Origin of the sequence: Streptomyces doebereineriae (assembly GCF_031845645.1) — a bacterium.
GTDB lineage: Bacteria > Actinomycetota > Actinomycetes > Streptomycetales > Streptomycetaceae > Streptomyces > Streptomyces canus.
Window position 1 is genome coordinate 173,014 of record NZ_JAVREZ010000007.1, and the last position, 57,671, is coordinate 230,684.

General features: G+C 70.3%; 40 protein-coding genes and 2 pseudogenes (1 of these 42 running past the window's edge). 13 read left to right on the forward strand and 29 right to left on the reverse strand.

Annotation, left to right across the window (positions count from 1 at the left end; all coding sequences use genetic code 11):
* From RNB18_RS21740 to RNB18_RS21795, 12 genes are all read right to left on the reverse strand, one after another.
* Positions 1-691, reverse strand: partial view of an EboA domain-containing protein gene (locus RNB18_RS21740; protein ID WP_311715767.1) — the 5' portion only. The gene continues 44 nt to the left of window position 1, outside the view; 691 of the gene's 735 nt are visible here — the first part of the coding sequence; it begins with the start codon at positions 689-691; its stop codon lies beyond the left edge, outside the window.
* A complete protein-coding gene (locus tag RNB18_RS21745; RefSeq protein WP_311715768.1) occupies positions 688-1,596 on the reverse strand; it encodes a sugar phosphate isomerase/epimerase family protein in 909 nt (302 codons plus the stop codon). The genes RNB18_RS21740 and RNB18_RS21745 overlap by 4 nt, the downstream gene beginning before the upstream one ends.
* Before the next feature lie 353 nt (positions 1,597-1,949).
* Positions 1,950-3,257, reverse strand: coding sequence for an SCO3242 family prenyltransferase (locus RNB18_RS21750; protein WP_311715769.1), 1,308 nt, complete (start codon positions 3,255-3,257; stop codon positions 1,950-1,952).
* Positions 3,254-4,450 carry an inositol-3-phosphate synthase gene (locus RNB18_RS21755; RefSeq protein WP_311715770.1) on the reverse strand — a complete coding sequence of 399 codons (1,197 nt, stop codon included), beginning with the start codon at positions 4,448-4,450 and terminating at the stop codon, positions 3,254-3,256. Before RNB18_RS21755 ends, RNB18_RS21750 begins: the two co-directional genes overlap by 4 nt.
* Positions 4,451-4,559: 109 nt before the next feature.
* A complete protein-coding gene (locus RNB18_RS21760; protein ID WP_311715771.1) occupies positions 4,560-5,909 on the reverse strand; it encodes a ThuA domain-containing protein in 1,350 nt (449 codons plus the stop codon).
* A 14-nt stretch (positions 5,910-5,923) separates the two neighbouring features.
* Positions 5,924-8,431 carry a PQQ-dependent sugar dehydrogenase gene (locus RNB18_RS21765; protein WP_394817653.1) on the reverse strand — a complete coding sequence of 836 codons (2,508 nt, stop codon included), beginning with the start codon at positions 8,429-8,431 and terminating at the stop codon, positions 5,924-5,926.
* 84 nt (positions 8,432-8,515) lie between these two features.
* A complete protein-coding gene (locus RNB18_RS21770; protein WP_311715773.1) occupies positions 8,516-9,520 on the reverse strand; it encodes a sugar phosphate isomerase/epimerase family protein in 1,005 nt (334 codons plus the stop codon).
* Positions 9,521-9,535: 15 nt separating this feature from the next.
* Positions 9,536-10,738, reverse strand: a complete 1,203-nt coding sequence (locus tag RNB18_RS21775) for a Gfo/Idh/MocA family protein (protein WP_311715774.1) — start codon at positions 10,736-10,738, stop codon at positions 9,536-9,538.
* A 158-nt stretch (positions 10,739-10,896) separates the two neighbouring features.
* Positions 10,897-11,949, reverse strand: coding sequence for a substrate-binding domain-containing protein (locus tag RNB18_RS21780; protein WP_311715775.1), 1,053 nt, complete (start codon positions 11,947-11,949; stop codon positions 10,897-10,899).
* A 17-nt stretch (positions 11,950-11,966) separates the two neighbouring features.
* Entirely contained in the window at positions 11,967-12,986 is a 1,020-nt protein-coding gene (locus RNB18_RS21785) for an ABC transporter permease (protein WP_311715776.1), read from the reverse strand.
* Positions 12,983-14,503: a sugar ABC transporter ATP-binding protein gene (locus RNB18_RS21790; protein ID WP_311715777.1), complete on the reverse strand. Its 1,521-nt coding sequence runs from the start codon at positions 14,501-14,503 to the stop codon at positions 12,983-12,985. Before RNB18_RS21790 ends, RNB18_RS21785 begins: the two co-directional genes overlap by 4 nt.
* Before the next feature lie 115 nt (positions 14,504-14,618).
* Positions 14,619-15,800, reverse strand: coding sequence for an ROK family transcriptional regulator (locus RNB18_RS21795; RefSeq protein WP_057616221.1), 1,182 nt, complete (start codon positions 15,798-15,800; stop codon positions 14,619-14,621).
* Between the two features lie 198 nt (positions 15,801-15,998).
* Between RNB18_RS21795 and RNB18_RS21800 the strand changes: the two genes are divergently transcribed.
* Positions 15,999-16,832, forward strand: a complete 834-nt coding sequence (locus RNB18_RS21800) for an NAD(P)H-binding protein (protein WP_311715778.1) — start codon at positions 15,999-16,001, stop codon at positions 16,830-16,832.
* 5 nt (positions 16,833-16,837) lie between these two features.
* On the opposite strand, the gene RNB18_RS21805 is transcribed toward RNB18_RS21800, so the two are convergent.
* From RNB18_RS21805 to RNB18_RS21820, 4 genes are all read right to left on the reverse strand, one after another.
* On the reverse strand, positions 16,838-17,515 hold the full coding sequence (locus RNB18_RS21805) for a GntR family transcriptional regulator (RefSeq protein ID WP_311715779.1): 678 nt from the start codon (positions 17,513-17,515) through the stop codon (positions 16,838-16,840).
* A 121-nt stretch (positions 17,516-17,636) separates the two neighbouring features.
* A complete protein-coding gene (locus RNB18_RS21810; protein WP_311715780.1) occupies positions 17,637-18,575 on the reverse strand; it encodes a beta-ketoacyl-ACP synthase III in 939 nt (312 codons plus the stop codon).
* A 145-nt stretch (positions 18,576-18,720) separates the two neighbouring features.
* Positions 18,721-18,858, reverse strand: a complete 138-nt coding sequence (locus RNB18_RS21815; protein WP_167368276.1) for an MFS transporter small subunit — start codon at positions 18,856-18,858, stop codon at positions 18,721-18,723.
* Positions 18,824-20,158 carry an OFA family MFS transporter gene (locus tag RNB18_RS21820; protein WP_311715781.1) on the reverse strand — a complete coding sequence of 445 codons (1,335 nt, stop codon included), beginning with the start codon at positions 20,156-20,158 and terminating at the stop codon, positions 18,824-18,826. Before RNB18_RS21820 ends, RNB18_RS21815 begins: the two co-directional genes overlap by 35 nt.
* A gap of 193 nt (positions 20,159-20,351) precedes the next feature.
* Here RNB18_RS21820 and RNB18_RS21825 point away from each other — a divergent pair, with 193 nt between their 5' ends.
* From RNB18_RS21825 to fdhD, 4 genes are all read left to right on the forward strand, one after another.
* Positions 20,352-22,190, forward strand: coding sequence for a molybdopterin oxidoreductase family protein (locus RNB18_RS21825; RefSeq protein ID WP_311715782.1), 1,839 nt, complete (start codon positions 20,352-20,354; stop codon positions 22,188-22,190).
* Between the two features lie 41 nt (positions 22,191-22,231).
* Positions 22,232-24,022 carry an NADH-ubiquinone oxidoreductase-F iron-sulfur binding region domain-containing protein gene (locus tag RNB18_RS21830; protein ID WP_311715783.1) on the forward strand — a complete coding sequence of 597 codons (1,791 nt, stop codon included), beginning with the start codon at positions 22,232-22,234 and terminating at the stop codon, positions 24,020-24,022.
* A gap of 190 nt (positions 24,023-24,212) precedes the next feature.
* Positions 24,213-25,076 (forward strand): 2Fe-2S iron-sulfur cluster-binding protein, encoded by an 864-nt coding sequence (locus tag RNB18_RS21835; protein ID WP_311715784.1) that lies wholly within the window; start codon positions 24,213-24,215, stop codon positions 25,074-25,076.
* 7 nt (positions 25,077-25,083) lie between these two features.
* Positions 25,084-25,935, forward strand: a complete 852-nt coding sequence (fdhD, locus tag RNB18_RS21840) for a formate dehydrogenase accessory sulfurtransferase FdhD (RefSeq protein WP_311715785.1) — start codon at positions 25,084-25,086, stop codon at positions 25,933-25,935.
* An 18-nt stretch (positions 25,936-25,953) separates the two neighbouring features.
* Here fdhD and RNB18_RS21845 read toward each other — a convergent pair whose 3' ends face one another.
* Complete coding sequence (locus RNB18_RS21845) at positions 25,954-26,481, reverse strand: isochorismatase family protein (RefSeq protein ID WP_311715786.1); 528 nt, start codon at positions 26,479-26,481, stop codon at positions 25,954-25,956.
* 19 nt (positions 26,482-26,500) lie between these two features.
* Positions 26,501-26,773 (reverse strand): annotated as a pseudogene (locus RNB18_RS21850) (MarR family winged helix-turn-helix transcriptional regulator); the annotation flags it as partial.
* Between the two features lie 126 nt (positions 26,774-26,899).
* Between RNB18_RS21850 and RNB18_RS21855 the strand changes: the two are divergent.
* Together RNB18_RS21855 and RNB18_RS21860 are read left to right on the forward strand one after the other, a co-directional pair.
* Complete coding sequence (locus RNB18_RS21855) at positions 26,900-28,762, forward strand: sialidase family protein (RefSeq protein WP_311715787.1); 1,863 nt, start codon at positions 26,900-26,902, stop codon at positions 28,760-28,762.
* Positions 28,763-28,773: 11 nt separating this feature from the next.
* Positions 28,774-30,000, forward strand: coding sequence for a DUF4185 domain-containing protein (locus RNB18_RS21860; protein WP_311715788.1), 1,227 nt, complete (start codon positions 28,774-28,776; stop codon positions 29,998-30,000).
* On the opposite strand, the gene RNB18_RS21865 is transcribed toward RNB18_RS21860, so the two are convergent.
* Complete coding sequence (locus RNB18_RS21865; RefSeq protein WP_311716022.1) at positions 29,936-30,958, reverse strand: bile acid:sodium symporter family protein; 1,023 nt, start codon at positions 30,956-30,958, stop codon at positions 29,936-29,938. The two genes, RNB18_RS21860 and RNB18_RS21865, sit on opposite strands and share 65 nt — an antisense overlap.
* Positions 30,959-31,154: 196 nt before the next feature.
* Here RNB18_RS21865 and RNB18_RS21870 point away from each other — a divergent pair, with 196 nt between their 5' ends.
* Both RNB18_RS21870 and RNB18_RS21875 read left to right on the forward strand, forming a co-directional pair.
* Positions 31,155-32,018 (forward strand): LysR substrate-binding domain-containing protein, encoded by an 864-nt coding sequence (locus RNB18_RS21870; RefSeq protein WP_057608180.1) that lies wholly within the window; start codon positions 31,155-31,157, stop codon positions 32,016-32,018.
* 331 nt (positions 32,019-32,349) lie between these two features.
* Positions 32,350-34,176 carry an AMP-dependent synthetase/ligase gene (locus tag RNB18_RS21875; protein ID WP_311715789.1) on the forward strand — a complete coding sequence of 609 codons (1,827 nt, stop codon included), beginning with the start codon at positions 32,350-32,352 and terminating at the stop codon, positions 34,174-34,176.
* 25 nt (positions 34,177-34,201) lie between these two features.
* Here RNB18_RS21875 and RNB18_RS21880 read toward each other — a convergent pair whose 3' ends face one another.
* The 5 genes from RNB18_RS21880 to RNB18_RS21900 are packed head-to-tail and all read right to left on the reverse strand — an operon-like array spanning position 34,202 to position 42,423.
* The gene (locus tag RNB18_RS21880; protein WP_311715790.1) at positions 34,202-36,232 is read right to left on the reverse strand and encodes a PQQ-dependent sugar dehydrogenase; all 2,031 of its coding nucleotides are present in this window, start codon (positions 36,230-36,232) and stop codon (positions 34,202-34,204) included.
* An 11-nt stretch (positions 36,233-36,243) separates the two neighbouring features.
* On the reverse strand, positions 36,244-38,403 hold the full coding sequence (locus tag RNB18_RS21885) for an alpha-galactosidase (RefSeq protein ID WP_311715791.1): 2,160 nt from the start codon (positions 38,401-38,403) through the stop codon (positions 36,244-36,246).
* Positions 38,400-40,436, reverse strand: a complete 2,037-nt coding sequence (locus RNB18_RS21890) for a discoidin domain-containing protein (RefSeq protein WP_311715792.1) — start codon at positions 40,434-40,436, stop codon at positions 38,400-38,402. Before RNB18_RS21890 ends, RNB18_RS21885 begins: the two co-directional genes overlap by 4 nt.
* A gap of 12 nt (positions 40,437-40,448) precedes the next feature.
* The gene (locus RNB18_RS21895) at positions 40,449-41,240 is read right to left on the reverse strand and encodes a heparin lyase I family protein (RefSeq protein WP_057608184.1); all 792 of its coding nucleotides are present in this window, start codon (positions 41,238-41,240) and stop codon (positions 40,449-40,451) included.
* A gap of 4 nt (positions 41,241-41,244) precedes the next feature.
* Complete coding sequence (locus tag RNB18_RS21900; RefSeq protein ID WP_311715793.1) at positions 41,245-42,423, reverse strand: glycoside hydrolase family 88/105 protein; 1,179 nt, start codon at positions 42,421-42,423, stop codon at positions 41,245-41,247.
* 296 nt (positions 42,424-42,719) lie between these two features.
* Here RNB18_RS21900 and RNB18_RS21905 point away from each other — a divergent pair, with 296 nt between their 5' ends.
* Complete coding sequence (locus tag RNB18_RS21905) at positions 42,720-43,556, forward strand: aldo/keto reductase (protein ID WP_311715794.1); 837 nt, start codon at positions 42,720-42,722, stop codon at positions 43,554-43,556.
* A 79-nt stretch (positions 43,557-43,635) separates the two neighbouring features.
* Here RNB18_RS21905 and RNB18_RS21910 read toward each other — a convergent pair whose 3' ends face one another.
* Both RNB18_RS21910 and RNB18_RS21915 read right to left on the reverse strand, forming a co-directional pair.
* Positions 43,636-44,340 carry an SDR family oxidoreductase gene (locus RNB18_RS21910; protein ID WP_311715795.1) on the reverse strand — a complete coding sequence of 235 codons (705 nt, stop codon included), beginning with the start codon at positions 44,338-44,340 and terminating at the stop codon, positions 43,636-43,638.
* A 69-nt stretch (positions 44,341-44,409) separates the two neighbouring features.
* Complete coding sequence (locus RNB18_RS21915) at positions 44,410-47,823, reverse strand: nSTAND1 domain-containing NTPase (protein WP_311715796.1); 3,414 nt, start codon at positions 47,821-47,823, stop codon at positions 44,410-44,412.
* A gap of 462 nt (positions 47,824-48,285) precedes the next feature.
* On the opposite strand from RNB18_RS21915, the pseudogene RNB18_RS21920 reads away from it, so the two are divergent.
* Positions 48,286-48,621 (forward strand): annotated as a pseudogene (locus RNB18_RS21920) (glycosyltransferase family 39 protein); the annotation flags it as partial.
* Between the two features lie 784 nt (positions 48,622-49,405).
* On the opposite strand, the gene RNB18_RS21925 reads toward RNB18_RS21920, so the two are convergent.
* Entirely contained in the window at positions 49,406-50,293 is an 888-nt protein-coding gene (locus RNB18_RS21925) for a methyltransferase (protein ID WP_311715797.1), read from the reverse strand.
* Positions 50,294-50,405: 112 nt separating this feature from the next.
* On the opposite strand from RNB18_RS21925, the gene RNB18_RS21930 reads away from it, so the two are divergent.
* Positions 50,406-51,218, forward strand: a complete 813-nt coding sequence (locus RNB18_RS21930) for a phytanoyl-CoA dioxygenase family protein (protein ID WP_394817650.1) — start codon at positions 50,406-50,408, stop codon at positions 51,216-51,218.
* A 41-nt stretch (positions 51,219-51,259) separates the two neighbouring features.
* On the opposite strand, the gene RNB18_RS21935 is transcribed toward RNB18_RS21930, so the two are convergent.
* Both RNB18_RS21935 and RNB18_RS21940 read right to left on the reverse strand, forming a co-directional pair.
* Entirely contained in the window at positions 51,260-52,978 is a 1,719-nt protein-coding gene (locus RNB18_RS21935; protein ID WP_311715799.1) for a glycoside hydrolase family 6 protein, read from the reverse strand.
* A 48-nt stretch (positions 52,979-53,026) separates the two neighbouring features.
* Positions 53,027-54,499: a cellulase family glycosylhydrolase gene (locus RNB18_RS21940; RefSeq protein ID WP_311715800.1), complete on the reverse strand. Its 1,473-nt coding sequence runs from the start codon at positions 54,497-54,499 to the stop codon at positions 53,027-53,029.
* A 252-nt stretch (positions 54,500-54,751) separates the two neighbouring features.
* On the opposite strand from RNB18_RS21940, the gene RNB18_RS21945 reads away from it, so the two are divergent.
* On the forward strand, positions 54,752-57,667 hold the full coding sequence (locus RNB18_RS21945) for a glycoside hydrolase family 48 protein (RefSeq protein WP_311715801.1): 2,916 nt from the start codon (positions 54,752-54,754) through the stop codon (positions 57,665-57,667).
* Positions 57,668-57,671: the final 4 nt, after the last annotated feature.

Here is a 57,671-nt window from a genome sequence, read left to right on the forward strand (position 1 = left end):
GGTCGGCGGCCGGCGCGGGTGGGGTGGCCGTGGGGTCGGTCAGGGTCAGGACGCGGTGCAGGTCCTCGGGCACGGGACGGCCCGCGGCGGTGCGTTCGGCGGCGTAGTCGCCGAGCATGCGGGCGAGTTCGGCGTCCGCGTGGGCCCGTCGGTCCAGGTCCGCCACCTCGGCGACGGGTACTCCGGTGAACAGGCATTTCAGGACGGCGTGGCGCCAGTGGTGGGTGTCGAGGTGGCGTGCGGCGTAGGGGCCGACGGCGGCGGCCAGGAGCCGGGTGTCGTTGGTGCGCAGGGCGTCCTCGACGAGTGGGAGGGCCTCGGGACCGGACACCAGGTGGGGCAGGGCGTGCAGGACGGCGCGGCGTTCGGCGGCGGTGCCCTGGGCGTAGACCCGGGTCAGGGCGTCGGTGTCGGCGCGGGCCGCGTGCAGGATCAGGATGCGGGCGGCGTCGGCGTGTTCGGGGCCGCAGCGGCGTCCGGCCTCGGCGAGGCGCAACTCCCATACGGATATGGGGCCGTGGGCGCCGGGGTGGGCGGCGGCCTCGTCGAGGGCCTGGTCGAGCCAGGTGCGGGCGGCTTCGCCGAGGCGTTCGGAGAGGTGGCTGTGCAGGTCGTGCAGCGGGGTTCGGGCGAGGGTGGTGCCCTGGGTGTCCGCCGCGGAGGTTGCCTGGTGGGCATGGGAGTGGGTCATGGGGTGCTTCCTTGTGAGAGCGCCACTGCCTGACGGAGGAACGGGAGGGAGAGTTCGGCGAAGTGGGGGCCCGCGTGGGAGTGGCGGGGCAGTTCGACGACCGTCAGCCCCTGGTAGCCGGTGTCTGCCAGAGCGGTCAGGACGGGCGGGAAGTCGATGTCGCCGTCGCCGAAGGGGAGGTGTTCGTGGACGCCCCGGCGCATGTCCTCGATCTGGACGTGGCGCAGCCAGGGGCCCGCGGCGCGTACGCACTCGGCGGGCGACAGGGGTTCGAGGCACTGGCAGTGGCCGATGTCGAGGGTCAGTCCGAGGGCCGCCGGGTCGCCGAGGGTGGTGCGGAGGTGGTGGAAGTCGGCGAGGGTGGCGAGGAGGTGACCCGGTTCGGGCTCGATGGCGAGGGGGATGCCGGCCGTGGTGGCGGTGTCGAGGACGGGGGTGAGTGTCTCGGCCAGCCGTTTCCACGCCGTGTCCGGGTCGGTGCCCGGCGGGGTGACGCCGCTGAAGCAGTGCACGGCGTGCGCGCCGAGGTCGGCGGCGATCTGGACGGCCCGGACCAGCAGGTCGACGCGGCGGGCGCGGTCGTCCGGGTCGGGGTCGAGCAGCGAGGGGCCGTGTTTGCGGCGTGGGTCGAGCACATAGCGGGCGCCCGTCTCGATGGTGACCGTCAGTCCGAGCGCGTCCAGGCGGTGCGCGAGGCGGCGGGTGCGGGCGGCCAGGTCGGAGGCGAGGGGGTCCAGATGCATGTGGTCGAGAGTCAGACCGACACCGTCGTAGCCGAGGTCGGCGAGCAGGGTGAGGGCATCGTCGAGACGGAGATCGGCGAGACCGTTGGTGCCGTAGCCGAAGCGGAGCGGGGTGGCGTCGGGGGCTGGGGCAGGGTGGGGTGGAGCGAGGGAGGCGGTCATGGTGCCGCTGGGGCCGGCAGTGGGCTGGGGCGGAGCAACTGGGGCAGTCGTGTCGTCGCCGGGGGCAGCGGAGGGCCGGGGCCCAGCAACGGGGCCTGTCATGTCGCCGCCGGGGGCCGGAGTGGGCCAGGGCCGAGCAACGGGGCCTGTCATGTCGTCACCAGGGCCAGCGGAGGGCCGGGGCCCAGCAACGAGGCCGGTCATGTCGCCGCCGGGGGCCGGAATGGGCCGGGGCCCAGCAACAGGGCCTGTCATGTCGTCACCAGGGCCCCGAGGGGGCTGAGTCGCACCAACGCGGCCCGTCGTGTCGTCGTCGGCACCCGGAATGGTTCGACGTGGAGAGAGGGGGTCGGTCATGTGACGCTCACCTTCCTCGCGAAGCGTCCTGCCAGTGGGGCTAGGGCGGTGGTGAGCAGGGCCGTGACGGTCGCGCCCTTCGCACCCGAGCGGGCGGTGAGGGCGGCCTGGAGGGGGATCGTGGCTCGGATGCCGGCAGTGACGGCTCGTTGGGTGAGCGGGGGTGAGGGGTTGAGGGTGGCGTGGAGGTAAGGGCGGGCGGTAGTGGCCGCGTAGGCGGCGGCGAGGGCGAGGCGCAGGACCGCGTGAGTGTCGAGGGGGTGGGGGCTGTGGCCGGGCGGGGGCATGTGATCGCCGGTCTGCTGCCGGGGTCGTGACCGCCGGGACATGGCTGCGGCACCCAGGGCCGCCAGGCCCGTCAGCCGGAGCGATCCGGTACCGCGGCGGCTTCCGGCTATCCGGTCCGTTGGGAGCGAGCGCTGTCGGGTCATCGTCCGCGTCAGTGCGGCAGTCGCGGCGAGCGCTGCCAAGGGGGCCAGCGGTGAGCCGCCCTGGGCCTCGCGGCGGGACACGGTGGTGACGGCGAGGGTGTGGGCGCCTAGCAGGGCGGCGGAGGGCAGGGCCCGGCGGATGCCCTCCGTGGCGCCGGGAGCGGCTGCCGCCCCCAAGACCGCCCGTGGCTGGTCGGCGACGGCCGTAACCCATGCTCGGCACGCACCGACCTTCCGGCCCACGACGTCCGCCCGAGCCCTCTCGTCCACCCGGCCCACAACCCCGGCCCCCGCTGTCGCCGCCGCACCGAGCAGCAGGTCCAGCCCTCGTGCAGTCGCCATGGCGAACGGTCCTGCCGGGGTGTTCTTCAGGGCGAGGTCGTACGCCCAGACCGTGGCCGCGAGTGGGGCCGCGACCGTGAGGGCGGGGCGGCCCGCGCAGGCCGCAAGGGACAGGCCCGCGCCGGTGAGGGCGCAGGCCGCGCCGAGGGCTGCCGCGGGGCGGATACGGCCGGAGGGGAGGGGGCGGTGGGGGCGTTCCACAGCGTCCACGTCACGGTCGGCCCAGTCGTTGAGGGCCATGCCGGCCTCGTAGAGACAGAGGGAGGAGGCGATTGCGAGGAGAGTCCGGGCACTGGGGCGTGCGGAGACTGCCGCCGCTCCGGCGAATGCATCGCCGGGGACGGTGAACAGGGCGGGCAGGCGCAGGAGTTCGGCCCACGCGTGGGCGCGGTCGGGGCGGCTGGTGTGCGTACGGCTCGGTGGTGCGGTGAGTGGTGAAGGCTCCTTGAGCGGGGGCGTGGTGGGCGTCTCCGTCGTCCCGCCCGTGCCCTTGGACAGGCCCTCCGGCGCCGCGGCTCTGCTCGCCCTCACCACTGCTCCCCCGAACCATCGGCCGGCTCGACGGAAGGGCCATCACGGCCATCAGCAAAGCCACTGCCCCCGGAGCTCGCTTCCCGCAGCCGCTCCGCGAACCCCACCAGCCGCGCGTACTGCTCCCCCAGCCCCGCGGGCCCCTGTCCCACCGGATCCTTGAAGTAGAAGCCCAGTTCGCTCAGTGGGCCGGACAGGCCCCTCTCGTGTGCGCGAGCGGCCAGACGGGCCAGGTCGAGTACGAGAGGTGCGGCCAGGGAGGAGTCGCAGCCCTGCCAGGTGGTCTGGAGGACCATGCGGGTGCCGAGGAAGCCGTCGAAGGCGATGTGGTCCCAGGCGGTCTTCCAGTCGCCGAGGGCGGGGACGTCGTCGATGTGGACCTCGCCCTCCGGGGTGGTGCCGAGGGTGTCGGCCAGGACGCGCTCCTTACCGGCGTTCTTCGCCGCGGCGGCCGACGGGTCGGCGAGGGAGGCTCCGTCGCCGCCGCCGAGGAGATTGGTGCCGGACCAGGCCCGGACCGTCAGGGCACGTTGGGTGAACATCGGGCCCAGGACGGACCGGAGCAGGGTCTGGCCGGTCTTGCCGTCGCGGCCCGCGAACGGCAGGCCCAAGGACTCGGCCTGCCGCCTCAGCGAAGGGTGGTGCAGACCGGTCGAGGGGGTGAAGTTCACGTACGCGCAGCCCGCGCGCAGGGCTGCCGCCGCGTACAGGGAGCTCGGAGGCAGGGCGTCGCCGGTGGGCGCGGGCTCGGTGGAGGCCACGTTCACCACTACCGCGCGCTGCAGCCGACACCGTCGTACGAAGGACCGTATGTCCGCGGCGAAGGCGGCGATCAGGTCCTCCTCGGACCTCGTGTCGCCGGGGAGGGGGCCGCCGGGCCTGATCTCCCGTTCCGCGGCGGCGAGTTCGGCGCTCACCGCGGTCGGCAGGCCGTGGGGCAGGACGCCGCCCGCCGCGAGGGCCTCCGCCCGTTTGGGCAGGGGGCAGTCCACCGTGTCGTGGCCCCCGAAGACCAGGGAGGACAAGGCGGGCAGACCGCTTCCGGTGAAAGGTGGTGTCTCGGTGAGCAGGCCCGTCGGCGGGTGCAAACCCGCGGTCATGGCGGCGCAGCCCGCGACGACCGTCGTGGCGACGGAGCCGCGGGCCCCGATCAGCCAGACGCCGACGCGCGGTACGGAATCGGACGCGGACATGGCAGCCTCCTTGCCGAACACATGGGTGCGCAGACCCTGCGACGAAGAGATGGACGACGAAGGGGTGAAGACGGCGGGCGGGAGTCCGGCGTCCCCCGCCCGCCGCCGCTCAATCACCCTTGACGAGCAGTTCCTTGATCCGGATGTCGCGGAACGACACCTGGTCGTCGGCTCCGTGGTTCTGGATGCCGACATGCCCGTCACGCAGGCTCCGGGCCGGATCGGTGTTGGTGAAATCGTTGATCTTCACGCCGTTGAGCCAGACGCGGAGGCGTTCGCCCTCCACGCGGATCTCGTACGTGTTCCACTCCCCCGGCGGGTTCAGCGCGCGGTCGCGCTTCTTGCGGTCGGCGGAGCGGAAGCCGTAGACGGACCCTGTGGTCTTCTCGGGTACGTCGGTGGCGTCGATCTGGATCTCGTAGCCGTTGTCCACGGCGGACCAGGGGTCGTCCGAGGGCGGGAAGCCCACGAACACGCCGGAGTTGTCGTCGCCGGAAGCGCTCGCCATCTTCCAGTCGAGCTTCAGGGAGTACGACCCGAAGCCCTGCCCGGAACCGGCGTACCAGAGCATCCCCATACCGCCGGACGAGGTGAGCGTGCCGTCGTCGGACCGGGTGAAGGAGCCCGGACCCGCCTGCTTCCAGGCGCCCAGTGACTCGGCCGTGCCGTCGAAGAGCGGACGGTAGCCGGTCTCCGGCCGGCAGTCGGCCTGGGTGTCGCCGATCGCATACCGGATTCCGCCCAGGACGTGGCCGCGGAACGCCGGGTCCGTGTACGACTCCTTCGTGTGGCCGAGGCCGGTGTAGAAGGCACGGCCGCCCTGGTAGTCCTGGCACCAGGCGATCGGATGGTCGCCGTTCATCGTGCCGCCGGTGTACGACGACTCGTCGAGCGAGGCGAGTACGTGGGCCCGATCACGGGGATTGGAGCGGTAGTTGTACCACTCGTCGGTCCGGTTCCACGTCGGAGGCAGCCCTGACGTGGACGGGTGGGCCCGGTCCTCGGCCACCACCGTGGCCGGCTGGATCGCCGGGTGCGACTGGAAGTAGGCGCCGGCGAGGCCGCCGTAGAACGCCCAGTCGTACTCGGTGTCGGCGGCGGCGTGGATGCCGACGTATCCGCCGCCGTTCCGGATGTAGCCCTCGAAGGCCCGCTGTTGGGTGGGGTCGAGGACGTCTCCGGTGGTGGAGAGGAACACGACCGCGTCGTACCGGCGCAGGTTGCGCGGGGTGAACGCGTTCGCGTCCTCGGTGGCGTCGACCGTGAAGCCGCCGGTCTCACCGAGCTGCTTCACCGCCGCGACACCGTCGGGGATGGAGTCGTGCCGGAAGCCGGCCGTCTTGGAGAAGACCAGTACTCGTTCGGCGTCTGCGGAGTGCGACGCGGCGGGTTCGGACACGCAGCCGAGGAGCAGGGCGGCTCCCACAACTGTCGTCGTCCATCGTCCGGTTGTGTTCATACGAGACTCTCCTCTCAGCCGGTCGTGAAGGTGAAGTCGTCCACGTCGAACAGGGCGCCGGTGCCGCTCCCCTTGAAGACCAGGTAGAGCGTGGTGGTGCCCCTGGGCGCGCGGGACAGGTCGGCGGTGACGTCCTGGAAGCTCTCCCAGCCACCGGTCACCGGGACGGTCGCCTTGCCGAGCAGGGTGCCCGTGGCGGATCCCGCGCGGATCTCGAGGGTGCCGCCGGTGCCGCCCGAGGAGACGCGTGCGGTCAGTGACTTGGCGTTGCTCAGGACGTACGGCGTGAAGGCGATCCAGTCGCCGTTGTTGATGTCGCCGACCGTGTTGCCGCCGTGTGCCGTGTCCTTGGCGATGACCGAGACGCCGGAGCCGGTGCCGAAGTGCTCGGCCTGGCGGTGCCTGGGCTGCAGGACGCTCTGGTCGTGGCTGGTCAGCGGGGCCTGGCCGCCGCCACCGTTGTCGGTGTACTCGGCGTCCATCACGCCGAAGATGTTGGCGTCCTCGTCGTGACCGCCGTCGGCGCTGGTCTGGATGGTGCCGGTGCAGCCGTTGGCGGAGGTCACGGGGTGGCCGTGGCTGTCGTGGCCGAGGACGAAGGTGACCTTGACCTTGGTGCAGTCGATGGACCGGCCGTCCTCGGGGTCACTCACCCGCACCTTGAACGGGATCGCGTCACCGAAGCTGAACAGCTGCCCGTCCTGCGGGAGTTCGAGGGTCACCTTGGGCGCGGTGTTCCCGACGACGATCTGCACGCCGGCGCTGCTGGTGCGGCCGCTCGCGTCCTTCGCGGTCAGGGTCGCCGTGTAGGTGCCGTTCTTCGTGTACTTGTGTGTCGGGTTCGCCGCCGTGGACGTGGCGCCGTCGCCGAAGTTCCAGCTGTACGTGAGGGCGTCGCCGTCCTGGTCGCTGGTGCCCTCGGAGGAGAACCGCACCCTCAGGGGCGCCTGCCCGGATGTCCGGTCGGCCGCTGCCTGGGCGACCGGGGAGTGGCCGTCGGTGGCGTTCTCGATGCGGTACAGGGCGGAGTTCTCGTCGCCGCCGAACCAGGAGACGCCGTAGTCGAGGACGTACAGCGCGCCGTCGGGACCGAAGGCCATGTCCATCACCTGGGTGCCGGTCCAGGGGATGTCGTTGATGGACTGGACGGTGCCGTTGTCGTCGCTGGTGATGCGCTTGATCCAGCGGCGGCCGAACTCCCCGGCGAAGAAGTCGCCGTCGTAGGCCTCGGGGAACTTCACGGGTGAGTCGAGCGCGGGGTCGTAGTGGTAGACCGGGCCGCCCATGGGCGACTCGGAGCCGGTGCCGAACTCGGGTACGGATCCGTTGTCGTAGGGGATCCAGGCGGCCTGCGCCGGGGGAAGGTCGGTGAGGCCGGTGTTGTGCGGGGAGTTGTTCTTCGGGGCGGCGCAGTCGAAGGCGGCGCCCGACGTGCCGGTCGCGAAGTCGTAGTCGATGTAGGCGTCGTTGTCGCCCGTGCAGTACGGCCAGCCGAAGTTGCCGGGGCCGGTCACGCGCGCGAACTCGACCTGGCCGGCGGGGCCTCGGGCCGGGTCGGCGGCGCCGGCGTCGGGGCCGTAGTCGCCGACGTACACGATCCCCGTCTGCTTGTCGACGCTGAAGCGGAACGGGTTACGGAAGCCCATGGCGTAGATCTCGGGCCGGGTCCTGTCCGTGCCGGGCGCGAAGAGGTTGCCGTCGGGGATGGCGTAGGAGCCGTCGGCGTTGACCTTGATGCGCAGGATCTTGCCGCGCAGGTCGTTGGTGTTGCCGGCGGTGCGCTGGGCGTCGAAGGCCGGGTTGCGGTTGGCGCGTTCGTCGATGGGCGTGAACCCGTCGGACTGGAAGGGGTTGGAGTCGTCGCCCGTCGACAGGTAGAGGTTGCCGGCCGCGTCGAAGTCGATGTCGCCGCCGACGTGGCAGCAGATGCCGCGTGTGGCGGGGATGTCGATGATCTTCGTCTCGCTGGCGGCGTCGAGGGTGCCGTCGGTCTTCAGGACGAAGCGGGAGAGCCGGTTGACGCCGTCGAAGGGCGCGAAGTCGGCCGCGGTGCCGGTCTCGGGGGCGTCGCCCGCCGGGGTGTTCAACGGAGGCGCGTAGTACAGGTAGATGAAGCGGTTGGTGGTGAACTGCGGGTCCACGCCGACGCCTTGGAGGCCTTCCTCGTCGTGGGAGTAGACGTCGAGCTTGCCCGCGAGCCGGGTGGTGCCGGCCGCGTCGGTGATGCGGAGCTCGCCGTCGCGGGAGGTGTGCAGGACCGAGCGGTCCGGGAGGACGGCGAGCGACATGGGCTCGCCGACCTCCGGCTCGCCCTTGGCGAGGGTGACCTGCTGAAAGTCCTCGGCGGCGGCCTGAGCGGCTCCCGGCTCGGCGACGGCTGCGCCTGCCTGGGGAGCGGCGAGGGTGAGGGAGGCACCGGCCAGCAGGAAGCCGGTGAGCAGCGCCGCCGCTCTGCGCCAGGGTGCGCGTCGTCTGTGGGTCTCGATTCTGTCGGTTGTGGTGGTGGGGTCTTTCCCGTGCACGGGTGCCTCCAACATGGGGCCGGTCGTACGGGTGGGTGCGGGTGCGCCGGGATGCGCCGTCATCCCGGAACTGACCGGTGCGGCTTACTCGTTGCCGCCGAAGGCAGCGTCGAATGAGGCCGACGGCGGCTCGAAGTCGTACGCCTTGAGTCGGGTCAGTGCCTCCGGTGCGCCCTGGAGCCGGTCCATGCCGGCGTCCTCCCACTCGACCGAGATCGGGCCCTGGTAGTCGATGGAGCGCAGCATGCGGAAGACGTCCTCCCAGGGGACGTCACCGTGGCCGGCGGAGACGAAGTCCCAGCCGCGGCGCGGGTCGCCCCAGGGCAGGTGGGAGCCGAGGCGGCCGTTGCGGCCGTCGAGACGCTTGCGGGCTTCCTTGCAGTCGACGTGGTAGATCCGGTCGCGGAAGTCGTAGAGGAAGTTGACCGGGTCGAGGTCCTGCCACACGAAGTGGGAGGGGTCGAAGTTGAGGCCGAAGGCAGCCCGCCCGCCGACTGCCTGCACCGCGCGCTGTGTTGTCCAGTAGTCGTAGGCGATCTCGCTCGGGTGGACCTCGTGGGCGAACCGCACGCCCTCCGCGTCGAAGACGTCCAGGATCGGGTTCCAGCGCTCGGCGAAGTCCTCGTAACCGCGGTCGATCATCGACTCGGGGGCGGGCGGGAACATGGCGACCAGGTGCCAGATGGCGGAGCCGGTGAAGCCGATGACGGTGTCGACGCCGAAGGCGCGTGCGGCGCGCGCGGTGTCCTTCATACGGTTCGCGGCCCGCTGCCGGACCCCTTCCGCCTCGCCGTCGCCCCACACCTCGCCCGGCAGGATGGCCTGGTGGCGTTCGTCGATGATGGCGTCGCAGACGGCCTGGCCGACCAGGTGGTTGGAGACCGCCCAGCACTTGAGGCCGTACTTGTCGAGCAGCGCGTGCCGGGAGTCCAGGTACGACGGGTCCGCGAGCGCCTTGTCGACCTCGAAGTGGTCGCCCCAGCAGGCGAGTTCGAGCCCGTCGTAGCCGAAGTCGCGGGCGAGACGGCAGACCTCCTCCAACGGCAGATCGGCCCACTGGCCGGTGAAGAGCGTGAACTGACGCGGCATCTTTTCGGAGCCTCCTCAGACGGCTATCGGGGTGTAGACGGAGTTCTTCTCGGCGCTCTCCTCCACGGCCGCGAGCACCCGCTGGACCTGGAGCCCGTCGGCGAAGGAGGGTTCGGGGCGGCGGCCCTCGGCGATCGCGTGGACGAGGTCGCGGGCCTGGTGGACGAAGGTGTGCTCGTAGCCGAGGCCGTGGCCGGGCGGCCACCAGGCGTCCAGGTAGGGGTGGTCGGGCTCGGTGACGAGGATGCGGCGGAAGCCGGCGTGCGCCGCGGGTTCCGTGCCGTCGTGGAAGGAGAGCTCGTTGAGTCGTTCCAGGTCGAAGGCCAACGAGCCGCGTTCGCCGTTGAGTTCGATGCGCAGGGAGTTCTTGCGGCCGGTGGCGTAACGGGTGGCCTCGAAGGAGGCGAGGGCGCCGGAGGTGAAGCGGCCGGTGAACAGGGCCGCGTCGTCCACGGTGACCTGGCCGGTGCCGGTCCCGGAGACGGCGGACAGGCCTTTGACGGCGCCGCCGGTCAGCGGGCGTTCCCGTACGAAGGTCTCGGTCAGCGCGGAGACTCCGGCCAGTGGCTCTCCCGCCAGGTACTGGGCGAGGTCGATGATGTGCGCGCCCAGGTCGCCGAGCGAGCCCGATCCTGCCTGCTCCCGGCGCAGCCGCCAGGTCAGGGGGAACTCCGGGTCCACGAGCCAGTCCTGAAGGTAGGACACCCGGACGTGCCGGAGTGTGCCGAGCCGTCCCTCCGCCACCATCCGGCGGGCCAGCGCGGTGGCGGGCACCCGGCGGTAGTTGAAGCCGACCATCGCGAACCGGCCCCGGCCAAATGCCTCTTCGGCGGCCCGGGTCATCATCCGGGCCTCCTCGACGGTGTTGGCGAGGGGCTTCTCGCACAGCACGTGCTTGCCCGCGGCGAGCGCGGCGACGGCGATCTCGGCGTGGCTGTCCCCGGGGGTGCAGATGTCGACGAGGTCGACGTCGTCCCGCTCGATCAGGGCCCGCCAGTCGGTCTCGGTGTCCGCCCAGCCGTGCCGGTCGGCTGCCCGGCGCACGGCGTCCGCGTCCCGTCCGCAGATCGCGGCGAGCACCGGGCGGCGGGGCAGGTCGAAGACGCGTCCAGCGGTCCGCCAGCCCTGGGAGTGGGCGGCGCCCATGAAGGCGTAGCCGACCATGCCGACCCGGAGCGGCGGCACCTCGGCCTCTTCTGACTGCTGCGGCTGAGCCATGCGCGATGTCCTCCTCGTCGTCGTGGCGCGGTGGGGGGTGCAGCCCGGTCCGTCGACGAACCGGGCTCCTGGGACCAGCCGTTCGGACCGGCCGGGCCGGGACGCACCGCTGCTCGCGGCCGGCCCGGTCGGTAAGTCGGGCCCCGGCTCGGGACGCCTCACTTGAAGCCGGTGGACATGTACTGGTCGACGTTGGTCTTGTCGACGACGGCCGAGTAGAGGGTGAGCGATGCCGGTATCTCGAACTCGGAGAGGCCGCTGATGCCCTTGGACTGGCCGAGGGCGCGGGCGAGGTCGATCGCGGAGGCGGCCATGGTCGGCGGGTAGAGGACGGTCGCCTTGAGGACGCCGTTGTCCTGCTTGATGGCCTGGAAGGCGGACAGGGCGCCCGCGCCGCCGACCATCAGGAAGTCGTCGCGGCCGGCCTGGTCGATGGCGCGCAGCGCGCCCACGCCCTGGTCGTCGTCGTGGTTCCACAGTGCGTCGAAGCTCGACTGGGCCTGCAGGAGCTGGGCCATCTTGGCCTGCCCGGACTCCACGGTGAACTCGGCGGCCTGGCGGGCCACCTTCCTGACGTTGGGGTAGTTCTTCAGGGCGTCGTCGAAGCCCTTGGTGCGCTGCTTGGTGAGTTCGAGGTTGTCGAGTCCGGCCAGTTCGATGACCTTGGCGTTCGACTTCCCCTTGAGCTTCTCGCCGATGTAGTGGCCGGCGTTGAGGCCCATGCCGTAGTTGTCGCCGCCTATCCAACAGCGGTATGCCTGCGGGGTGTTGAAGATGCGGTCGAGGTTGACTACCGGGATCCCGGCACGCATCGCCTTGAGGCCGACCTGGGTGAGGGCCTTGCCGTCGGCGGGCAGCACCACCAGGACGTCGACCTTCTTGTTGATCAGGGTCTCTATCTGGCCGATCTGCTGGGCGGTGTCGTTGGAGCCCTCGGTGATCTCCAGGGTGACGTCGGAGTACTTCTTCGCCCGGTTCTTGGCATTGTCGTTGATGGCGTTGAGCCAGCCGTGGTCGGCCTGCGGTCCGGCGAAGCCGATGGTGACCGGCTTGCCGGACGACTCGGCGGCGGCCGGCTGGTCGTTCGCGGCTGGTTCGTCGTCGCTGGAGTCGTTGCTGGTGCAACCTGCGAGGAGGGCACCGGCCCCGACGGCGGCGGTCCCGAAGAGCAGCCCTCTGCGACTGGTGAAGCGGCTCGTGTGCTGTGGCATGGCGGTGAACCCTTTCCTCAGGTCGTGCTTGCGGTACGGCGCTGGACCAGCACGGCGGCGACGATGATCGCGCCCTTGGCGATCTGCTGGACGTCGCTCTGCAGGTTGTTCAGGGCGAAGATGTTGGTGATCGTGGTGAAGATCAGGACGCCGAGCACGGAGCCGGTGATGGTGCCGCGGCCCCCGCTGAGCAGGGTGCCGCCGATGATCGCGGCGGCGATGGCGTCGAGCTCGTAGAGGTTGCCGTTGGTGTTCTGACCGGAGCCGGACAGGATGATCAACAGGAAGGCGGCGATGCCGCAGCACAGTCCGGACAGCAGGTAGAGGTAGAGGCGCTGACGGCGGACGTCGATGCCGGCGAGCCGGGCTGCCTCGGCGTTGCCGCCGACCGCGACCGTGCGGCGGCCGAAGGTGGTGCGGTTCAGCACCAGCCAGCCGATGATCGTCACGACCGCGAAGACCAGGACCAGCGGAGGGATGCCGAGCACATAGGCGTCGCGCTCTCCGAGATCCAGCACGCTGTTGATCGAGACGATCTGCGTCCTGCCGTCGGTGATCTGCAGGGCGAGTCCACGGGCCGAGGCGAGCATGGCGAGCGTGGCGATGAACGGGACCATCCCGCCGTACGCGATGAGCAGGCCGTTGACCAGGCCGCAGCCGACTCCGACGATCACCGCGGTGAAGAGGATGCCCGCGAAGCCGTACTCCTGGGTGGCGACGGTGGTGGCCCACACGGAGGCGAGGGCGACGATCGCGCCGACGGACAGGTCGATGCCGCCGGAGGTGATGACGAAGGTCATGCCGACGGTGACGACACCGATCACCGAGGCCTGGGTGAGGACGAGTTGGAGGTTGCGGGTGTCGAGGAACTCGTCGGGCTTGGTGATGCCGCCGATGAGGATCAGTACGGCGAGCACACCGAGGAGGGAGAGGGTGCGGACGTCGGCGCGGGCGAACACCCCTCGCCACGCGAACGATTCGCTCGCCGAAGGCACTTTGTCGGCGCTCCCCCTGGGCGGGGACACATGTTGCGTCATGACGCCGGGCTTCCTTCCATGACGAGGTCGAGTACACGGTGTTCGTCGAGCTCACGGGCGGGCGCCGTATGCACGACACGGCCCTCGCGGAGCACCAGGACGCGGTCGGCGAGGCCGAGCACCTCGGGAACCTCACTGGAGACCAGCAGCACGGCCAGGCCTTCGTCCGCCAGTCGCCGGACGACCGCGTACAGCTCGGCGCGGGCGCCGACGTCGACGCCCCGGGTGGGTTCGTCGAGCAGCAGGACCCGGCAGCCGCGCAGCAGCCAGCGGGCCAGGACCGCTTTTTGCTGGTTGCCGCCGGACAGGGTGCGGATCGGCACGGAGGGGTTGTCGGGCCGCAGCGACAGTTCGCGGGTCGCCGCCCGGGCCGCACCGAGTTCGGCGCCCCGGTCGATCCAGCCGGCCCGGGAGAAGCGGGACATGGAGGAGACGGAGACGTTACGGGTGACCGACTCCAGCATCAGCAGGGCCTGCGCCTTGCGCTCCTCGGGGGCCAGTCCGATCCCGGCGCGGACGGCTGCTCGGACACTGCCCGGCTTCAACGCCTTTCCGTCCACGACGACTTGACCGGAGGTGGGCTTCCTGGCGCCGTAGACCGTCTCCAGGATCTCGGAGCGCCCCGAGCCGACGAGGCCGGCGAGGCCGACGATCTCTCCGGGGTGGATCACGAGGTCGAGGGGTTCGAACTCGCCCTGCCGACTGAGCCCTTGGACTTCAAGGAGCGGCCGCTCGCCCTTCGCGGGAGCCGTCGGCCGGTCCGGAAAGACGTACTCGACGTTGCGGCCCGTCATCAGCGCGACGACGTCTCGCGTCGGCGTCGATTTCGCAGGCAGTCCGACGGCGACGGCCCGGCCGTCCTTGAGGACGGTCACCCGGTCCCCGATGCGCCGGATCTCCTCCAGGCGGTGGGAGATGTAGACGACGGCGACGCCCTCGGCGGTGAGGTCGCCGACGATCCGGAAGAGGTTGTCGACCTCGTCCGGGTCGAGGGCGGCGGACGGTTCGTCCATCACGATCAGCCGTACGTCGTGGGAGAGGGCGCGCGCCATGGACACGATCTGCTGCTGTGCCGCCGACAGCTCCCCGACCAGGCGGGCCGGATCGATCTCCGGGTGCCCGAGTCGTCGTAGCAGTGCGGCTGTCGACTGACGGGCCGCCTTGCCCCGTACGACGAACCCCGCCGCCGTGGGTTCGTGGCCGAGGTGGACGTTCTCGGCCACGGACAGGTGCTCCACCAGGTCGAGTTCCTGGTAGATGGTGGCGATGCCGAGGCGCATGGCGGCGATCGGCGAGCGGAGCGTGACCTCCTCGCCGCGCCAGCGGAGGCGCCCGGTGTCGGGCTGGTGGGCGCCGGCCAGGACCTTGATGAGGGTGGACTTCCCGGCCCCGTTCTGGCCGAGCAGACAGTGCACTTCGCCGGCCTGGACATCGAGGTCCACGCCGTCGAGGGCCCGGACTCCGGGGAACGACTTGGTGATGCCGGACATGCTGAGCAGCGGTGGTTCTGGTGCCATGAGGTCCCCTTGGCGGGCGTGCGGGCCGGTTTCAGGGCAGGGCGAAGCAGGAGCGCTGTGCTGGAGGGGTGTGTCAGAAGGTGCCGTGGCGGACAGTGCCGTACCGAGAAGTGGCTTACGCGGGTGAGAACAGGTGGTCGCTGATGAGCCGGGCCGCGCCGATGACTCCGGCGGTGGGGCCCAACTCCCCCAGAACGATGGGCAGGTTGCCGGTCGCCAGCGGCAGTGACTGGCGGTAGACCTGGGTGCGGATCGCGGCGAGCAGGGTGTGGCCGAGGCCGGTGACCCCGCCGCCGATCACCACCAGGCCCGGGTTGAAGAAGCTGACCAGTCCGGCGATGACCTGGCCGGTCCGGTTGCCTCCCTCACGGATCAGGTCGAGGGCGGTGGCGTCTCCGGCGGCAGCGGCGGCGGCGACGTCGACCGCGGTCAGACCGCCGTTCGCCGCGAGGCGAGCGGCGAGTTCCTCGGAGCGCCCCTGCTCGACCGCCTCCACGGCGTCCCGGGCGAGGGCGGCCCCGCTGAAGTGGGCTTCCAGACAGCCCCGGTTGCCGCAGGCGCACGGGCGGCCGTCGGGCACGGCCTGGATGTGCCCGATGTCGCCCGCGCTGCCCGTCACCCCGCGGTGGACCTCACCGCCGGCGACGATGCCGCAGCCGATGCCGGTGCCGATCTTCACGCAGAGGAAGTCGCCCACGGAGTGTGCGACGCCCGCGTGCATCTCCCCCATCGCCATCAGGTTCACGTCGTTGTCGACCATGACCGGACAGCCGAGTTCCTGGCTGAGCGCCTCCCGCACGGGGAAGCCGTCCCAGCCCGGCATGATCGGCGGAGCCACCGGTACGCCCTCGGGGAAGCGGACCGGTCCCGGGACGCCGATGCCGGCGCCATCGAAACCCTCCGCGAGCCCCGAGGCCCTCAACTTCGCCGCCATGGACAGGACTTGCTCGAAGACCGCGACCGGGCCCTCGCGGACGTCCATGGGCTGGTTGAGATGTCCCAGGATCTCCAGCTCGGCGTTGGTGACGGCGACGTCGACCGAGGTCGCGCCGATGTCCACGCCGAGGAAACGCAGATTGGGGGCGAGCCGGATGTTGTGGGAGCGGCGCCCGCCGCGGGAGGCGGCGAGTCCGTCGGCCACGATCAGGCCCGTCTCCAGCAGGCGGTCCACCTCCACGGCCAGCTTGGACCGTGACAGGTCGACCTGATCGCCCAGTTGTGCACGGGAGTTGGGTCCTCCGTCGCGCAACAGCTTGAGCAGCCGGGCCTGATGCGCGTTCGCGGGTCGTGCCGTCATGCGTCTCACGAGCCCCTCCCCGCCTCTTTCGGCCACCAGTTGCCGGGCTTTCGAGGGGAACGTAGCAGCGGCTGCCGAACCTGGGAAGAAGCTGTGCAGAGATTGATGCCGACTTTCTCCTCTCGCAGGACAAAGACGTGTCGCACTCTGGTGTCCCGGCACCCGGCCCCGCAGGATGGGCGCAAGGGAGGGCAGCACATGTTTCTGGTGACGGGTGCGACGGGGAACGTGGGGGCCGAACTCGTGCGTGCGCTGGCGGAGTCCGGCGAGCGGGTGCGGGCGGTCAGCCGGTCCGGGCGGAGCGAGGGGTTACCGGCGGGCGTGGAGGCCGTGGCGGGAGATCTGAACCGGCCCGATTCCGTACGGACCGCGCTGGACGGCGCACAAGGGCTGTTCCTGATGCCCGGGTACGGCGGCCAACGGGAGATTCTGGCGGACGCACGGGCCGCGGGCGTGCGTCGCGTGGTCCTGCTCTCCGGCCTGTCGGCGGGCACCGGCGACCGGGACAACGCGGTCGCCGGCTATCTGCTGGACGCGGAGGACGCCGTACGCGACTCGGGCCTCGCATGGACGTTCGTCCGCCCGACGAGCTTCATGACCAACGCGCTCCGGCTCGCGGACCAGATCCGCGACGGCGACACGGTCCGGGTGCCCTTCCCGGAAGCGCGGACCACCGACATCGACCCGTACGACATCGCGCAGGTCGCGCTCCGAGCCCTGGTGTCCGACGAGTTCGCGGGCCGGGTTCTCGAAGTCACCGGCCCCGAGGCGCTGTTGCCCGCCGACCGGGTCCGGATCCTCGGCGCGGCGCTGGGCCGGGACCTGCGTGCCGTGGGACTGGAGCACGAGGAGACACGCGCCGAGATGGAGGCGGCCGGTGTGCCGAAACCGTATGTCGACGCCTTCTTCGGCTTCTTCGTCGACGGCACCCTGGACGAGTCGGTGGTGCTGCCCACCGTGGAGCAGGTCACGGGGCGGGCGCCGCGCACTTTCGCCCGTTGGGCCCGGGACCACACGGACGCGTTCCGGTGAGGTGACTACGAGCGTCGGCGTGCGTGGTACGACGTCCGCGTGTGCTCGGTGTGCTCCCGCATCAGTTCGGTGGCCCGCTGCTCGTCGCGGTCGGCGATCGCCGCGATCAGCTCACGGTGCTCGATCCAGGACTGGCGGCCGCGCTGGCGGGCGATCGGCGTGTAATACCAGCGCACCCGACGATCCACCTGCCCCGCCAGCTCCGCCAGAACCGCATTGCCCGCCAACTCCATGATCGTGGCGTGCAGACGGGCATTCAGAGCCACCGCAGCGTCCACATCGTCCGCGGCCACCGCACTCTCCCCCTGCGCACACAACTCCTCCAGCACCGCGATACCCGCACTGCCCGCATTCGCCGCAGCCAGCCGCGCCGCCTCCGCCTCCAACAACGTCCGCACCGTCAGAAGCTGATCGGCCTCCTCATCCGTCGGCTCATGCACAAACGCACCCTGAGCAGGCCGCAGATCCACCCAACCCTCGGTGTTCAACCGCTGCAAAGCCTCACGCACCGGCTGCCGCGACACCCCCAAATGACCGGCCAGCTCACTCTCCACCAGATGCTGACCCGGCTGCAGCGCACGCGTCGTGATCAGTTCGAGAAGCGCCTCGTACACGCGATCGCGCAGCGGACCGGGACGTTCGAGCTTCGGTACGGCTCCCTGCGGCAGACCTGTCGACAACATCGCGGTCCCCCTCCTCGGCGGGCGGACACCCCCGGACACCCCTACCAGTTGCCTTTTGTCTACAGTCTACGGCGCACAGGGGCCAGGTAAACCGGGAGTCGACCTCGTCACATCCCGCACCTCACGGGCAGCGGACGACCTGCCCGGCGTACGACAGGTTCCCGCCGAACCCGAAGAGCAGCACCGGGTCCCCCGTCGAGATCTCGCCCTGCTCGACCAGTTTGGAGAACGCGAGCGGAATGCTGGCCGCCGAGGTGTTCCCGGACTCCGTGACATCACGGGCCACCACGGCGTTGACCGCGCCGATCTTCTCCGCGAGCGGCTCGATGATCCGCAGGTTCGCCTGGTGCAGCACGACCGCGGCGAGGTCCTCGGGGGTGAGCCCCGCGCGCTCGCAGGCCTGCCGGGCCAGCGCCGGAAGCTTGGTGGTCGCCCAGCGGTAGACGCTCTGCCCTTCCTGCGCGAACCGCGCCGGCTCGCCCTCGATCCGCACGGCGTGCCCCATCTCGGGCACCGATCCCCACAGCACGGGAGAGATGCCGGGCACGTCGGCCCCCTCGACGACCGCCGCCCCCGCCCCGTCGCCGACGAGCACACAGGTGGTGCGGTCGCTCCAGTCGGTCACCGCCGACATCTTGTCGGCGCCGATCACCAGTGCCCGGGTCGCCGCACCGGCCCGGACGGTGTGGTCCGCGGTGGCCAGCGCGTGGGTGAAGCCGGCGCACACCACGTTGACGTCCATCGCGGCCGGAGAGGGGATGCCGAGCCGGGCCGCGACCCGGGCGGCCATGTTCGGGGACCGGTCGACGGCGGTCGAGGTGGCGACCAGGACCAGGTCGATGTCGGCGGGGGCGAGCCCGGCCGAGGCCAGCGCCTTGGCGGCGGCGTGCGAGGCGAGCTCGTCGACCGGCTCGTCGGGACCGGCGATGTGGCGGGTCCGGATCCCCACCCGGGACCTGATCCACTCGTCGCTGGTGTCGACCAGGCTCGCCAGTTCCTCGTTGGTGAGTACCTTGGCGGGCTGGTAGTGGCCGACTGCGGCGATCCGCGAGCCGTTCATGGAGGGTCCCCTCGTTGCCTTGGGTTGGGATCCTCCAGTCTGATCAGTGACTCACGGGTACGAGGGCACGTAAGGCCACAGGAAACGGGCGCCCGAGTTGTCGGCTTCCCTCACACCCTCGGACGCCCGAACACCTTCCGAACGGTCACCCGGTGAACAGCTGCGTGGCTTTCTGTACGAGTTCGTAGAGCCCGTAGGCGAGCGGCGCGCCGACCCACACCCAGGCGAGGGCGATCAGCGGGCGCCGGTCAGGCGGACTCTGGCTGCTGTCGGACTGCGGCATCGGCGGCCTCCCTCGGTGCGGGAATGTGGTGGCGGGCACTGACGGGGCGGACCAGCTCGTTGGCGACGAAGCCGACGACGAGCAGCCCGATCATGATCACGAACGACAGGCCGTAGAGGGCGGCCCCGCTCTTGCCCGCGTCCTCCTGCCGGTCGGCGATCCAGTTCACGATCAGCGGTCCGAGGACGCCGGCGGTGGACCAGGCGGTGAGCAGCCGGCCATGGATGGCGCCGACCTGGTAGGCACCGAAGAGGTCCTTCAGGTAGGCGGGGATCGTCGCGAAGCCGCCGCCGTAGAAGGACAGGATCACCAGCGCGCACAGGATGAACAGCGGCTTGGAGGAGTCACCGAACAGGGCGATGAGCCCGTACATCACCGCGCCCACGCCCAGGTAGACGCGGTAGATGTTCTTCCGTCCGATCAGGTCGGACGTCGACGACCAGCCGATCCGGCCGGCCATGTTGGCCGCCGACAGCAGCGCGACGAAGCCGGCCGCCGCCGACACCGAGACCGGGGTCGACGTCTCCTTGAAGAAGTCCGTGATCATCGGCGCGGCCTTCTCCAGGATGCCGATGCCCGCGGTCACGTTCATACAGAGCACGACCCACAGACACCAGAACTGGGGCGTGCGCACGGCGTTGCGCGCCGAGACCTGCGGCCCTTCGAAAGCACTGGGCGCGCTCTCGACCGGCTTCTCGCTGCGCGGCACGCGCACCAGCAGGACTCCGAGGAGCATGAAGACGGCGTACGACAGCCCGTGTACGAGGAACGCCAGTGCGATCCCGGAGCTGTCGGAGCCGAAGGAGTCCAGCATCTGCGCCGACCAGGGCGAGGCGATGAGCGCGCCGCCGCCGAAGCCCATGATGGCGATGCCGGTGGCCATGCCGGGCCGGTCCGGGAACCACTTGATCAGGGTGGAGACCGGCGAGATGTAGCCGATGCCGAGGCCTATGCCGCCGACGAAGCCGTAGCCGAGGACGATCAGCCAGTACTGCTCGGTGGCCGCGCCCAGCGCGGAGAGCAGGAAGCCGGACGAGAAACAGATCAGCGCCACTGTCATCGCCCAGCGCGGCCCGTTGCGCTCCACGAGCGTGCCGCCGAACGCGGCGGACAGACCGAGCATCACGATGCCGAGCTGGAAGGGCAGTGCGCTCTGCGTGCCGCTGAGACCGAGCGCGGACTCGAGCGGCGGCTTGAACACGGACCAGGCGTACGCCTGGCCGATGGAGAGATGGACCGAGAGAGCGGCCGGGGGGACGAGCCAGCGGCTCCACCCCGGGGGCGCGACAGGGGGACTCATGATCCCGGACGGTAGGAACAAACAAGCTGGTTGAAAAGGCGGCGCGTCGACCGTATGCGATGAGCGGTATCCCGGACGCGACGAACGGTCGAACCGGCCGGTTTCCCGAGCAGGTTGGGCCACGACGTCACCCTTGCGCAACCCATACCCATACTGTAGACAATATTTCGTCGACACCGACGGGAGCTCCGCCATGACGACCCCGACGGCCTGCCCCCGGCTCACCCGTCCCCTGGTCAGGGACGCACCCAACGAACCCTTGCGTCAGGTGAGTTGGGAGGAGGCGCTGGACCGCGCGGCGCACGGTCTGGGAAGGCACCGCGGCGCCTTCGGCATGTTCTCATCCGCCCGCGTGACCAACGAGACGCACTACCTGGCGCAGAAGTTCGCCCGGGTCGTCATGGGCACCAACAACATCGACTCGCCCGACCGGGCGCGCCACGCCCCGAGCGCCGCCGGCCTCGCCGCGGCCTTCGGGTCGGGCGGCGGGACCTCGTCGTACGAGGAGGCCGTGCACACCGACGTCATCGTGATGTGGGGCTCCGACGCCCGCTCGACACACCCGGTCTTCTTCCGGCACGTGCTGAAGGGGATCCGGGGCGGCGCCCGCCTGTATGTCGTCGACCCGCGCCGCACCGCCACCGCCGCCTGGGCGAAGAGTTGGCTCGGCCTCGACGTCGGCACCGACATTCCGCTGGCCCACGCGATGGGCCGCGAGATCATCCACGCAGGGCTTGTCAACCGTACGTTCGTCGAGCGGGCCACCTCCGGCTTCGAGGACTACCGGGCGCTGGTTGAACCCTGGACGCTCCCGCTCGCCGAGCGGGTGACGGGCGTACCGGCCGCCGCCATCAAGGAGTTGGCTCACGCCTTCGCCCGTGCCGAGCGCGCCCAGCAGTGCTGGGGGCGCGGCGTCACCGGGCACCGCAACGGCACCGACCACGTCCGTGCGCTGATCAACCTGTCGCTGCTGACCGGCCAAGTGGGCCGGTACGGCTGTGGGTTGCAGCCCCTGTCCGGCCGGGACAACGTGCACGGCGGGAGCGACATGGGCGCGCTCCCCCACCGTCTGCCCGGGTTCCAGGACATCCTCGACCCCTGTGCCCGGCGGACGTTCGAGTCCGCCTGGGGTGCCGTCGTCCAGCCGCACCACGGACTGCACCTGGCGGAGATGTCCGAGGCGATGGAGGAGGGCACGCTCAAGGCGCTCCACTGCGTCGGCGCGGACCCGGCCCGGTCGGAGGCGGACGGCGGGCGGGCCGTACGGTGTCTCAGGTCGCTCGACTTCCTCGTTGTCCAGGACACGCACCTCACCACAACCGCCCGGCTGGCCGATGTCGCCCTCCCTGCGGCTGCCGCCTGGACGGAGACCGACGGCACCACCACCAGTGGCGAGAGAAGGGTTCAGCGCGTACGGCGGGCTCTGACCCCGCCCGGCGAGGCGCGCGAGCACATCGCCATCCTCCGTGACCTGGCGGCGAGGCTCGGCCATGAGTGGAAGTACCGCGGTTCCGAGGCCGTTTGGGACGAGCTCAGGTCGGTGTCGCCGGACCACTCCGGGATGACGTACGCGCGCCTGTCGGAGCACCGGGGCCTCCGGTGGCCCTGCCCCGACACCGACCGGCTCGAACCGCCTTATCTGCACGGCCGGTTGTGGGAGAAGGACCCGGCGAGGCGGGGCAGACGGGCGCCGTTCGGCATCGTGCAGCACGATCCGCCGGCCGAGCGGGTCGATGAGCGGTACCCGATCCGGCTGGGCAGGGCGGGGCGCACGGACTCGTACGGGGGCTTCAACTCCCGTCCGGGGCACGGCATTGAGCTGTCCCCGGAGGACGCCGAGCGCTACGAGGTCGTGGCCGGTGAGGAGGTGCGGGTGTCATCACGGCACGCCTCGGTCCTCGCGTCCGTGCGGATCGACACCGCGCTCAGGCCCGGCCTCGCCTTCATGACCCCGCGTTCCCCCGAGGAGGTGGACGTCGACCGGGCGGCGGTCCGGATCGAGAAGCTGCCGATCACGACGATCGTCGGCTGACCGGAGCCGCCCGGCCGGCCCGTTCAGAAGGAGGTGACCTGGTGGATCTGCGCTACGGCGACAGCGAGCCGACGGACGACGAACGGGCCGCCGTGGACGCCCTGTTGGGCCCGCCGACGTCCTTCTGGGAAGGCGCGGAGCGTTCCGAGGCCGATCTGAGACGGGCCCGTCCGTCCCGGGACCGCCGCCATCTGTTGCTGCCGGGCCTGCTCGCGATCAACGACCGCGTCGGCTGGATCAGCGAAGGTGCCCTCGCCTACCTGTGCCGCCGGCTGACCGTCCCACCGGCGGAGGCGTACGGCGTCGCCACCTTCTCCCCCCTGTTCTCGGTCCGGCCCCGCCCCGCCACCGTGCTCCGCGTGTGCACGGACCTCGTGTGCACGGCCGCCGGGGCGTCCGGCCTGTGCACCGCCGTCGAGGAGAGGCTCGGCAACGGTGTCCACCTCGAGCGCAGCCCCTGCCTCGGCCTGTGCGAACGCGCTCCGGCCGCGCTCGTGACCAAGGCGGGCGATCCGGTGCGTACGGCGGTCTCGGCACCGGCGACCGTCGAAGGGGCCGTCCTCGCCGCGCGTGCGCCGGACTCGGCGCCCGAGGAGCCGCCGGCCGAGACGGCCGTACCGCAGACGGGTCAGGACGGTCTGCTGCTCCTGAGCCGGGTCGGCGCCGTGGACCCGTCGTCCCTGGACGACTACCGCGCCCACGGCGGCTACACCGCCCTGCGCCGGGCCTTCGCGCTCGGTCCCGCCGGAGTCGCCCGCGCGGTCCTCGCCTCCGGCCCGGCCGGGCAGGGTGGCGCATTCTTCCCCACCGGCCGCGTTTGGCAGGCCGCGGCGTCCCCGCCCGACCACCGGCCCTACCTGGTGTGCAACGCGGGCGAGTCCGCACCGGGCGCGTTCAGGGACCGCGTGCTCATGGAGGGCGACCCGTTCGCGCTGGTCGAGGCGATGACGATCGCCGCATACGCGATCGGCGCCCACCGCGGCTTCCTCTGTCTGCGCGACGCGTTCCCGCGGGCGACCAGCCGCATGCGGCACGCCGTCGAACAGGCGCGGACCCGCGGCCTGCTCGGTGACGACGTCCTCGGCCGGGGCTACGCCTTCGACATCGAGATCCGGCGCGGCGCGGGCGCGTACGTCTGCGGCGAGGAGACCGCCTTGTTCAACTCCATCGAGGGCCACCGGGGCGAGCCTCACTGTCAGCCGCTTTCCCCGGCGGAGCAGGGCCTGTTCGGCAGGCCCACGGCGGTGCACGACGTCGAGACGCTGGTCGGCGTGCTCCCGATCCTGGCCCTGGGGGCACCGGCGTACGCGGCGACCGGCACCGAGAAGTCCATCGGGACCCAGCTGTTCTGCGTGTCCGGGAGTGTGGAACGGCCCGGGGTCTACGAGCTGCCGTCCGGCGCGACCCCGGCCGAGCTGCTGTCGGCGGCCGGGGTCCGGGAGAACCTGCGCGCGGTACTGCTCGGCGGGGCCACCGGCGGTTTCGTGCGGCCGGACGAACTGGACGTCCCGTTCGCCTTCGAGGGCAGGGCAGGCTCGGGTGTGGTCATGGCCTTCGACGACACGGTCCCGCTGCCCCGTCTCCTTCTCCGCATCGCCGAGTTCTTCCGGGACGAGTCGTGCGGGCGGTGCGTGCCGTGCCGGGTCGGGACCGTGCGCCAGGAGGAGGCGCTGCGCCGGATCGTCGAGCGCGCGGGTGCGGCCGCGGCCGACGACATCGCCCTGCTCCGGGACGTCGGCCGCGCGATGCGGGACGCCTCGATGTGCGGTCTCGGGCAGAACGCGTGGAATGCCGTGGAGTCCGCCGTGGACCGACTGGGGGTGTACGGATGAGGGCGATGCCGCTGAGTCCGCGTGGGGCCGTTGGGTCGCCCGGGACGTGTGCGGGCGTGCGGATGAGCCGTGCCGCTGGGCCGTGTGAGTGCCTTGGGTCACGCGGGGCGTTCGGGAGCGTATGCATGACCGCCGTGTCGCTGGGTCGTGTGGGCGCCTTGGGTCGCCCGGGGCATCTGGGGGTGTACGGATGACCGCCGTACCGCTGGAGATCCCGCGCCGCGGGCTGGAGTTCACGATCGACGGTGAGCCTGTGCGCGTGACGGAGGGCTCGACGATCCTGGACGCCTGCCGGGCGGCCGGGAAGGACGTCCCGGCTCTGTGCCGGGGCGGCCCGCTCACGCCTGGCGGTGACGTCTGCCGCCTCTGTGTCGTCGAGGTGGAGGGGGCCACGGCCCTCGTGCCGGCCTGCTCCCGCCGGGCGGAGCCGGGAATGGACGTCAGAACCGGCACCGAGCGTGTCCGGCACAGCCGCAGGATCGTCCTCGAACTGCTCGCCTCCTCGGCCGATCTGTCGACGACACCGCGAGCCGCTGAGTGGATCAAGGAGTACGACGCGCGTCCGGACCGCTTCGGCCCGGACGCCGCTCGGCTCGACGAGCCGCCGAAGGTCGACAACGACCTGTATGTGCGCGACTACGGCAAGTGCGTCCTCTGCCGCCGGTGCGTGGACGCCTGTGGGGACGAGGGACAGAACACCTTCGCCATCGCCGTTTCCGGTCGCGGCTTCGGCACCCGGATCGCCGTGGAACACGACGCGCCGCTCACCGACTCGGCCTGCGTGTTCTGCGGGAACTGCATCGACGTATGCCCGACGGGGGCCCTGTCGTTCAGGTCGGAGTTCGACAGGCGAGCGGCGGGTACCTGGGACGAGGCGTCACAGACCCGCACCGACACCGTGTGCGCGCACTGCGGAGTGGGCTGCGACCTCACGCTCCATGTGCAGGACAATGAAGTCGTGAAGGTCACCACCCCGCACGAGCAAGCGGTGACCCAGAGCAGCCTCTGCATCAAGGGCCGTTTCGGCTACCAGCACGTACAGAACCGGGACTGAGACACATATGGGACGAGTCACGGAACGACGCAAGGTGATCCGCATCCGCGACGGGGCGATCTCCTCCCGCCCCGACACCCTGGTCACCGAGGAACCGCTGGAGATCCGCCTCAACGGCAAACCCCTCGCCATCACCATGCGCACCCCCGGCGACGACTTCGCCCTCGCCGCCGGCTTCCTCGTCAGCGAAGGCGTCCTCGCCCAACACCACGACCTGCAGAACATCGTCTACTGCGCCGGAGCCACCGCCGACGGCACCAACACCTACAACGTCGTCGACGTCACCACCACCCCCGGCCTGCCCATCCCCGACATCACCCTCGAACGCAACGTCTACACCACCTCCTCCTGCGGCCTGTGCGGCAAAGCCAGCCTCGACGCCGTCCGCACCACCACCCACTGGCCCCTCTCCGACACACCCCCGCTCCGAATCGAACCCGACCTCCTCGCCACCCTCCCCGACCGGCTCCGCGCCGCCCAACGCGTCTTCGACCGCACCGGCGGCCTGCACGCCGCCGCCCTCTTCACCGAACACGGCGAACTCCTCGACATACGCGAAGACGTCGGCCGCCACAACGCCGTCGACAAACTCATCGGCCGCGCCCTGCAACACCACAACCTCCCCCTGACCCGCGTCATCCTCCTCGTCTCCGGCCGCGCCTCCTTCGAACTCGCCCAAAAAGCCGTCATGGCCGGCATCCCGATCCTCGCCGCCGTCTCCGCACCCTCCTCCCTGGCCGTCGACCTCGCCACCGAAACCAGCCTCACCCTCGTCGGCTTCCTCCGCGGCCACTCCATGAACGTGTACGCGGGAGAACACCGGCTCGCCCTGGAAGCCACAACGGCCACCCAGAGCTGACCACTGGTCCGAGCGCGTTCAGCCCGCCACGAAGCGCACCTGGTCCACCGTCGCCACCGTGCCCAGGCGCGGGAAGTCGAGCCGTGCCGAGGCCTCGTGCTCGGCGGTGGTGAAGGCGGCCATGGCGTCCTCCACGAAGACGAGGTCGTAGCCGAGGTCGAGGGCGGCGCGGGCGGTGGACTCGACGCCGAGATTGGTGGCGATCCCGCCGAACACCAGCGTGGTGACGCCGAGTTCACGAAGGCGCGCGTCCAGGTCCGTGCCCTGGAAGGCTCCGATGGTCCGCTTCACGATCTCGATGTCGCCGTGCCGGGCGAGGCCGGGCACCAGCCCGCTTCCGGGTGGCTGGTCGGGGACTCCGGGCCGCTCGACGCGCACGAGGACGACGGGTGCGCCGGCGGTACGGAAGCCGGCCGCCAACTTCTCGGCGGCGGCGAGGACTTCGGTGCCTTTGCGGGGTTCCAGGGGCAGGGCGACGATCCGGTCCATCAGATCGACGAGTACGAGGGCGCTGCGCGCAGGGTCGAGAGCGAGAGGTCCGGTCATGACGGAACGTTATCCGTCATCAGCCCTGCGTACCGGAGATCCGGATCAACAGGCTCATGAACTGGGCCCGTTCGGCCGCCGAGAGGGGGGCCAGCAGCTCGCCGTTGGCCTCCAGGGCCACCTTCTCGCAGCGTTTCAGCAGCCGTGCCCCCTCGTCCGTGAGGGACACCGCGTTCTTGCGGCGGTCGGCGGGGTCCGGTTCGCGCAGGACGAGACCTGCGGACTGGAGGTCGTTCAGGATGCCGACCAGGTCCTTGGGGTCGAGCCGCACCCCGCGGCCGAGGTCGGCCCTGGGCGACATACTCCATCCGTGACGGGACACGCGCACGGTTCTTGTGAGGCGCAGGGTACGGAACTACCGTCCGTGACCCGAAGGTCATATTTCCGGATGTACGACAATGAAAGGGCGGATTCGCCCGTGCCGTCGAGTCGCGCAGGTCCGAGATCCTTTCTGACCGCCGTGTCCACCGTCGCCGCGCTGCTGGCCCTGCCGAGCCCCGCTCAGGCCCAACCCCCGTCCGCCGCGCCGGGGTTCGAGCAGCAGATCCTCTTCAAGGCGGACCGGGATGCCGGTTACGCCTGCTTCCGCATCCCGGCGATCGTCCGGACCACCGGCGGCACCCTTCTCGCGTTCGCCGAGGGCCGGGTCCTCAACTGCGGGGACGCCGGAGACATCGACATCGTCCTCAAGCGCTCCACGGACGGCGGCCGCACCTGGGGCCCGCTCCAGGTGGTCAGCGAGGGCGCGGGCGACACCCACGGCAACCCGGCGCCGGTCGTGGACCGCGGGACGGGCCGGGTCCTGCTGGCCGAGACGTACAACACGGGCCGTACGGACAGCGGGAATTGCCGGGTGCCCTGCGACCGCGTCCCCCACCTCCGGTACAGCGACGACGACGGCCTCACCTGGTCCGCTTCCCGCGACCTGAGCGAGGAGATCCTGCCCCCGCGGTGGAACTCCTGGTTCGCCACGGGCCCCGTGCACGGCATCCAGCTCGGTCACGGACACCACGCCGGGCGGCTGGTGTTCGGGGTCAACGCCGAGACATGGGACGGCAGTCGGGTCACCTCCGGTCACGCGGCGCTCGTCGTGAGCGACGACGGCGGCGAGCACTGGAGGGTCGGCGCCACCGACTCCTGGCCGGTCGCCGCCGACGGCACCTTCCGGCAGAGGCCCTCCGAGGTGACGCTCACCGAGCGCACCGACGGCTCCCTCCTCGTCAGCGGCCGCGAACAGGACGGCAGCGACCTCGGCCACCGCACCCAGGCCGTCAGCCTCAACGGCGGTGACAGCTTCGGCTCGCCCTTCCGAGCCCTCCCGGACCTGTACGCACCGCAGGTGCAGTGCGCCACCCTCGACCTCGGCGAGCGCATCCTGCTGTCCTGCCCGGCGGACCCCGACCGCCGCCGCACGATGATGATCCGCTCCTCCTATGACGGCGGCCGCACCTGGGACACCGTCGACCGCGGCACGGTCGTCACCACGGACTGGTCCGGCTACTCCGACATGGCACACGCCGACGAGGGCACGGTGGGCCTGCTGTACGAGGGCGGGGCCGTCGACGCGCACGACGAGATCCGCTTCGCCCGCTTCACCGCGGATCGGCTGACCCCGCGCCGCGGCCCCGACCCGACCACCCCCGACCTCGCTCCCCTCGCCCCGCGCGCGGCGGTGCTCGGCGGCGCCCACGAGACGGCCGGGGTCATCGGCGGCGCCGTGGAGTTCGACGGCACCGACGACGCCGTACGCCTGCCGTATCGAGGGGAACTCCCGCTCGGCACGAGGGACTTCACCGCCTCTCTGTGGTTCCGGTACAGGGCCAGGACCGGGGAGCAACCGCTGCTGTGGATGGGCGGTGTGGGCACCGGTCAGCCGCAGGTCTGGCTGCGCGGGGAGCCCGCGAGCGGCCTGGTGCGCGGGCTGATCACCGTGCGGGCGGGCGCGAGGACCGTACGGACGGCGTGGGTGAGCACGAGCGGCGCGTACAACGACGGGCAGTGGCACCATCTGGCCCTGCGCCGGGGCGGCGGGCGGCTCACGCTCTTCGTCGACGGTACGGCGACCGGTACTGCGGACGTGCCCGGCTCGGTCAGCCGCAACTCGCCGTTCGGCGTGCACGTCGGGCAGCGCGTGGACGGCCGGGCCCACTTCACCGGCGCGATCGACGACGTCCGGGTCCGGGACCGGGCCCTGACCGACGAGGAGATCACCGGCTCGGACGCCGCCGCGGGGGACACCGTCCTGTGGCTGCCCATGGACCAGGTGAGCGACAGCCGCTAACGTCGCGAACCGTGCCCGAGGACCCACGAGCACGACAGCGAACGGGCACCGGCGTCGGTCTGCTGCTGGCGCTGGTGCTCGGAGCCGTGCTGATCACCGCTCTTCCGGACGGCGACGGGCGGGACGCCGGCGACTGCACTCCGCGCACCGTCGGCTCCTGGTCGGCGGACGACCGACTCACCGCCGAGTTCGCCCGCTACGGCGACGACGCCGGCAGCGGCGACGACTGGACCGGCGGTGACGGCACCCACTCGGTGCGGCTGCCCGACGGACGGCTGCTGTGGCTGTTCTCCGACACCTATCTCGGCCAGGTGTACGGTCCGCCCAACCCGTTCGGCGAGTCGCACGCCTGGCGCGACACCACCGCTCCCCTGGTGCGCAACTCGGCGGTGCTGATGCGCGACGGCCGCCTGGAGACCACCCTCCCCGCTCCCCTGTTCCCGGACCCCGGCCCGAACCAGTGGCGCTGGCCGGTCGCGGCCCGCGTCGAACCCCGTTCCCCCGGCTCGGACGAACAGGTCGTCCGGGTCCTGCTGTGGGTGCGCACGGCCGGCCAGTACCCCTGGATCTACGGCGTCCCGACCGCCACCGAGGTCGCCACGCTCTCGCTGCCCGACCTGCGCGTCGAGTCGATCACGAAGGTCCTCGACGAACAGCGGGTCAAGGACCCGTCCCGGCGGGTGCTGTTCGGCACGACGCTGGTCGAGGACGGCGACTGGACGTACGTCTTCGGGGGCGACGACGGCCAGGCCGCGTCCCGTTCCGCGTCGTCGGCGTATGTGGCCCGGGTTCCGGAGGGCGCGCTCGCGGAGCCGGGCGCCTGGGAGTACTGGGACGGCTCGGCGTGGACGACCGGCGCCCGCCCGCGCCCGGTGCTCGGGGACGGACGGCGCACCGGGGTGGGCAGCGCCTTCTCCGTCGTACGGCAGGACGGGACGTACGTGCTGTTCACCATGGCCGCGGGGACGAAGGGGCTCGCCGCCGTGACCTCGTACTGGGCCTGCTCCCCCACCGGGCCGTGGCACGGTCCGGAGAAGGACTTCACCCCGCCCCTGCCCGCGGGCCAGGTCGCCGCCTACAACCCGCAGGCGCACCTCGAACTCAGCGGCGGTGGGCGGCTGGTGCTCAGCTACGACGTCAACTGGCTGGAGACGGCGGCCGCTTCGGCGCAGCTCAACCGGAACGTGGCGCTGTACCGACCGAGGTTCGTGACGCTGCGGCTGACTCCGGCGCGCTGACCTCCGCGGTCTCCTCCGGGACGGGGTCGTGCGAGCGGCGCTTGGCGATCACCGCGCAGACCATCAGCTGCATCTGGTGGAAGAGCATCAGCGGCAGCACGGCGAGGGAGGCGTGCGCGCCGAACAGGACGCTGGCCATGGGGAGTCCGGAGGCGAGGGACTTCTTGGAGCCCGCGAACTGGATGGCGATGCGGTCCTCCCGGCCGAAGCGGAGCGCCTTGGAGCCGTACCAGGTCAGGGCGAGCATCAGGGCGAGCAGGACGCCTTCGACGATCAGCAGCCCCCCGAGCCTGATCGGGCTCACCTGGTGCCAGATGCCCTGGACCATGCCCTCGCTGAACGCGGTGTAGACGACCAGCAGGATCGACCCGCGGTCGACGAGGCCGAGGACCTTCTTGTGCCGGGTGATGAACCCGCCGATCCAGCGGCGCGTCAGTTGCCCCGCCACGAACGGCACGAGCAGCTGGAGCACGATCTCCAGGAGCGAGTCGGCCGAGAACCCCCCGCTGCTGCCGAGCAGGGCGGCCGCGAGGAGCGGCGTGATGACGATGCCCACCAGCGAGGAGAAGGAGCCGGCACAGATCGCGGCGGGCACGTTCCCGCGGGCCATCGAGGTGAAGGCGATCGAGGACTGGATGGTGGAGGGGACCAGGGTGAGGAAGAGCAGGCCCTGGTAGAGCGGGTCCGTCAGGAAGACCGGGACGAGTCCGCGGGCGGCCAGGCCCAGCAGCGGGAAGATCACGAACGTACAGGCGAGGACCGTGACGTGCAGCCGCCAGTGCTTGAGCCCGTTCAGGGCCTCACGGGTGGAGAGGCGGGCGCCGTAGAGGAAGAAGAGGAAGGCGATCGCCGCCGTGGAGGCTCCGGAGGCCACGTCCGCGGAGGTCCCGCGTGCCGGTACGAGGGCCGCGAGGCCCACCGTGCCGAGCAACAGCAGGATGTACGGGTCGACCGGCATCCAGGCCGGCCACTTCAGGCGCTTCACGGTGCTCCACTTACTCGTGTTCGACGGCGATACATGGACACATGGACACATGGCCATGACGGGTGCCCCTCAGGACGGGGGGTCCCCCTCCATCGTCCCCTTTCACCCCTTGATCGGGAATCCGGCATACCACTCTGACTGTCATCACGTTCCGCGATAACCTGGCGCCATGTACGACCCGTCGCAGCTGCGTACGTTCCTGGCGGTGGCGCAGACCCTGAGCTTCACGCAGGCCGCCCGGCGGCTGGGGCTGCGCCAGTCGACCGTGAGCCAGCATGTACGGCGGCTCGAGGACGCCGCCGGCCGGCAGCTGTTCACCCGGGACACCCACTCCGTGGAGCTGACGGAAGACGGCGAGGCGATGCTGGGCTTCGCGCGCCGGATCCTGGAGGTGCACGACCAGGCCACGGCGTTCTTCACCGGCACTCGCCTGCGGGGGCGGCTGCGGTTCGGGGCGTCGGAGGACTTCGTGCTGACGCGGCTGCCGGAGATCCTCGAGGGCTTCCGGTACGACCATCCCGAGGTGGATCTGGAGCTGACGGTCGAGCTGTCGGGCACGCTGCACGAGCAGCTGGCCGCCGGGAAGCTGGACCTCGTGCTCGCCAAGCGGCGGCCGGAGGATCCCCGGGGTGAGCTGGTGTGGCACGACAGGCTGGTGTGGATCGGGGCGGAACGGCTGCGCCTGGACGCGGATCGGCCGGTGCCGCTGATTGTCTATCCGCCGCCGGGGATCACTCGGACACTGGCCTTGGAGGCGCTGGAGCGGCAGGGCCGCGAGTGGCGGATCGTGTGCACCAGCGGGAGTCTGAACGGGCTGATCGCGGCGGCGCGGGCCGGACTGGGTGTGATGGCGCACTCCCGGGGGCTGGTCCCGCCGGGGCTGGTGCGGATGCCCGACCGCTTCGGACTGCCCGAGCTCGGGCGGGTGGACTTCGTCCTGGTGCACGGTCGCCGGCGTACGGCCGCTCAGGGGGCGGCGGATGCGCTCGCTGCCGCGATTCTGGCGGGTGGGGATCGGCTGCACCGGCGGTGACGGGCGTATCGGCAGCCCCGAACGGAGTGACAAATTCCGGGTCGGCGGCGCTGAGAGAAGAGAAGACGGCATCCCGTGATTAACCGTTTCACCAGGGCCGCGAGCCGTAGTCGGCTCGTACAGATTCGGTGGAGATTACGGCTTGGAACCTTACTCAACCGTCAGCTTTCTGTCCGACCCTTCCCCATGTGAGCGTATTTTCCAGTACTGACCAGGCCATACGTGAGCACCGCTCGGCTTCGGCCCCTCTCCCGCCGGATGTCTGGGTGGGGTAGCTTTCACGGCGCTGTGCGGAGCGTCACTGAGCGCCAGGGAGAGCGGGGAGCGGGGTTTGCGCGAGTTCACCAACCCTCCGTTGGCGTTGGCACCCCCGGTGGGCGGACTGGCCGACGTCGTCTTCGAGCATGCCCAGAACGACCCGCTCCACATCGCCCTCGGCCGCAAGGACGAGAACGGGCAGTGGCGGGACGTGACGTCCGCGGAGTTCCGCGACGAGGTCATGGCCCTCGCCAAGGGATTGCTTGCCCAGGGCATCCGCTTCGGCGACCGGGTCGCGATCATGTCCCGCACCCGTTACGAGTGGACCCTGTTCGACTTCGCGCTGTGGACGATCGGCGCGCAGGTGGTGCCGGTCTACCCGACCTCCTCCGCCGAGCAGTGCTTCTGGGCGCTGTACGACTCCGAGTGCACGGCCGCGATCGTGGAGCACGAGGACCACGCGATGACGATCGCCACGGTCATCGACCGGCTGCCGCGGCTGCACCGGCTGTGGCAGCTGGACTCCGGCGCGGTGCAGGAGCTGTACGACGCGGGCGCGGCCATCGAGGACGACGTGGTGCACCGCCACCGGCAGGCCGTGACCCCCGACTCGGTCGCGACGATCATCTACACCTCGGGCACCACCGGCCGGCCCAAGGGCTGTGTGATCAGCCACGGCAACTTCATGTACGAGTCGGACACCGTCATCGAGCGCTGGGAGCCGGTGTTCCACTCCAAGAAGGGTGACGAGGCGGCGACCCTGCTGTTCCTGCCGCTCGCGCACGTCTTCGGGCGGATGGTGCAGGTGGCCGCGGTCCGTGGCCGGGTCCGCTTCGGCCACCAGCCGCAGATGAACGCGGCCGCCCTGCTGCCCGACCTCGCCGCGTTCAAGCCGACGTTCTTCCTCGGGGTGCCGTACATCTTCGAGAAGGTCTTCAACGCCTCCCGCCGCAAGGCCGAGAAGGAGGGCAAGGCCGGTCCGTTCGAGAAGGCCGTCGACGTGGCGGTGAAGTACGCGGACGCCATGGAGGCCAAGGCCTGGGGCATCGGGCCCGGTCCGTCGGCGGGGCTGCGGATGCAGCACCAGCTCTTCGACAAGCTCGTCTACTCCAAGATGCGGGCGGCCATGGGCGGCCGCATCAAGCAGGCCATGACCGGCGGTTCGGCCATGGACCGCAAGCTGGGACTGTTCTTCGCCGGCGCCGGCGTGCACATCTACGAGGGGTACGGCCTCACCGAGACGACGGCGGCGGCGACCGCCAACCCGCCCGAGCGCACCCGCTACGGCACGGTCGGCCAGCCCATCCCCGGCATGACCGTGCACATCGCGGACGACGGCGAGATCTGGCTGTACGGCTCCAACGTCTTCCAGGGCTATCTCAACAACGAGAAGGCCACCGACGAGACCCTGCACGACGGCTGGCTCGCCACCGGGGACCTCGGCTCCCTCGACGAGGACGGCTATCTCACCATCACCGGCCGCAAGAAGGAGATCCTCGTCACCTCCGGCGGCAAGAGCGTCTCCCCCGGGGTGCTGGAGGAGCGGGTGCGCGACCATCCGCTGGTCTCCCAGTGCATCGTCGTGGGCAACGACCGCCCCTACATCGCCGCCCTGGTCACCCTCGACCAGGAGGCCGTCGAACACTGGCTGGGGATGCGCGACAAGCCGCGGATGTCCCCGGCCCAGCTGGTTCGGGACGCCGACCTGGAGACCGAGGTGCGGCGGGCCGTGGTCGCCGCCAACACCCTGGTCTCCCAGGCCGAGTCGATCCGCACCTTCCGTATCCTCGCCCAGCCCTTCACCGAGGAGCACGGGCTGCTGACCCCGTCCCTGAAGCTCAAGCGCAAGGCGATCGAGACGGCGTACGCGGACGAGGTCGAGGCGCTGTACCGGGCCTGACGCCCGTGTCACGGCCTGACGCCTGTCAGCTGATCGTCACGCGAAAGATCTTGTCCGATCCGTCCGCCGCTCCTCCGTTGTTGTCGCAGTTGGTGGTCGACAGCCACAGCTGGTCGGCGCCCGGCACCTTGGTGACGGTGCGCAGCCGGCCGTAGGTGCCCACGTAGTACGCGGTCGGCGTGCCGACGCTCTCGTTGTCGCCGTTGATCGGGATCCGCCACAGCCGCTCGCCGCGCAGGGAGGCCATGTAGACGACGTTGCGCACGATCGCGATGCCGCTCGGCGAGGCCTCCGAGACGTTCCAGGTGGCCTTCGGGTTGGTCATCCCCGCAGTGGAGCAGGTGCCCTCGCAGATCGGCCAGCCGTAGTTGGCGCCGGGCTTGATCAGGTTCAGTTCGTCCTTGGAGCTGTTGCCGAACTCCGCTTCCCACAGGCGGCCGTTGCGGTCGAAGGCGAGGCCCTGCGGGTTGCGGTGGCCGAGGCTGTAGACGTAGGTGCCGAACGGGTTGCCGGGAGCCGGCCTGCCGTCGGTGGTCATGCGCAGGATCTTGCCGTTGAGGGAGCTCTTGTCCTGCGCCAGGTCGGGTGTCTGGGCCTCGCCTGTGGAGACGTAGAGGTAGCCGTCGGGGCCGAAGGCGAGGCGTCCGCCGTTGTGGTAGCGGTTCTTCTTGATGCCCTGCAGGAGGACCGTGTAGTCGTTCAGCGTGGTCCCGTCGTACGTCATGCGGACCACGCGGTTGCCCTCGGACGCGGTGTGCATGAAGTAGACGTGGTGGTTGGTCTCCCACTTCGGGTCGACGGCGACGCCGAGCAGTCCACCCTCGCCGTTGGTGGTGACGGCGTTCGGGACGGTACCGACCTGCGTCTTCGTGCCGTCCTTGGTGACCTTCCAGACCCGGAAGTCGTCCCGCTCGGTGACCAGCGCACTCTTGCCGTCGGGCAGCCAGAAGACGCCCCAGGGGATGGTCCAGCTGGAGGAGAGGCCGGCGACGGAGGAGGGGACGCCGCCGTCTGTGGCACAGGCCTTGGTGGTGAAGGTGACCGTGTTGCTCGGCTGGCTGACGTTGCCGGCCGCGTCACGGGCGACGACGTTCAGGCTGTACGGGCTGTTGCAGGCGAGCCCGGTCAGCGTGGTCGAGGTGCCGGCGGTGACGGACGTGTAGACGGTGGTGTCACTGCGCACGTCGTAGCCGACGACCGCCCGGTTGTCGGTGGAGGCTCCCCAGCTCAGTGCGGCGCTGTTCGCCGTGACGTCCGCCGCGGACAGGGTGCCGGGTCTCGTCGGCGGGGTGGCGTCGGAGCTGGGCTTGGTGGTGCAGTCGACGACAGGGCTCGCCGGAGACGTGTTGCCGGCCGCGTCACGGGCGATGACAGTGAGGTTGTAAGGGGTGCCGGGGGTGAGGCCGGTGAGCGCCTTGCTGGTCGAACCGCCGGGCGCCTCACCGATCTTGTTGCCGTGCTCGTAGAGGTCGTACGCCGTCACTCCCACGTTGTCGGTGGAGGCGCCCCAGGCCAGTGTGAGCCCGTCCTCACCGATGTCGGAGCAACTGGGCTGCCCGGGACGGCTCGGGGCCTGGGAGTCGGTGGCCGCGTCGACGCCGATGCGGTCGAGGTTGGGGCCTCCGGCGGCGGTGGTGGCGGTCGCGCGGACCTTGCCGGAACCCGCGGTGAGCGGGACGTCGACGGTCCTGGTGGCCCAGGTGTTCCAGTCGGCGGTGGCCGGGAAGGAAACGGCCGACGCCACGACCGTGCCGTTCACGGAGATGTCCATGGGCCGGTCGGTCGCGGTCCCGTTGGCGTAGCGGAAGGTGACGGCCGTGGAGCCCGCGGAGGCGGCACTGACGGTGAACTCCACATAGGAGCCCTTGACGTTGGTGTAGTCGACGAAGCCGGTGCCCGTGTAACCGGTGTGGTTGGTGGCCACCGTGCCCTGCACGACGGTCGCGTCCTCCGCCTGGTAGTCGGTGGCCGCGAGCGCGGTGGCCTGGCTCAGGCCGGCGAAGGGCAGCGCGAGGGCCGCGGCGAGGCCGTACGGCAGAACTCTCTTGATTTTCACGGATGTTCCCTTCAGCCCGTGTACTGGGTGAAGACCTTGAGGTAGTCGTACGGCTGCTGCGTCACACCGCTGCAGGAGTCCCCGTCGGTGCCCGAGCCGCAGGGGCGGTCTCGGTTGACGGACCAGTAGGTGAGGCGCCCGATGTGGTGCTGCTGGGCGTAGGCGAGCATGGTCTTGAAGTCGGCGACCCGGACGCGCTCACCGGAGTCGTCCGTCGTGCCGTTCATCGACGACAGCCCGATGTGGGCGTAGGCGGTGGCGTCGCTGTATCCGTTCGCCAGACCGGAGTTCGCGGCCCGCTTGATCATGTCGACGCCGGTGGAGTCGGGGCCGCTGATGGTGGTGCCGAAGGTGATGACGGTCTTCAGGCCGGGGTTGTTGGCCTTCACCGTCTTCAACGCGTCGACCACGCGCTGCCGCACCGTCGCGTTCGACCACTCGGTGTTCTCGATGTCGATGTCGAGGGCCTTCAGCCGGTACACGTCGATCACCTTCTGGTAGGCGCCGGCGAGCGCCGAGGCGCTGGAACACTTCTCGCCGAGCTTGGTTCCGCTCCAGCCGCCGACGGAGACCATGACGTCCCCGCCGGCGGATCTGATCGCGTCGATCCTCGACTGGTCGGTGCCGCCGGTCAGCGGGCGCGAGCCGTCCCACTTCGGGTTGCAGCCGCCGTTGGAGAGGATGAACGCGAGGGTGAACCACTTGACGCCGGTCGCCGACATCACCGAAGTGGGGTTCTGCGGGTTGCCCCAGCCGAGGTACTCGTAAGGAGCGACGGCCATGCCCGGTGAAGCGGCCTCGCTCTTCAGGGTGTTGACGGGCTTCACGCGGATCAGCCGGGTCTCGCCGGGACGCAGAGTCGCGCTGTAGGAGTCGGCGATCGCACCCTTGTGGGAGCCGGACCACAGGTCCGTGACGTCTCCGGAGCCGGTGAAGCCGACCTGGGACCAGTCCACGGCGACCGTCGCGTTGCCGGACGTACCGGTGTTGAAGAGAGCCACCACGTACTGGCCGTCGCTCTCCTTCTTGCTCCAGACCTGCTTGACCCCGCTGTTCACGATCCGCTTGGCGGCGACCCCATCCTGGTTGACTCCGATGAGCCGGTCGTTGGTCAGCATCGCCTTGTCGACCGGGTCGAGATCGGTCAGGTCGGTGCCGATCAGGAGCGGCGAGGCGGCCATCGCCCAGAGGGTGAAGTGGGACCGGCGCTGGTCGGCGGTGAGGCCTACCCGATCGCCGTTGCCGATCTCCAGGGAGTCGAGGTCGTTCCAGCCGCCAGGGTCGGCGTGCGGCTGCCAGGAGGCCGCGGTGTTGAAGCGGGAGGAGACGTGCGACCAGTCGGTGAGCGGATAGCCGCTGCCGTTGTCACCGGGACTGCAGTAGCACTCCACGTCGCCCTGTGTGCGCCAGCTGTTCGCCAGCTTCTTCCAGGTGGAGGCATCCGCGATCGGAAGGTTGTTGGACAGCGCGTAGGTGATGGGCCGTCCGGTGGCGCGCAGCGCCTTGTCCCAGGCCTGGACGTCGGGGACGTCCTGGCTGCCCACCCCGTCGATCTTGAGGTAGTCGACTCCCCAGGAGGCGAACTGCCGCGCCCAGGAGTTCACGAACTCCTGCGCGCCGGGCTTCCCGTAGTCGATGTAGTACATGTTCTTGCAGTTGTAGTTCTTCTCCGTCCTCGAGGTGTCCGCGATGTCCTTCGCGTGGAACGAGGTCCCCTCGATCGGCGTGTTCTTGGTGACGGCGTTCTTGGCGATGCCGGGCGTCACGTAGAAGCCGAACTTCAGGCCCTTGGAATGGACGTAGTCGGCCAGCGCCTTGATGCCGAGCGGGAACTTGGCGGTGTCCACGGCCCAACGGCCGTAGGAGTCGACGACGAAACCGTTGGAGTCGCACTTCTGCCAGAAGTCGTCCAGGTTGATGTGGACGAAGCCGTGGTTCTTGAGGCCACTGGACACGAGCGCGTCGGCCTGGGCCTTGATCTTCGCCTCGGTCGGCGAGCGGCGGACGAAGCTCCAGCTGCTCCAGCCCATCGCGGGCCGGACGGACTGACCGTTGTCGGAGGCGGCGGCCGGTCGGGCGGCGGCCAGCAGCGGGACGGCCGAGGCGATCAGCAGCCCGACCAGGGCCACGATCAGTGATCTGACACGGGTGACACGGGTGATGCCTGTCATGACTGTCCCCTCTTCGCGGGAGTCGCGTACGAGGTGCCGATCCACGCCTCCTCGATCCGCAGCCGCTGGTAGCGGGTCGTGTCGGTGGAGGCGGCCCAGGTGGAGCCGACTTCGAGGCGGACGTAGCGGGCGCCTGCCGCGGTCAGGTCGATGCCCTGAATGCCGCGGCGGCTCGGCAGTTGGCCGGCCTTCACCGGGCTGCCCCAGGTGGAGCCGTCGGCGCTCAGATACACCTTGTAGTCCTTGATCCGCGCCGACTGCTCGGTGTCCGAACGGGCGTAGGCGACGGAGTCCTCTCGCTGGTTGAGCCCGAGGTACTGGACCTTCTTCGAGCTGCCGAGGTCGAAGGTGAGGCTCACCGGGAGGGATTTGTCGTTGTCCCAGTAGGTGTGGTGGTCACCGTCACCGGCGGCCGAGCCCGCGTGCCCGCTCGCCGAGGCGCTCGCGCTCACCTTGACGCCGGTGAGGATGCCCGGGCGGCCGGCCGTGGTGACCTTGAACACCGTGTCGTACGGGTCCCAGTTCCCAAGGCCCGTGAGGGTGAGCACACCGCCCGACTGCGACCAGGAAACCGCCGCTCCGGTACGGAGGTTGGTGACCGACGCGATGCGGTAGCCGTTGTCGCGGATGCGCAGGGTGCTGGTGCTCGGCGGGGTCAGGACGTGGACGTACTGGCGGTTGCGGTCGGTCTTGCTGATCGTCGTCACGCCGTGCGCGCCGTCGTTCCAGAAGCCGGGTTTGAGGCCGCCGTACATGTAGCCGCCGCCCTCGGTGCCGTGCAGGGACTCCCAGATGGGGTCGAGGTAGGAGTTCGCGAAGTTGTTGAAGTCGGCCTGGTTGGCCGGGAACTTGCCGTTGACCTGGGCGGTCTCGGCCATCAGCGCCTTCACGGACGAGCCGGTGTTGGTGACGAGGCGGCCGAGGGTGAGCATCTTGTCGACCGACGGGTCGGTGCCGCCGTACCACCAGGCGCCGGTGGAGGGCAGCTTGAAGTCGGCTTCGGTGAGCCGGGGTTGGGCCGTGTAGACCGCCTGCGGGTAGTCGTACCCGGGCGTCATCCCCGTCTTCTGCTCATTGCTGATCATGTCCATGATCGGTGTGTCTTCGTTGTTGTTGCTGAGCGTGTAGTTCGGACGCTTCTCGTAGATCTGCTGGTAGAGGTCGTGGCTCTCCCAGTACGCGTTGTCGTTGTCGATCCAGAAGCCGCCGAGGTCGGGATAGCGGTTCATGACCTCGAAGAAGTTGTCGTAACTGAACTGTCCGAAGCCGTCGTTGGTGGTCAGGTCGACGTTCTTGCCCTTGTAGGCGGAGTAGGCGGCCGAGTCGAGCCACTCGTGGCCGCCCTCGTCGTGCCACTGGGGGTCGTTGGTCATGTAGAGGATGACCTTCAGCCCCTTGGCCTTCGCGGCGGTGACCAGTTCACCCAGGAAGTCGCGTCGGGTGGAGCAGGAGCCGGGGATCTTCGACGGCCAGGCGCGGGCGTAACCGAGGCGGCTGTGGAAGGAGGCGAGGACGAGGTACTGCGTGTGCAGCTTCTGTGCCTCCTTCACCCAGTAGTCGGCGTTCCAGCCTCCGTTCGTGACGTCGTCCTCCCAGGCGGTGCAGCTGGTGTGGGCGGGCGCGGTGCGCAGGCCCCAGTGCAGGAACAGTCCGCCCACCGAGGCGCGGAGGAAGTCCTGGCGGGGGTTGTCCAGATCCAGCGGCTCGGCCGCCATACCGCAGTCCTGGCCTCCCGAGACCCGCAGGGCGCCGCCGGACGTGTTGTGGCTGTCCGTCAGGCAGCTGCCCGTCACGTCCTGGAAGCCCACGTCGAACGGGGAGCCGCCGCCGTTCTTCGCCTTGTTGACGGCGGGGGTGTCGTTGGCGGAGCCGTCTCCCTCGGCGCCGTAGTCGCGTACGTCGAAGACGGTGGCGGCTCGGGGTGGCTCCTGCGGGGTGGCCGGGGCCGCCGGGTGGCTGAGTCCGAGGACGACGGCGACGACGAAGAGGACGATCGCCGCCGCTCGGGAGCGTGGGGCAGTGGGGGGTTTCAAGATGACGGCTCCTCAGACCAGTTGGTAGCCGCGGAGGTTGCTGAGCAGCAGGTACGTGTTCTGGAGGGAGCCCGAGGTGTCGCCGAGGGAGCGGTAGATGCCCCACTTCGGGCGGACCCGGTCGGCCAGGAAGGTGTCGACGCCGGTCTTCGACGCGTCGATGACGGTCGAGCCACCGGACTTGAGGATCCAGCGGACCGAACCCGCCGAGCCGTCGCCGACCTTGATCTGGAAGTCGACGTCGGTCCACTTGTCGTGCAGCGGGTCCAGGTCGGTGCGGCCGACGAGGATGTCGTCGATGGCGAGTTTCAGCTCGATGGTCTGCTTGCCGTTCACCCGGCGCAGGGACTGCACGACGATCGGCGAGGTGCCGCTGCCGGGCTGCTTCATCTGCATGATGTGGGTGAAGGTGGTGGTCGCCTTCAGGGAGCTCGGGATGTACATCGAGTAGGTGACCCGCCAGGTCTGGCCCTTCGTCCACTTCAGGTAGTTGCTTCCGCTGCCGTTGCGCAGCCCTGTGACCTCCTGGCGCTGGCGGTCGGTCGAGGTGTCGCGGTCGACGGTGTGCATGTCGAAGCGCCAGTTGTTGCCGGTGGCGTAGATGTGCGGCTGTCCGGCGGAGTGCGAGTCGGCACGGTCGTCCTCGATCGTCTCGAAGGCGCCGAGGCCGTCGCCGCTCGCGGAGGGGGCCCACTTCTGCTGCCAGGAGGCGGCGTGGGCGGTGGTCGCCGTCGGCAGACCGACCGCGGCCACCGTGGCACCGCCGAGCGCGGCGCCCAGCAAGGACCTTCTGGATGTGTTCATGACACTAATCACCTCGCAGTTGTTCGTTCATGATCAGGAAGGCGCCCAGGCCGTGAAAGTCGTTGGTGGCCCGGTCGCGAGCGATGTAGTACGCGTAGTCGCCGACGTTGGTACCGATGGAGATGTCGGCGAGGTTCGTGCGCCCGTCGGAGCCGACCGAGAGCTTGGCGAGCACGCCCTGGTAGCCGCGGTGTGCGACGGCCTTGAAACGCTGGTCCAGGTATCCCTGCTGGGCGCCGCGCGAGAGGGCGTAGGTGAACATGCTGGAGCAGGACGTCTCGGTCCAGTTGTCGCCGCGGGTGCCCTTGTCGATCACCTGGAACCAGCGGCCGGTCGCCGGGTCCTGGTACTTCTCCAGGCCGGCCGCCAACTTGCGGAAGACCCCGAGCAGCTGAGCCCGGCGCGGGTGATGCTGCGGAATGCCGTCGAGCACGCCGACGATCGCCATGGAGTACCAGCCGACCGCACGGCACCAGTGCTCGGGGGCGAGCCCGGTGCGCGGGTCGGACCAGCCGGCGCTCTTCGACTCGTCGTAGGCGTGCTCGAGCAGTCCGTTCGCGACCTGGAGGTGGCTTCCGTAGACGGCGAGCTGTTTCGCGGCCTCGTCGTCGGTGTACGAGCTGTCGCCGAACTCCTCTCCGTACTCGACGAGAAACGGGTTCACCATGTAGACGCCGTCCGCCCAGAGCTGGTGGGCGCGGCTCGCGGTGTCGGCGTGCCAGAAGCCACCGTCGCTCGTGCGGGGATAAGTGGCCAGGCGGTCGACGATCTTCTTCGCCGCCTTGCGGTAGCGGTCCTGGCCCGTCTCGTGGTGCAGGATCACCAGGAGCCGGCCGGCCTGCATGCTGTCCAGGTTGTTGAAGGACTGGCCGATCGAGCCGTCGCTCTTCACGAAGCGGTCGACGTAGTCCTTGGTGTAGGTCAGGTAGCGGGTGTCATGGGTGCGCTCGTACGCGAGGTACTGGCCGTAGAGGTAGAGGCCGACCGGGTAGGACCAGCCACCGATGCTGCTCGGTGTGTAGCGGGCCATGGTCGACTCGACCATGGCCACGGACCAGTCCCGGTCCGGGGACGGGCCGATCGGAGAGCCGGTGGGCGGGGGTGCGGCGGCCGGCAGGGTGACCAGGGTCGCGGCGGTGAGTGCAAGGGTCGTCAGGGCCGTGCGAAGACGACGGCGTCTCATGTTCCTCCCTCTCCGTGAGCCAGGAGACACGGGAAACATCGGATGAAAGCCAGGCCGAATTCATGTCTGTGAACTGAGTTCAGGATTCCGCCCGTATGCGCGATCCAGAGTCGCGGCAGGACCGTCAGCGGTCAATGGTCTGTACCGAAGAGGTCGGATGCTTCCGGCCAATTTCAGCCATCGCCCACTGACTCGCGGGTCAGTTCGGACGGATTCTCCAGTCAGGAATGCATCACGGCTTGTGATCGTTGACCATAGGAGTGCCACCTGACGACAACCGTAAGGATCAAGAGCTCGTGAGCAGCAAGGTCCCCCCGATCATCCTCAACAACGGCGTCGAGATGCCCAAGCTGGGTTTCGGTGTCTGGCAGGTGCCGGACGACGAGGCCGAGCGCGCGGTCGCCACGGCGCTCGAGGCCGGGTACCGCAGCATCGACACAGCGGCGATCTACGGCAATGAAGTGGGCACCGGAAAGGCCATCGCCTCTTCCGGAGTGGCCCGCAAGGACATCTTCGTCACCACCAAGCTCTGGAACAGCGACCAGGGCTACGACTCGACCCTGCGCGCTTTCGACACCTCGCTGGAGAAGCTCGGCCTGGACTACGTGGACCTGTACCTGATCCACTGGCCCACGCCCTCCCGTGACCTGTACGTCGACAGCTACAAGGCGTTCGAGAAGCTGCACGCCGACGGCCGGATCCGGGCCATCGGCGTCTCCAACTTCGAACCCGACCACCTGGAGCGGCTGATCGCCGAGACGTCCGTCATCCCGGCCGTCGACCAGATCGAGCTGCACCCGCACCTTCAGCAGCACGCAGCCCGTGAGTACCACGCGGAGCAGGGCATCGCCACCGAGGCCTGGTCGCCGCTCGGTTCCGGCAAGGGCCTCCTGGAGGTCCCGGCCATCGTGGCCATCGCCCAGAAGCACGACCGCACTCCGGCCCAGGTCGTGCTGCGCTGGCACCTCCAGCTCGGCAACGTCGTGATCCCGAAGTCCGTGACCCCGTCCCGGATCAAGGAGAACATCGAGGTCTTCGACTTCAGCCTGGACGCCGAGGACCTGGCGGCGATCAGCGCGCTCAACGAGGACCGGCGTCTCGGCCCGGACCCGTCGACGTTCAACGCCGCCTGACGGCACACCGGTTCGGCCGGCGGTGCGGTCCCTCTCACAGGGGCCCCACCGCCGGCCGTCGTGTGTCCGGCGTCAGCCGTCAGACGGGCTGCCCGATCGGCCGTACGACGACGGTGTTGATGTCGACGCCTTCCGGCTGCCGTACGGCCCACACCACCGAGTCGGCGATCTGGTCGGCGGTGAGCAGGTGGCCGGGCGGGAGGCTGCCGTAGCCGTCCCAGAACGGCGTCTCCACGCGGCCGGGGGCCACCAGGGTGACACCGACACCGAACTCGGTGACCTCGCGGCGGGCGTTCTCGGCGAGCCCGGTCACCGCCCACTTCGTCGCCCCGTAGATGTTGCCGGGTCCGTGGATGAACCCGGCGACGCTGCCGATCAGCACGATCCGGCCGCGGGTCTCCTTGAGCGCGTCGATGGAGGCGCGGATGAGGAGGGCGGGGCCGAGCACGTTGGTCAGCACCATCTCGGTCCAGCCGGCGGGGTCGCCCCCGGCGACGGTGTCATGGGTGGCGAACCCCGCGTTGGCCACGACCGTGTCCAGTCGGCCGAACTCCTTGAGCGTGCCGTCGACCGCGGCGCTGATGTCGCCGTACTCGGCTGCGTTGCCGACGAACGTCAACAGGGCGTGCGGGTTGCCGAGTTCCTCGGCGAAGGCACGCAGGCGCGGCTCGCCCCGCCCGGTGACGGCCACCCGGTGCCCCGCATCGAGCAGTTGCCGTGCGACCGCGGCGCCGATACCGCTGCCGCCGCCGGTGATGAGCGCCACCGGTGAATCGTCGGACATGGCTTCCCCCTGTGTTCCGCTGCGTTCTCGTGGATGGCAGGGAGTACATCAGTTGAAGCGTTCTCGAAGTCAAGTGCCGCAGGTTCGGCGGTAGTCGGCCGACGGGAAGTAGCGCCGCCACTCCTTCTCGGTGAGACCTGTCGACACCCGGGCGCACACACTCCGCGTGGCCCGCTCCGGGGCCGACGGGAGGCCCCGGTCGGCCAGATGGGGTGTGGCGATGTGCAACTCCCCACTGTCCCCGGTGAATCCGAGGGCGAGCACCGGGGAGTCCCCCGCGGGCAGGGAGGCGGCAGGCAGAGCGGGCGTGGCCGTCTCCCAGACGTTCACCACTCCGTCGGGGTCGCTCGCGGCCACCAGGGAGCCGTCGGCGGAGAAGCCGAGCGCCGGATCGTGGCGGTTGGAGCCGCCGCTCCTCAGGACGGCCAGCCTGCGCCAGCTGTGCGCGTCCCACAGGGTGAGGCGGCCCCGGACGTCGGCGGCGGCGAGGTACCGGCCGTCGGGGCTGAAGGCGCCTTCGCTGAGGTAGTCCTCGCCCTCCACTCCCCTGACTCCTTTGAGCCGCTTGCCCGTCGAGACACTGACGAGCGCGCCCTCCGAGGTGAGCGCGGTGCGGCCGGTCGGGTCCGCGGTGACGGTGTCCCGCCGGTCGACCACCGGGGCCTTCCTCGCCCGCACCGGCCGGCCCCGGCTGTCGAACGCGGCGCTCTGCGCCGCCCGGTCCCGCCAGGCGGTGCCGGTCAGTCCCTGGAGCGAGAGGGTGTGCACCGAACTGGTCCGGCCCTGTTCCCGGTAGCGCAGCACGCCCGCGTCGAGGTCCAGACGCAGGTCGCCCACCGCCGACGAGTCGACGGGGAAGGTGAGCAGCGGCTCGCGTGCGCTGTCGTCCGCGGGGTCCGGCAGGTCGGGGCGCCACAGGGCGAGGGAACCCGGCGTCCAGGTCAGGGCGTAGTCACCGGCGAACTCCACGCGGTATCCGCCACCGGCCAGGGGCAGCCGGGGCCGTTCGCGTCCGGCGTGGACGTCCCAGGTGACGACACCGCCGGTGGTGACGCTCGCCACGGCCCGGCTGTCGGCGGTGAAGGTGAGCTCGTCGCCCCGGCACACGGCCCGTCCGGTCGCGGCGGGCACCGTGGTGGCGACCGGGCGGGTCTCGCGGGTGTCGAGGATGCGCAGGTCCCCGCCGGAGTCCGTGCACCAGGCGAGGTAGCGGCCGTCGGGGCTCCGGGCCGGCAACGCGCCGTCGTCGCTGCCCCGTTCGTACCGGAACCGCACCCGCTGCCGCGCCACGTCCCACACCTCCAGCGTGGCCCGCGAGTCGGTCGCGCCGTGGACGAGACGCCGTACGAGCAGGGTGCGCCCGTCCGGAGCGAACCGCACGTCGACGTCCCGCCAGGAGCCGATCGGCAGCCGATACGTCCTGCCGTCCGCGAGCCCGCCGACCAGCAGGCCGGTGCCGTCGAGAGCCGTGTAGGCGACGAAGCGCCCGTCCTCGCTGACGTCGGATACGCCCTCGGACAGACCCGGCAGCTCCACGGACCGGATCCTGCGGTGCGCCGGCACGTCCCACTGGACGACCTTGTCGCGCACCACCGTCGACAGGATCCGCCCGTCCCGGCTGAGCCAGGAGGGCGCGTTCAGGGCCCGCGCGTCCCCCTCCTCGGGCTCGGTGAACACGTCCCGCTCGCTCTGTGCGACGGCCGTGCGCAGCGCCTCGCGGGTCTCGGGCAGGTCGGCGGTCTGCCAGGCGGCCAGGGCCAGGCGCATCGCGGTGCGCGGGTCGCCCTCGCGCAGGGTCTCCACCTGGGCCGCGGCCCGGCGGGCCTCCGCCTCGTCGCGCTGCCGCGCGCTGACCCCGCTCTGCCGCCAGGCGGCCGCTCCCGCGACCACGGCGAGGATCAGCAGCACGGCGAGCGCGCCGGTCAGGGCGCGCAGTCGGCGGGAGGCGCGGGTCGTGGCACGGCGGCCTCGTTCGTATGTCTCGACGCTCGCGGCCAGGAAGTCGCGTTCGAGCCGGTTCAGTTCACCGCCGTCACCGGCGTCTTCTGCGTCGCCGAAGGTCTCGCGGGCCTGCGTCAGCCGCGTCCCCCGGTACAGCGCGCCCGGGTCCCGTCCCAACGCGTCCCAGGTGAGGGCGGCTTCGGTGAGCGCGCGGTGCAGGCGCAGCCGTTCGCGGTCCTCGTCCAGCCAGCCTCGCAGCCGTGGCCAGGCGCCGAGGACGGCCTCATGGGCGAGGTCGACGGTGGTGCCGTCGACCGTCAGCAGCCGGCTGCGCACCAGCAGCTCCAGGACGCGGGTCGTTGTCCCGTCCGCGTCGAGTTCGGCGCGGTCCACGGGCCGCCGGGTGTCCTCGGTGCCGTCGCCGGGGTTCACCAGGCGCAGCAGCAGGCGGCGCAGCGCGGCGGCCTCGACGGGGGTGCACCGGGCGTGTACGGCCTCCGCGGTGTGCGCGACGGCGCCGCGGACGCCGCCGACGGCCTCGTAGGCTGCGAGGGTGAGGGTCTTGCCGGTGCGACGGCGCCAGACCTCGCGCACCGCGTGGGCCATCAGCGGCAGTCCGCCCGGTTCACCGGCCACGTCCGCGACGATCCGCGCGGTCAACACCCTTTCCACGAGGAGCCGTTGAGCGGCGGCGGGGCGCACCACGGCCTCTCGCAGCGCCGTCGGCGGCATCGGTCCGACGAGCAGCGTGGAGTCCCGCAACGCCTCGGCGAGCGGCCCGTGTTCGGCGCACCGGCCGTAGAAGTCGGCCCGCACGGCGATCACCACGCGCAGCCGTGACGCCGGGTCGACGGCCGCGAGCAACTCCCCGAGGAACCGCGTGCGTTCCTCGGCGTCGGCACCGAGCGTGAAGACCTCCTCGAACTGGTCGACGACGAGCAGGGTGTCGCCGGGGCCGTCGTGCGGGGTGAAGAGGGCCTCGTGGGTGCGGAGGGGACGGGCGCCCGGCGTGAGCAGACGAATGGCGGCGAGGTCCGTGCCCGTCCCGGCAGAGGGATCCCGCAGCGCCGGTATCAACCCCGCTCGCAGCAGTGAGGACTTGCCGCTGCCGCTCGCCCCGACCACGGCCACGAACCTCTTGACGGCGGTGAGTCCGACGAGTTCGGCGATCAGGTCGTCGCGGCCGTGGAAGTGCTCCCCGTCCCCCGTCTCGAAACGGGCGAGTCCCGGGTAGGGGCTGTCGTCCTCCTCGGCGTCCTCGACCGCACGCGCACCGGCCGACTCGGCGGCCGCCTCCCGCCACCGGCGCTCCCACTCCCCCGGATCACCGTCGCACGCGGCGACGTAGGCGAGGAGCACCGGCAGGGTCGGCAGCCGTTCACCGGCCGCGGCGGCGGAGAGGGTGGGTGCCGAGTAACCGGCGCGGGCCGCCATGGCGCGGTAGGTCGGGGTGCCCGCCTCGTCGCGCAGCTTGCGCATCTCGAACGCGAACCGCTGCACGGCCCCCGCCCCCGGATCAAGCGGCTTCTCCCGGCGCCCCATGTGCGTCTCCCCCTTCGCTCACGACCGTCCCGCACGTCGACGACCGCACCCGCGAATTGATTGGCCCGCCGATTCGGGGCTGCCCAACAATCCTCCGGCCTCTGAACTCGTCGGTACACGCCCACTCACCGGGCCCCGCGCTCCCGCCACGCACCGGAGTCAGTCATCGCCACCACACACTCACCAGGACCTCTGCTACGGCCTGTTCGGTTGCCACCCAAGGCGTCCGGGACCGTGCCCTCCGCCGGGCGGCTTCGGTTCGCGCTCGTCCCCGCCGCCCTCTCCCTCGCCCTCGGCCTGTGGGGCATCCGGCGCGGCGGCAGCATATGGCGGGACGAAGTGGTGACGTACGACATGGCGCAGCGCTCCCTGCCCGACCTGTGGACCACGCTGGGGCACGTCGACGCGGTGCACGGTCTGTACTACCTGCTCATGCACGCCCTGTTCCGTCTGTGCGGAGACATGGACCCCCTGCTCGTGCTGCGCCTGCCCTCGGTTCTGGCGACCGCGGCCGCGGCCGGAACCCTGGCGCTGCTGGGCCGGCGCCTCGCCGGACCACGCGCGGGGCTGCCGGCCGGGATCACCTTCGCCGTGCTCCCGCCGGTACAGCGGTACGCGCAGGAGGGCCGTTCGTACGCCGTCGTCTGCGCGCTGATCGTCGGGGCGACGTACCTGCTGGTGCGGGCCGCGGACCGCCGTACGCCCGGAGCCTGGGCGGCCTACGGCGCGGTCCTGCTCACCGCCTGTCTGCTGCACGAGTTCGCCGTCCTGGCCCTGCCCGCACACCTGCTGGCGCTACCGCGCTCGGCCCGCCGCGCCGCCCTCCGCGTCGCTCTCGCGGTCTGCACCGGCCTGGCTCCCCTGGCCGCGCTGAGCATGCGCCAGTCGGACCAGGTGTCGTGGATCGGCGGCCTGGGGACGGGTGCGCTGTTGAGCTTCGCCGCAGTGAGCGCACTGGCCCTGACCTGCGCCGCCCCGCTCCGACGCGGCCCTGTGCCCCGGCTGGCTCTCCCCCTCGTGGTCCTGCCCGCGCTGACGCTGATCCTCCTGACCTCGCTGAAACCGCTCTACGTCGACCGCTATGTCCTCTACGGCCACGCGGGCACGGCCCTCCTGATCGGCGCGGCCCTCGACCGGCTGGGCCGTGCCCGGGCCTTCGCCATGGCAGCGGCCGTGCTCGCGCTGCTCCCGGTCACCCTCCAGTTGCGCACCCCGGAGAGCCGCACCGACGACGCCACAGCGATCAGCCGAGCACTGAGTACCACGCACGCCGAAGGTGTCGTCTACATGCCGTCGCGCCGCCGCGTGTGGTCACTGGCCGACCCGGACTCGGTACGGCGGCTGCGCGACCTGGCCCTGGACCGCGGCCCGGCGGCGTCGGGAACCCTGTACGGCACAGAGGCCCCCGCCCCGGTGATCCGCGCCCGCATGCTGGCGGCAGAACGGATCGTCGCCGTAGGGGATCCGGCAGGGCAGCCGCTGGACCGGACACCGCAGGAGGAGATGAAACGGCGGGTACTGGCCGACCACTTCGTTGCCTTCCGTGTCCGGCACGTCAGGGGCGCCCTGATCACCGAGTACCTCAACCGGTCCGCACAGCCGTGTGCACCGTGTGCACCGCCAGCACGAACACATCCGTCCGCCGATGCACACTCGCCGCGTCTTCAGGATCGAGCAACCGGTCAAGCGTGTCACGGTCGTCCGCGTCCAGCTGCTCGGCAAAACCTTCCCGCAGCCACCCGAGCGACGCGGCGATGTACGCACGGGCCCGATCGGTCGTCGGCGCCGGAAGATCCAGCATGAAGCTACGCGTACCGGTGTGCCGCAGCCCGGCGGAGGCCATCAGCGCGGGCCAGTCCTCGACCTCGGCGACGGAGTCGGCCAACCCCGCCCGCATCTGCGCGAACCGCTCCTCCTCCAGCGCGTCGAGCCGCGCCTGGAGCCCCGGCCGCCCGATCCCGATGTCCCGGGGCAGGAAGCGCGCGGGCAGCCCGCCCTCCATCAGCGCCAACGTGCCACCCCGCGCCAGACGTGCGGCGAACGCGGCGATCCCGGCCCGCTGGTCCCCGAGGTGGTGCAGGCTCCGACTGGCCCAGAGGAGGTCGACGGGGTAGTCCAAGTCATCGAGGATTGAGGGAAGTTCACCGGCGAGGGTCCCGAAGCGGTCGGCGACACCGAGCCGCACGGACCGGTCCCGGGCCCGCTCGAGGAGCGGTTCGGCCCCGTCGACGGCGACCACCCGGGCCCCCGGAAAGGCCTCGGCGAGCAGACAGGACAGCACCCCGGGCCCACTGCCCGCATCGACGATCAGCCCCGGCTCGGTCTGCTTGTGCCCGAGCCAAGCCAGGGCCCGCTCGTACAGCGGCGTGAACAGTTCCGCCTGGGTCTCCAGGTACTCGGCCATCCTGGACCAGTCGATGTCGGTGTGGTCGTGGTGGTGGTGACCGTGGGTGTCGTGATCGTGCGCCATGGTGCCAGCCTCTCCTCGGGATGCGGCCAGCGTGCGCCGACGCACCGCCAAGAGGCCAGGGATGTTGCCACGACAGCAAAAAACACGGCAATGCGGACGCAAAGAAAATGGGATGCGCCCGCCCCGACCGATCCCCCACGATGGCCCCATGGACGACGAACTGGTGGAGCGTTTCCTCGAAGACGGATTCGTGAGGATCGAGGGCGCCTTCCCGCCCCGCGTCGCCCAGCACTGCGCGTCGCTGCTGTGGCGGGAGACGGGCTACGACCCCGAGGACCCGGCCTCCTGGAAGGACCCGGTGGTCTGGGTGGCCGGAATGGCACAGGGCCCGTTCGCGGCGGCCGCCAACTCTCCGGTGCTGCACGAGGCGTTCGACCTGCTGGTGGGCGAGAACCGCTGGCAGCCCCGCTACTCACTGGGCACTTTCCCCTTGCGGTTTCCGCACGCGGAGGAACCGGACGACGCGGGCTGGCACATCGAGGGAAGCTACCTCCCCGAGGGGGCGCCCCCCGGCATGTACCACACCAACCTGCGCTCCAGGGACCGCGCCCTGCTGATGCTGTTCCTGTTCAGCGAGGTCACCCAGACCGAGGCCCCGACCCGCATCAGAATCGGCTCCCATCTCGACGTACCGCCGATCCTGGAGCCGTACGGCGAACAGGGCGCCTCCTTCCTGGAGTTGGGCCCGAAGGTGGACAAGGCCTCGGCACACCGCCCGCTCGCCCACGCCACCGGCAGCCCGGGGGACGTCTACCTCTGCCACCCCTTCCTGGTCCACGCGGCCCAGCCCCACCACGGCACCAGCCCCCGTTTCATGGCCCAGCCGCCCCTGCTCCCGGCGGTGCCGTACGAGTTGGACCGCCCCGACGGCGACTATTCGGCGGTCGAGTTCGCGATCCGCCGGGGCCTGGCCAGAGAGCACTGACCAGACCCCGGCGGGGGTGTCGAGCGCCGCACTCGGCAGATCTAGAGCGCCGGGTACGCGTTCTTCATGAGCTCCTGGAACTGCGCCGAGAACCAGTGCCCCGACAGCGGGGCGTTCGGCAGCGCACCGGACATGTTGTTGTTGTTCCGCGGGTTGCCGGTGTACGTCGGGTCGCACATCCGGTCGAAGCCCTTGCCCTCGTCGTTCGCGATCGCGGAGCTGGACCCGTCGGACTCACCCGGAGGCTTGATCCACACGTAGGCGTCGATCCCGGCGGCCGGACTGGCCTGCGGACGCTCACCGAGGCCGGCCCCCGACTGGTTGCACCAGTTGCCGACATGGATCCGCCGGTCGATCCGGCCGCCGTTGACGTAGGTGTCCACGTCCGTCGTGGCGCCGGGGCCGGTGGGCCGGGCGGTTCCGCCCCAGCCGTTGCGGGAGGTGTCGATCAGCATGCCGACGCCCGAGGCGAAGCCCTGGTTCACCGCCTCCTGGCGGAAGGCCTGGGCGAAGGAGAGCTCGTCGGTGTACCGGTTCCAGTCCACCCACTTCGACTCGCGCACGGACTTGCCGCCCGCGGAGTCGTTGATGGTGAAGTACTGCTCCTTGAGCGCGCTGTAGTTGGCGGTGTTGGTGATGAAGCCCTGCACGTCGTTGACGGTGGCGCCCTCAGCGGTGGCCGCCTGCTTGATGGTCTGGACGCTCGCCGAGAAGTTGTCGTCCCAGCCGATCCAGCCGTGGTGTCCGGCATCCACGTAGTTGTAGACGTTGGGGGCGTCACCGAGCTTGTTCAGCGCGTAGCCGACGCCCTTGATGTAGTTGCCGTTGGCCTTCATGGTGTCGCAGTTGGCGGTGGCGGTGGCCCGCGGCGAGACGTTGGTGACGAGGTTGGGCAGCGAGTCGATCTCGATCGTGTTGACGATCCGCAGCGAGGCGTACTTCGGGTCGGCGAGGATCGCCGCGATCGGGTCGATGTACTGCGTCTTGTACTTGTCGATCTCCGTGGCACCGAGTTCGCCGTTGGAGGCGAGTGCCGCACAGTCGCGGCCGGGCAGGTTGTAGATGACCAGCTGGACGACGAGTTCGCCGCTGCCCTTCTGCTCCAGGGCCTTGTCGAGGTGGGCGCGCAGCCCCATCCCGCCGTTGACGCCGTTGATGGCGGCGATCCGGTCCAGCCACACGCCGGTGGGCTGGTTGGAGATCCGGCTGCCACCCGGCTCCGCGGCGGCCTTCGCCGACCACTCGGGGTTCACGTACACCTTGGCGCCGGAGTACGGGTTGTCGACCTTGGTGCCGCCCCCGGGGTCCGTCGGATCGGTCGGATCGGTCGGATCGGTGCCGCCGTCGACGTTGCAGGTCACACCGTCGAGGGTGAAGGTGGCCGGGACGGCGTTGGTGCCGCTGTAGGTGCCCTGGAAGCCGAAGCTGACCGAACCGCCGGTGGCGAGTGTGCCGTTGTAGGACTCGTTCGCCGCGGTGACGGCCGTCCCGCTCTGGCTGACCTTGGCGTTCCAGCCGCTGGTGACCTTCTGGTTTCCGGCGTACGCCCACTTCAGCGACCAACTCGACTTGGCCGTGGTGTTGTTGGTGATGGTGACAGCGGCGGTGAAGCCGGTGTCCCACTGGTTCTGCACCTTGTAGTCCACGGTGCAGGGGACGGCGGCGATGCCTGCGTCCCCGGGGGTCACGGCCAGTGCGGTCCCGGAGGCCCCGGCGACGAGCGCCAGGGCAGCGAGGAGCGCTGTTCTCGTACGACTCATGAGTGCGGGTTTCCTTCTCGTTCGCGGATGTTGTCCGTTGGGCGGGTGCTATCCGTTCAGGGCGCGCAGATGGTCACGCAGCCCGGTGCCGAACGCTGTGGGTGTGCCGTCGTAGCTGCTGATCAGGGACGGTCCGGAGGAGCAGTCCCAGGTGTTCCAGGTCCAGCCGAGGTACGACAGACCGCGGTCGTCGAACCACTTCATGACCTGGTCGATGAATCCGTGCGCGCAGGTGTTCTCGCCGATCTCCCCCGCCACGAGGGGGACTTGGGCGGCCACCGGGGCGAGCGTGGAGTTCCAGCAGCTCTCGTTGGCGCAGGTGTTGAAGTTGTACACGTGCCAGGCGGCGGCGAGATTGCCCGCCGGGTCGGCCGGTCTGTACGTCAGCCACTGGCTGAGGTCGTTCGAGTAGGCGATCCCCCCGGCCAGGATCAGGTTGGTCGCGCCGGTGCCCCGGACGCTGTCGACGAGATCCTGCATACCGGCGACCTCGTACCCGATGCCCGGGCAGCTGCCGCCGTCCCGCCAGCACTGCCACGCCTGGGTGGTCGTGGAGGTGGCGCGGTCCGGGTAGGGCTCGTTGAACAGGTCGAAGACGACGGTGCGGTCGTTCTTGAAGGTGTTGGCCACCGAGGCCCAGAAGGCGGGCGTGTACTGCATGTCGGGCATCGGTTTCTGGCAACTGGCGTGCACGTCGGAGCAGCCGGCGGAGTTGCCGGTGTACTGCCCGTAGGTCCAGTGCAGTTCGACCACGGGTGTCATGCCGTGGGCCTTGACCTTGGCGACCAGGTCCTTGACGGCGTTGATGTAGTTCGCCCCGGCGTAGGACGGATCGATGGTGGACAGGCCCAGCCAGCACTCCTCGTTGAGAGGGATGCGGACCGTGTTCGCTTTCCAGTCGGCGATCGCCTTCACCGAGGCGTCGTCGACCGGGCCGTCGAAGATGCCGCGGCCCTGGACGCACATGAACTCGCCGCCGGACCGGTTGACGCCGAGCAGACGGCGGGTCGCGCCGCCGGCGTCCACGAGCTTGTTGCCCGACGCACGGAGGACGGGGGGCCCGTCTTCCGCGGGATCCGTCGGCTCCGGTGTGGGCGAGGGCTCGACGGCCGTGTTGCAGCTGGTGCCGTTGAGCTTGAACGAGGTCGGAACGGCGTTGCTCCCCGACCAGGACGCGATGAATCCGGCGCTGACGCTCGCTCCGGTGGCCAGGGAGCCGTTGTAGTTCTCATTGGCCGCGGTGACCGTCGTACCGGACTGGGACCATTTCGCGTTCCAGCCCTGGGTGAGCTTCTGGCCGCCGGCGAAGTCGAAGGCGAGGCTCCAACTACTCATGGCGGCCGTGTTGTTGGTGATCTTCACGGCACCCTGGAAGCCGCCGCCCCACTGGCTGGTGACGGAGTACTCCACCGAGCAGGCAGGGGCGGCGCCGGACGCCGTGACCACCGGCACCGTCACGGACCCGATGAGGGCGACCGCGCCGGCAACGGCTGCAAGTACTGAACGCGGGGGGTGTCGCATGAGCGACTCCTTGCAGATCAGCGCGCCGTTACGGACGCGTCGACTGATGGAATCGCTCCCACTGGTGTCAAGGAAGGTAGCGCCAAGTGACGGCAAAGAACAGAGGGGTCACTTGACTTTCCCTCAGTCCCGTTCGTCGAATCTTTTCGACTCTTCAAGAGCCTTGACCCCTTGAATGGTCGTCTCCACTATGGGAGCGCTCCCACTGGTTCAAGCCTTGACTTCTCCGAGCCGCACAAGGAGGAACCAGCAATGCCCCCCACCAGGAGACGCCGGGCCGTCCGGCGATTGTGGACCGCTGTCGTGGCGGCCATGGCACTGCCGTTCGCGATGCTGAGTGCGGCTTCAACTCCCGCACAGGCAGCTGCAGTTCAGTGCAGTGTCGACTACAAGACCAATGACTGGGGTTCCGGTTTCACCGCGGATCTGACGATCACCAACCGCGGCACGGACGCCATCAACGGCTGGACCCTGACGTACGGCTACGCGGGCAACCAGAAGCTGAGCAACGGCTGGAACGGGACCTGGTCCCAGTCCGGCCAGACGGTCACGGTCAACAGCGCCACGTACAACGCGAACATCGCCGCGGGCTCCGCCGTCACCACCGGCGCGCAGTTCACCTACAGCGGCGCCAACGCGGCGCCGACGAACTTCGCGATCAACGGCACCTCGTGCACTGGCGCCCACCAGCCGCCGATCACCGTGCTGACCAGCCCGGCCGCGGGCGCTGTCTACACCCAGGGCAACGCGGTCCCGCTCGCCGCGACGGCCGCCGCCGCGGACAACGCGACCATCAGCAAGGTGGAGTTCTACGACAACACCACACTGCTGGGCACCGACACGACGTCGCCGTACTCGCTCTCGGTCTCAAGTTTGACCGTGGGCAGTCATTCGCTGCTCGCGAAGGCGTACGACAGCCTGGGCGCGTCCGGGGAGTCGACGCCGGTCGGCATCACGGTCGCCTCGGGTCCCGCGGTCGTCGCCTCGGCGACCCAACTCGCCGTCCAGCAGGGCAAGACGGGCACGTACACCGTGAAGCTGTCGACGCAGCCCTCGGCCAACGTGACCGTCACGACCGCCCGCACCGGCGGCAACGCGGGTCTCTCGGTGACCGGCGGGGCCTCGCTCACCTTCACTCCGTCGAACTGGAACACCGCGCAGACGGTGACCATCACCGGCAACGCCTCCGGCACCGGCGCGGCGACCTTCGAGTCGACGGCGACCGGCCACGCCAAGGCCTCGGTGACGGTCACCCAGATCGCGGCGACGGGCACCTACAACGCCCGTTTCCTGGATCTGTACGGCAAGATCACCAACCCGGCGAACGGCTACTTCTCCCCCGAGGGCATCCCCTACCACTCGGTCGAGACGCTGATCGTCGAGGCGCCGGACCACGGCCACGAGACCACCTCGGAGGCGTACAGCTACCTCCTGTGGCTCCAGGCCATGTACGGCAAGGTGACGGGCGACTGGTCCAAGTTCAACGGTGCCTGGGACATCATGGAGAAGTACATGATCCCCACCCACGCCGACCAGCCGACCAACTCCTTCTACAACGCCTCCAAGCCGGCGACCTACGCGCCCGAGCTGGACACTCCGAACGAGTACCCGGCGAAGCTGGACACCGGGGTGTCGGTGGGTTCGGATCCGATCGCCGGTGAACTGAAGAGCGCATACGGCACCGACGACGTCTACGGCATGCACTGGCTGCAGGACGTCGACAACGTCTACGGCTACGGCAACTCGCCCGGCAAGTGCGAGGCGGGACCGACGGACACCGGACCGTCGTACATCAACACCTTCCAGCGCGGTGCGCAGGAGTCGGTGTGGGAGACGGTGCCGCAGCCGACCTGTGACCAGTTCAAGTACGGCGGCAAGAACGGGTACTTGGATCTCTTCACCGGTGACGCCTCCTACGCCAAGCAGTGGAAGTTCACCAACGCCCCGGACGCCGACGCACGTGCGGTGCAGGCCGCGTACTGGGCCGACAAGTGGGCGAAGGAGCAGGGCAAGGGCTCCGACGTCTCCGCCACCGTGGGCAAGGCCGCGAAGATGGGCGACTATCTGCGCTACGCCATGTACGACAAGTACTTCAAGAAGATCGGCAACTGTGTCGGTCCTTCCACCTGTGCGGCCGGTACCGGCAAGGACGCCTCGATGTACCTGCTGTCCTGGTACTACGCCTGGGGCGGCGCCACCGACACCTCGGCGGGCTGGGCCTGGCGCATCGGATCCAGTCACGCGCACGGCGGCTACCAGAACCCGATGGCCGCGTACGCGCTGAGCTCCTACGCCGACCTCAAGCCCAAGTCGGCGACGGGCGCGGCGGACTGGAACACCTCGTTGGGCCGGCAGCTGGAGTTCTACCGCTGGCTGCAGTCCGACGAGGGTGCCATCGCGGGCGGTGCGACGAACAGCTGGGCGGGCCGCTACGCGACTCCCCCGGCCGGCAAGTCGACCTTCTACGGCATGTACTACGACCAGCAGCCCGTCTACCACGACCCGCCGTCCAACCAGTGGTTCGGCTTCCAGGCGTGGTCGATGGAGCGGGTCGCCGAGTACTACCAGCAGACGGGGAACGCGCAGGCCAAGGCGGTCCTCGACAAGTGGGTCGACTGGGCGCTGTCCAAGACCACGATCAACCCGGACGGCACCTACCAGATCCCGTCGACGCTTCAGTGGTCGGGCCAGCCCGACACCTGGAACGCGTCAAGTCCCGGTGCCAACAGCGGACTTCACGTCACCGTCGCCGACTACACCAACGACGTCGGCGTGGCCGCAGCGTACGCCAAGACCCTGACGTACTACGCGGACCGCAGTGGTGACACCCAGGCCGCTTCCACGGCCAAGGCTCTGCTGGACGGCATGTGGACCAACTACCAGGACAGCCTGGGGATCGCGGTGCCGGAGAACCGGGCGGACTACAACCGGTTCGACGACGCGGTGTACGTCCCGAGCGGCTGGACCGGGACCATGCCGAACGGTGACGCGATCAACGCGTCGTCGACCTTCGAGTCCATCCGGTCGTTCTACGAGGACGACCCGGCCTGGTCGAAGATCGAGGCCTATCTCGCGGGCGGCGCGGTGCCGTCGTTCACCTATCACCGGTTCTGGGCCCAGGCGGACATCGCCCTGGCCATGGGGTCGTACGCGGAGCTTCTCGAATAACCAG

Bases quoted from the DNA above. Each gene is read 5' to 3' on its own strand.
- RNB18_RS21930 (WP_394817650.1), top strand. From the start codon at position 50,406: ATGCGCCCGCCCCGACCGATCCCCCACGATGGCCCCATGGACGACGAA.
- RNB18_RS21915 (WP_311715796.1), bottom strand. From the start codon at position 47,823: ATGGGGCGCCGGGAGAAGCCGCTTGATCCGGGGGCGGGGGCCGTGCAG.
- RNB18_RS21820 (WP_311715781.1), bottom strand. From the start codon at position 20,158: ATGAGTCCCCCTGTCGCGCCCCCGGGGTGGAGCCGCTGGCTCGTCCCC.
- RNB18_RS21865 (WP_311716022.1), bottom strand. From the start codon at position 30,958: ATGCCGGTCGACCCGTACATCCTGCTGTTGCTCGGCACGGTGGGCCTC.
- RNB18_RS21760 (WP_311715771.1), bottom strand. From the start codon at position 5,909: ATGAACACAACCGGACGATGGACGACGACAGTTGTGGGAGCCGCCCTG.
- RNB18_RS21885 (WP_311715791.1), bottom strand. From the start codon at position 38,403: ATGACAGGCATCACCCGTGTCACCCGTGTCAGATCACTGATCGTGGCC.
- RNB18_RS21935 (WP_311715799.1), bottom strand. From the start codon at position 52,978: ATGAGTCGTACGAGAACAGCGCTCCTCGCTGCCCTGGCGCTCGTCGCC.
- RNB18_RS21870 (WP_057608180.1), top strand. From the start codon at position 31,155: ATGTACGACCCGTCGCAGCTGCGTACGTTCCTGGCGGTGGCGCAGACC.
- RNB18_RS21755 (WP_311715770.1), bottom strand. From the start codon at position 4,450: ATGTCCGCGTCCGATTCCGTACCGCGCGTCGGCGTCTGGCTGATCGGG.
- RNB18_RS21835 (WP_311715784.1), top strand. From the start codon at position 24,213: ATGACCGCCGTACCGCTGGAGATCCCGCGCCGCGGGCTGGAGTTCACG.
- RNB18_RS21770 (WP_311715773.1), bottom strand. From the start codon at position 9,520: ATGCCGCGTCAGTTCACGCTCTTCACCGGCCAGTGGGCCGATCTGCCG.
- RNB18_RS21790 (WP_311715777.1), bottom strand. From the start codon at position 14,503: ATGGCACCAGAACCACCGCTGCTCAGCATGTCCGGCATCACCAAGTCG.
- RNB18_RS21795 (WP_057616221.1), bottom strand. From the start codon at position 15,800: ATGACGGCACGACCCGCGAACGCGCATCAGGCCCGGCTGCTCAAGCTG.
- RNB18_RS21945 (WP_311715801.1), top strand. From the start codon at position 54,752: ATGCCCCCCACCAGGAGACGCCGGGCCGTCCGGCGATTGTGGACCGCT.
- RNB18_RS21895 (WP_057608184.1), bottom strand. From the start codon at position 41,240: ATGAACACATCCAGAAGGTCCTTGCTGGGCGCCGCGCTCGGCGGTGCC.
- RNB18_RS21910 (WP_311715795.1), bottom strand. From the start codon at position 44,340: ATGTCCGACGATTCACCGGTGGCGCTCATCACCGGCGGCGGCAGCGGT.
- RNB18_RS21800 (WP_311715778.1), top strand. From the start codon at position 15,999: ATGTTTCTGGTGACGGGTGCGACGGGGAACGTGGGGGCCGAACTCGTG.
- RNB18_RS21805 (WP_311715779.1), bottom strand. From the start codon at position 17,515: ATGTTGTCGACAGGTCTGCCGCAGGGAGCCGTACCGAAGCTCGAACGT.
- RNB18_RS21745 (WP_311715768.1), bottom strand. From the start codon at position 1,596: ATGACCGCCTCCCTCGCTCCACCCCACCCTGCCCCAGCCCCCGACGCC.
- RNB18_RS21815 (WP_167368276.1), bottom strand. From the start codon at position 18,858: ATGCCGCAGTCCGACAGCAGCCAGAGTCCGCCTGACCGGCGCCCGCTG.
- RNB18_RS21900 (WP_311715793.1), bottom strand. From the start codon at position 42,423: ATGAGACGCCGTCGTCTTCGCACGGCCCTGACGACCCTTGCACTCACC.
- RNB18_RS21925 (WP_311715797.1), bottom strand. From the start codon at position 50,293: ATGGCGCACGATCACGACACCCACGGTCACCACCACCACGACCACACC.
- RNB18_RS21825 (WP_311715782.1), top strand. From the start codon at position 20,352: ATGACGACCCCGACGGCCTGCCCCCGGCTCACCCGTCCCCTGGTCAGG.
- RNB18_RS21940 (WP_311715800.1), bottom strand. From the start codon at position 54,499: ATGCGACACCCCCCGCGTTCAGTACTTGCAGCCGTTGCCGGCGCGGTC.
- RNB18_RS21810 (WP_311715780.1), bottom strand. From the start codon at position 18,575: ATGAACGGCTCGCGGATCGCCGCAGTCGGCCACTACCAGCCCGCCAAG.
- RNB18_RS21780 (WP_311715775.1), bottom strand. From the start codon at position 11,949: ATGCCACAGCACACGAGCCGCTTCACCAGTCGCAGAGGGCTGCTCTTC.
- RNB18_RS21785 (WP_311715776.1), bottom strand. From the start codon at position 12,986: ATGACGCAACATGTGTCCCCGCCCAGGGGGAGCGCCGACAAAGTGCCT.
- fdhD (WP_311715785.1), top strand. From the start codon at position 25,084: ATGGGACGAGTCACGGAACGACGCAAGGTGATCCGCATCCGCGACGGG.
- RNB18_RS21775 (WP_311715774.1), bottom strand. From the start codon at position 10,738: ATGGCTCAGCCGCAGCAGTCAGAAGAGGCCGAGGTGCCGCCGCTCCGG.
- RNB18_RS21845 (WP_311715786.1), bottom strand. From the start codon at position 26,481: ATGACCGGACCTCTCGCTCTCGACCCTGCGCGCAGCGCCCTCGTACTC.